This is a genomic window from Kitasatospora sp. NPDC001527 (assembly GCF_040298605.1).
Classification (GTDB): Bacteria; Actinomycetota; Actinomycetes; order Streptomycetales; family Streptomycetaceae; genus Kitasatospora.
This window is the reverse complement of the sequence record NZ_JBEPAM010000006.1, coordinates 223,143-279,222: the sequence shown is the minus strand read 5'-3', so window position 1 is coordinate 279,222 and position 56,080 is coordinate 223,143. Positions and strand designations below refer to the sequence as shown.

Annotated in this window: 51 protein-coding genes, 1 tRNA gene and 1 riboswitch (2 of these 53 only partly in view); of the genes, 26 read left to right on the top strand and 26 right to left on the bottom strand. The window is 73.8% G+C overall.

Features of this window, described 5'->3' with window-relative positions:
* A protein-coding gene (locus tag ABT238_RS09255) for an aldo/keto reductase (RefSeq protein WP_350563834.1) crosses the window boundary here: on the top strand, positions 1-336 show its end. Its footprint begins 528 nt before the window's first position; the window shows 336 of its 864 coding nt (coding positions 529-864); the start codon falls outside the window, past its left edge; it ends in the stop codon at positions 334-336.
* Between the two features lie 214 nt (positions 337-550).
* Here ABT238_RS09255 and ABT238_RS09250 read toward each other — a convergent pair whose 3' ends face one another.
* Positions 551-1,417 (bottom strand): MarR family winged helix-turn-helix transcriptional regulator, encoded by an 867-nt coding sequence (locus ABT238_RS09250; protein WP_350756300.1) that lies wholly within the window; start codon positions 1,415-1,417, stop codon positions 551-553.
* A 559-nt stretch (positions 1,418-1,976) separates the two neighbouring features.
* On the opposite strand from ABT238_RS09250, the gene fabG reads away from it, so the two are divergent.
* Positions 1,977-2,744 carry a 3-oxoacyl-ACP reductase FabG gene (gene fabG / locus ABT238_RS09245; protein WP_350756298.1) on the top strand — a complete coding sequence of 256 codons (768 nt, stop codon included), beginning with the start codon at positions 1,977-1,979 and terminating at the stop codon, positions 2,742-2,744.
* Between the two features lie 232 nt (positions 2,745-2,976).
* A complete protein-coding gene (locus ABT238_RS09240) occupies positions 2,977-3,729 on the top strand; it encodes a phosphatase PAP2 family protein (protein ID WP_350563842.1) in 753 nt (250 codons plus the stop codon).
* On the opposite strand, the gene ABT238_RS09235 is transcribed toward ABT238_RS09240, so the two are convergent.
* Positions 3,726-3,914: an I78 family peptidase inhibitor gene (locus ABT238_RS09235; RefSeq protein WP_350563844.1), complete on the bottom strand. Its 189-nt coding sequence runs from the start codon at positions 3,912-3,914 to the stop codon at positions 3,726-3,728. The two genes, ABT238_RS09240 and ABT238_RS09235, sit on opposite strands and share 4 nt — an antisense overlap.
* Positions 3,915-4,020: 106 nt before the next feature.
* Between ABT238_RS09235 and ABT238_RS09230 the strand changes: the two genes are divergently transcribed.
* Positions 4,021-4,293, top strand: a complete 273-nt coding sequence (locus tag ABT238_RS09230) for a DUF6343 family protein (RefSeq protein ID WP_350563847.1) — start codon at positions 4,021-4,023, stop codon at positions 4,291-4,293.
* Between the two features lie 75 nt (positions 4,294-4,368).
* Here the strand turns inward: ABT238_RS09230 and ABT238_RS09225 are convergent, their stop codons facing one another.
* From ABT238_RS09225 to ABT238_RS09155, 15 genes are all read right to left on the bottom strand, one after another.
* Positions 4,369-5,829 carry an aspartate aminotransferase family protein gene (locus tag ABT238_RS09225; protein WP_350563849.1) on the bottom strand — a complete coding sequence of 487 codons (1,461 nt, stop codon included), beginning with the start codon at positions 5,827-5,829 and terminating at the stop codon, positions 4,369-4,371.
* Positions 5,819-7,756 (bottom strand): 1-deoxy-D-xylulose-5-phosphate synthase, encoded by a 1,938-nt coding sequence (dxs, locus tag ABT238_RS09220; RefSeq protein ID WP_350563852.1) that lies wholly within the window; start codon positions 7,754-7,756, stop codon positions 5,819-5,821. The genes ABT238_RS09225 and dxs overlap by 11 nt, the downstream gene beginning before the upstream one ends.
* 136 nt (positions 7,757-7,892) lie before the next feature.
* A complete protein-coding gene (gene hpnH / locus ABT238_RS09215) occupies positions 7,893-8,918 on the bottom strand; it encodes an adenosyl-hopene transferase HpnH (protein ID WP_350563854.1) in 1,026 nt (341 codons plus the stop codon).
* A gap of 2 nt (positions 8,919-8,920) precedes the next feature.
* A complete protein-coding gene (locus tag ABT238_RS09210) occupies positions 8,921-9,616 on the bottom strand; it encodes a 5'-methylthioadenosine/S-adenosylhomocysteine nucleosidase family protein (protein ID WP_350563857.1) in 696 nt (231 codons plus the stop codon).
* Positions 9,613-11,706, bottom strand: coding sequence for a squalene--hopene cyclase (gene shc, locus ABT238_RS09205; protein WP_350563860.1), 2,094 nt, complete (start codon positions 11,704-11,706; stop codon positions 9,613-9,615). Before shc ends, ABT238_RS09210 begins: the two co-directional genes overlap by 4 nt.
* A 7-nt stretch (positions 11,707-11,713) precedes the next feature.
* A complete protein-coding gene (locus tag ABT238_RS09200) occupies positions 11,714-12,802 on the bottom strand; it encodes a polyprenyl synthetase family protein (protein ID WP_502884221.1) in 1,089 nt (362 codons plus the stop codon).
* Between the two features lie 170 nt (positions 12,803-12,972).
* Positions 12,973-14,409 carry a hydroxysqualene dehydroxylase HpnE gene (gene hpnE, locus ABT238_RS09195; RefSeq protein WP_350563862.1) on the bottom strand — a complete coding sequence of 479 codons (1,437 nt, stop codon included), beginning with the start codon at positions 14,407-14,409 and terminating at the stop codon, positions 12,973-12,975.
* A 166-nt stretch (positions 14,410-14,575) separates the two neighbouring features.
* Positions 14,576-15,433: a presqualene diphosphate synthase HpnD gene (gene hpnD / locus ABT238_RS09190; protein WP_350564043.1), complete on the bottom strand. Its 858-nt coding sequence runs from the start codon at positions 15,431-15,433 to the stop codon at positions 14,576-14,578.
* 41 nt (positions 15,434-15,474) lie between these two features.
* Positions 15,475-16,464, bottom strand: a complete 990-nt coding sequence (gene hpnC / locus ABT238_RS09185) for a squalene synthase HpnC (RefSeq protein ID WP_350564044.1) — start codon at positions 16,462-16,464, stop codon at positions 15,475-15,477.
* A 319-nt stretch (positions 16,465-16,783) separates the two neighbouring features.
* The gene (locus ABT238_RS09180; RefSeq protein WP_350756332.1) at positions 16,784-17,587 is read right to left on the bottom strand and encodes an ABC transporter ATP-binding protein; all 804 of its coding nucleotides are present in this window, start codon (positions 17,585-17,587) and stop codon (positions 16,784-16,786) included.
* Positions 17,588-17,621: 34 nt separating this feature from the next.
* Complete coding sequence (locus ABT238_RS09175; protein ID WP_350563864.1) at positions 17,622-18,557, bottom strand: ABC transporter permease; 936 nt, start codon at positions 18,555-18,557, stop codon at positions 17,622-17,624.
* Between the two features lie 153 nt (positions 18,558-18,710).
* Positions 18,711-19,556 carry a glycosyltransferase family 2 protein gene (locus ABT238_RS09170; protein ID WP_350756330.1) on the bottom strand — a complete coding sequence of 282 codons (846 nt, stop codon included), beginning with the start codon at positions 19,554-19,556 and terminating at the stop codon, positions 18,711-18,713.
* Between the two features lie 152 nt (positions 19,557-19,708).
* Positions 19,709-20,446: a CDP-alcohol phosphatidyltransferase family protein gene (locus ABT238_RS09165; protein ID WP_350564048.1), complete on the bottom strand. Its 738-nt coding sequence runs from the start codon at positions 20,444-20,446 to the stop codon at positions 19,709-19,711.
* 91 nt (positions 20,447-20,537) lie between these two features.
* Positions 20,538-21,611, bottom strand: a complete 1,074-nt coding sequence (locus ABT238_RS09160; RefSeq protein ID WP_350563867.1) for an iron-containing alcohol dehydrogenase family protein — start codon at positions 21,609-21,611, stop codon at positions 20,538-20,540.
* Positions 21,599-22,354 carry a phosphocholine cytidylyltransferase family protein gene (locus ABT238_RS09155; RefSeq protein WP_350563869.1) on the bottom strand — a complete coding sequence of 252 codons (756 nt, stop codon included), beginning with the start codon at positions 22,352-22,354 and terminating at the stop codon, positions 21,599-21,601. The genes ABT238_RS09160 and ABT238_RS09155 overlap by 13 nt, the downstream gene beginning before the upstream one ends.
* Before the next feature lie 363 nt (positions 22,355-22,717).
* Between ABT238_RS09155 and idi the strand changes: the two genes are divergently transcribed.
* Entirely contained in the window at positions 22,718-23,413 is a 696-nt protein-coding gene (idi, locus tag ABT238_RS09150; RefSeq protein ID WP_350756296.1) for an isopentenyl-diphosphate Delta-isomerase, read from the top strand.
* A 92-nt stretch (positions 23,414-23,505) separates the two neighbouring features.
* On the opposite strand, the gene ABT238_RS09145 is transcribed toward idi, so the two are convergent.
* Positions 23,506-24,003, bottom strand: a complete 498-nt coding sequence (locus ABT238_RS09145) for an ATP-binding protein (RefSeq protein WP_350563874.1) — start codon at positions 24,001-24,003, stop codon at positions 23,506-23,508.
* 330 nt (positions 24,004-24,333) lie between these two features.
* Between ABT238_RS09145 and ABT238_RS09140 the strand changes: the two genes are divergently transcribed.
* From ABT238_RS09140 to ABT238_RS09105, 8 genes are all read left to right on the top strand, one after another.
* A tRNA-Leu gene (locus tag ABT238_RS09140) sits at positions 24,334-24,421 on the top strand.
* A 248-nt stretch (positions 24,422-24,669) separates the two neighbouring features.
* Entirely contained in the window at positions 24,670-26,322 is a 1,653-nt protein-coding gene (locus ABT238_RS09135) for an APC family permease (protein ID WP_350563876.1), read from the top strand.
* A gap of 177 nt (positions 26,323-26,499) precedes the next feature.
* Positions 26,500-27,390: an ABC transporter substrate-binding protein gene (locus ABT238_RS09130; RefSeq protein WP_350563878.1), complete on the top strand. Its 891-nt coding sequence runs from the start codon at positions 26,500-26,502 to the stop codon at positions 27,388-27,390.
* A complete protein-coding gene (locus ABT238_RS09125) occupies positions 27,387-28,406 on the top strand; it encodes an amino acid ABC transporter permease (protein ID WP_350563881.1) in 1,020 nt (339 codons plus the stop codon). Before ABT238_RS09130 ends, ABT238_RS09125 begins: the two co-directional genes overlap by 4 nt.
* Before the next feature lie 20 nt (positions 28,407-28,426).
* Entirely contained in the window at positions 28,427-29,185 is a 759-nt protein-coding gene (locus ABT238_RS09120; RefSeq protein WP_350564050.1) for an amino acid ABC transporter ATP-binding protein, read from the top strand.
* Positions 29,185-30,852: an N-acyl-D-amino-acid deacylase family protein gene (locus ABT238_RS09115; RefSeq protein ID WP_350756294.1), complete on the top strand. Its 1,668-nt coding sequence runs from the start codon at positions 29,185-29,187 to the stop codon at positions 30,850-30,852. The genes ABT238_RS09120 and ABT238_RS09115 overlap by 1 nt, the downstream gene beginning before the upstream one ends.
* The gene (locus ABT238_RS09110) at positions 30,849-31,808 is read left to right on the top strand and encodes a serine hydrolase (protein ID WP_350563885.1); all 960 of its coding nucleotides are present in this window, start codon (positions 30,849-30,851) and stop codon (positions 31,806-31,808) included. Before ABT238_RS09115 ends, ABT238_RS09110 begins: the two co-directional genes overlap by 4 nt.
* A gap of 266 nt (positions 31,809-32,074) precedes the next feature.
* Positions 32,075-32,551, top strand: coding sequence for a GNAT family N-acetyltransferase (locus tag ABT238_RS09105; protein WP_350756292.1), 477 nt, complete (start codon positions 32,075-32,077; stop codon positions 32,549-32,551).
* Between the two features lie 71 nt (positions 32,552-32,622).
* On the opposite strand, the gene ABT238_RS09100 is transcribed toward ABT238_RS09105, so the two are convergent.
* Both ABT238_RS09100 and lysA read right to left on the bottom strand, forming a co-directional pair.
* On the bottom strand, positions 32,623-33,558 hold the full coding sequence (locus ABT238_RS09100; protein ID WP_350563888.1) for a LysR family transcriptional regulator: 936 nt from the start codon (positions 33,556-33,558) through the stop codon (positions 32,623-32,625).
* Positions 33,559-33,745: 187 nt separating this feature from the next.
* Positions 33,746-35,161: a diaminopimelate decarboxylase gene (gene lysA / locus ABT238_RS09095; protein ID WP_350756290.1), complete on the bottom strand. Its 1,416-nt coding sequence runs from the start codon at positions 35,159-35,161 to the stop codon at positions 33,746-33,748.
* Between the two features lie 386 nt (positions 35,162-35,547).
* Between lysA and ABT238_RS09090 the strand changes: the two genes are divergently transcribed.
* Positions 35,548-36,195, top strand: coding sequence for an SMI1/KNR4 family protein (locus ABT238_RS09090; protein WP_350756288.1), 648 nt, complete (start codon positions 35,548-35,550; stop codon positions 36,193-36,195).
* A gap of 434 nt (positions 36,196-36,629) precedes the next feature.
* Here ABT238_RS09090 and ABT238_RS09085 read toward each other — a convergent pair whose 3' ends face one another.
* Positions 36,630-37,631: a class I SAM-dependent methyltransferase gene (locus ABT238_RS09085; RefSeq protein WP_350563897.1), complete on the bottom strand. Its 1,002-nt coding sequence runs from the start codon at positions 37,629-37,631 to the stop codon at positions 36,630-36,632.
* Between the two features lie 692 nt (positions 37,632-38,323).
* Between ABT238_RS09085 and ABT238_RS09080 the strand changes: the two genes are divergently transcribed.
* Entirely contained in the window at positions 38,324-39,772 is a 1,449-nt protein-coding gene (locus tag ABT238_RS09080; RefSeq protein ID WP_350756286.1) for an aldehyde dehydrogenase family protein, read from the top strand.
* A 145-nt stretch (positions 39,773-39,917) separates the two neighbouring features.
* On the opposite strand, the gene ABT238_RS09075 is transcribed toward ABT238_RS09080, so the two are convergent.
* Positions 39,918-41,375 carry a glycine hydroxymethyltransferase gene (locus tag ABT238_RS09075; protein ID WP_350563902.1) on the bottom strand — a complete coding sequence of 486 codons (1,458 nt, stop codon included), beginning with the start codon at positions 41,373-41,375 and terminating at the stop codon, positions 39,918-39,920.
* Between the two features lie 20 nt (positions 41,376-41,395).
* A riboswitch (ZMP/ZTP riboswitch) is annotated at positions 41,396-41,493 on the bottom strand.
* A 317-nt stretch (positions 41,494-41,810) separates the two neighbouring features.
* On the opposite strand from ABT238_RS09075, the gene ABT238_RS09070 reads away from it, so the two are divergent.
* The 6 genes from ABT238_RS09070 (at position 41,811) to ABT238_RS09045 (ending at position 48,930) form a co-directional block, all read left to right on the top strand.
* Positions 41,811-42,791 (top strand): ABC transporter permease, encoded by a 981-nt coding sequence (locus ABT238_RS09070; protein ID WP_350756284.1) that lies wholly within the window; start codon positions 41,811-41,813, stop codon positions 42,789-42,791.
* Positions 42,792-42,891: 100 nt separating this feature from the next.
* Positions 42,892-44,652, top strand: coding sequence for an ABC transporter substrate-binding protein (locus tag ABT238_RS09065; RefSeq protein WP_350756282.1), 1,761 nt, complete (start codon positions 42,892-42,894; stop codon positions 44,650-44,652).
* A 91-nt stretch (positions 44,653-44,743) separates the two neighbouring features.
* Positions 44,744-45,736, top strand: a complete 993-nt coding sequence (locus tag ABT238_RS09060; RefSeq protein ID WP_350563910.1) for an ABC transporter permease — start codon at positions 44,744-44,746, stop codon at positions 45,734-45,736.
* A gap of 34 nt (positions 45,737-45,770) precedes the next feature.
* Positions 45,771-47,573, top strand: a complete 1,803-nt coding sequence (locus ABT238_RS09055; protein WP_350563914.1) for a dipeptide ABC transporter ATP-binding protein — start codon at positions 45,771-45,773, stop codon at positions 47,571-47,573.
* Positions 47,574-47,686: 113 nt separating this feature from the next.
* Positions 47,687-48,220 (top strand): hypothetical protein, encoded by a 534-nt coding sequence (locus ABT238_RS09050; protein ID WP_350756280.1) that lies wholly within the window; start codon positions 47,687-47,689, stop codon positions 48,218-48,220.
* Between the two features lie 146 nt (positions 48,221-48,366).
* Positions 48,367-48,930 (top strand): EF-hand domain-containing protein, encoded by a 564-nt coding sequence (locus ABT238_RS09045; RefSeq protein ID WP_350563919.1) that lies wholly within the window; start codon positions 48,367-48,369, stop codon positions 48,928-48,930.
* Positions 48,931-48,937: 7 nt separating this feature from the next.
* Here ABT238_RS09045 and ABT238_RS09040 read toward each other — a convergent pair whose 3' ends face one another.
* Positions 48,938-50,284 (bottom strand): MFS transporter, encoded by a 1,347-nt coding sequence (locus tag ABT238_RS09040; RefSeq protein WP_350756278.1) that lies wholly within the window; start codon positions 50,282-50,284, stop codon positions 48,938-48,940.
* A gap of 188 nt (positions 50,285-50,472) precedes the next feature.
* Here ABT238_RS09040 and ABT238_RS09035 point away from each other — a divergent pair, with 188 nt between their 5' ends.
* The 3 genes from ABT238_RS09035 to ABT238_RS09025 are packed head-to-tail and all read left to right on the top strand — an operon-like array spanning position 50,473 to position 52,813.
* A complete protein-coding gene (locus ABT238_RS09035) occupies positions 50,473-51,564 on the top strand; it encodes a PhlD (RefSeq protein ID WP_350563925.1) in 1,092 nt (363 codons plus the stop codon).
* 41 nt (positions 51,565-51,605) lie between these two features.
* A complete protein-coding gene (locus ABT238_RS09030; RefSeq protein ID WP_350563928.1) occupies positions 51,606-52,238 on the top strand; it encodes an AAA family ATPase in 633 nt (210 codons plus the stop codon).
* A gap of 17 nt (positions 52,239-52,255) precedes the next feature.
* Positions 52,256-52,813: an AAA family ATPase gene (locus ABT238_RS09025; protein WP_350563930.1), complete on the top strand. Its 558-nt coding sequence runs from the start codon at positions 52,256-52,258 to the stop codon at positions 52,811-52,813.
* Here the strand turns inward: ABT238_RS09025 and ABT238_RS09020 are convergent, their stop codons facing one another.
* A complete protein-coding gene (locus ABT238_RS09020; protein ID WP_350756276.1) occupies positions 52,814-53,389 on the bottom strand; it encodes a TetR/AcrR family transcriptional regulator in 576 nt (191 codons plus the stop codon). It lies immediately after the preceding gene.
* Positions 53,390-53,509: 120 nt separating this feature from the next.
* Here ABT238_RS09020 and ABT238_RS09015 point away from each other — a divergent pair, with 120 nt between their 5' ends.
* A complete protein-coding gene (locus tag ABT238_RS09015; RefSeq protein ID WP_350563933.1) occupies positions 53,510-54,106 on the top strand; it encodes a dihydrofolate reductase family protein in 597 nt (198 codons plus the stop codon).
* On the opposite strand, the gene ABT238_RS09010 is transcribed toward ABT238_RS09015, so the two are convergent.
* Positions 54,060-55,079 carry an EamA family transporter gene (locus ABT238_RS09010; protein WP_350756274.1) on the bottom strand — a complete coding sequence of 340 codons (1,020 nt, stop codon included), beginning with the start codon at positions 55,077-55,079 and terminating at the stop codon, positions 54,060-54,062. The genes ABT238_RS09015 and ABT238_RS09010 overlap by 47 nt on opposite strands.
* A 131-nt stretch (positions 55,080-55,210) precedes the next feature.
* On the opposite strand from ABT238_RS09010, the gene ABT238_RS09005 reads away from it, so the two are divergent.
* Positions 55,211-55,627 (top strand): gamma-glutamylcyclotransferase family protein, encoded by a 417-nt coding sequence (locus ABT238_RS09005; RefSeq protein WP_350563936.1) that lies wholly within the window; start codon positions 55,211-55,213, stop codon positions 55,625-55,627.
* 72 nt (positions 55,628-55,699) lie between these two features.
* On the opposite strand, the gene ABT238_RS09000 is transcribed toward ABT238_RS09005, so the two are convergent.
* On the bottom strand, positions 55,700-56,080 hold the final stretch of the coding sequence (locus ABT238_RS09000) for a catalase (RefSeq protein ID WP_350563937.1). The gene runs 1,080 nt beyond the window's last position; the window shows 381 of its 1,461 coding nt (coding positions 1,081-1,461); the start codon falls outside the window, past its right edge — the gene reads right to left on this strand; its stop codon occupies positions 55,700-55,702.

Here is a 56,080-nt window from a genome sequence, read left to right as displayed (position 1 = left end):
CCGTACTTCCCGCAGGACGAGCTGCGCGCCTTCCACGCGCGGCACGGCATCGCCACCGAGGCCTGGAGCCCGCTCGGCCAGGGCAAGGAGCTGCTCTCCGAGCCCGAGCTGACCCGGATCGCCGACAAGCACGGCCGCACCGTCGCCCAGGTGGTGCTCCGCTGGCACCTGCAGAGCGGCATCATCGCGATCCCGAAGTCGGTGACCCCCTCGCGGATCAAGGAGAACCTGGACGTCGCCGGCTTCGAGCTGGACGCCGAGGACCTCGCCGCGATCGCCGGCATCGCCACCGGCACCCGGATCGGCCCGGACCCGCAGGGCTTCGACTGGAACTGACCGGCCCCGGCGGCCCCGGCCGCCCGAGCGCGGGTCACATGCCGAAGGCCGCCCTCCCCAGCGGGAGGGCGGCCTTCGGCATGTGACCCGCGGAAGACCCGCGGAAGCCGTCACCGGGCCCGGGACCGGCGGGCCGGGGTCGACCCGCGGACGGCTGGCGGCCGACCGGCGGGCGACTGGCGAATCGTTTTGGCTGACAACCTCGGCGTTCCGGCTAGAGCCGGGCCGCCTTGGCGATCAGCGCGAGCGCGGCCTCGTGCTCCTCCTCCTCCAGCGGCGCCAGCAGCAGCTGCTGGACCTGCGCCACGCCGGCGGCCGAGCGGTGCAGCAGGTCCTGTCCCGCCGGTGAGAGCGAGAGCAGGTTGCGCCGTCCGTCCGAGGGGTCGCGGCGTCGCTGGACCAGGCCGCGCCGGACCAGCCGGCTGACCATCTCGGCCATCGTGGCCTTGTCCAGCGAGGCCAGCTCTCCCACCGTGCGCTGGTCGGCGCCCGGTTCCAGTTCGAGGGCGTCCAGCACCGCGTACTGCGGCGCCGTCAGCTCCGAACCGACGTGCTCCGACCAGAGCTTGGTGTGCACCTGCTGGCTCACCCGGATCAGGTAGCCGATCGCCCGCTGGGCGTCCAGCATCGGCCGCGCGTCCGTGAGGACGGCGACCTGGGCCGGCTCCAGTCTGGCTATCTTGGCCATCACGCGGACGATCTCCAGCTGCTCCTCCGGAGTGAGCGGCTCGAAGAGCGTGCGCTGCACGCGAACCACTCCGCCGGTGGCCTCGCGAACAGCCTGGGCGCCGCTCTGCGAGAGAGCGAGCAACTTGCGCCGGCCGTCGGCCGGGTCTCGGCGCCGCAGCACCAGGCCGCGCCGGACCAGCCGGGCGACCATCTCGGCCATCGTGGCCTTGTCGAGCGAGGCACGCTCGCCCACCGTGCGCTGGTCCGCGCCCGGTTCGAGGGCGAGGACCAGCAGGACCGCGAACTGCGGAGCCGTGAGATCGGCTCCGACGTGTTCGGACCACAGGCGGGTGTGGACCTGCTGTGCAACGCGGATCAGGTGTCCGGGCGACTGCTGCAGTCGCGCGGACACGCGGGTCGTCGGGATCTCCCCCAGCACCATGTATCCGTCCCGATGTCACACCCGGTGTGTGTGGGACACCCGGGTGGGGCAGTAACGGCGAGTGGGCGTCCCGCTGTGAGGGAGAACGCTCCAGCCGTGCAGCCGGTGGCTGCTGGCGGACACTATACAAACGGCGGGCCCTCGCTGGCAGGCAGGGGCGGATAGTAGACGCAGGTTCGGCAACATTGGCATATTTACGCGCCGCGCCGACCCGTCGGTAACCCGTTCACAGGAGAAAGCCGACCGGTCGGTCCTTACCCACGGTCACCTGCGCCTTCACCCTGGCCGCACCCCCTACTCGCCGGTAGGGTGTGGCCACCGGGGCGGATCCGACCTCCGGAGCGGCCCGGGGATCCCGAGTGCCGCCCGAGCGGTTCCTGGGAGTTCCCTGGGTCCCCGGGCCGCCGCCGGCCGGCCGACGCGCCGACTCCGGAGCGCGACCGGCGCCGCGCCGGCGGGTTGCGACACCCCGCCACCTGCAACTGACCTGCAACAACGCCCGATCACTCCGAGAGAGACGAGACCGAGCATGACCGAGCAGACCACCACCCCCCGGGTCGCCGTCGTCACCGGCGCCGCGCGCGGACTGGGTGCCGCCACCGCCGAGCGGCTGGCCGCCGACGGCTACGCCGTGGCCGTCCTCGACCTGGAGGAGTCGGCCGGCCGGGAGACCGTCGAGCGGATCACCGCCGCCGGCGGGCGCGCCCTCGCCGTCGGCGCCGACGTCTCGGACGCCGTTCAGGTCCAGGCCGCCGTCGAGCGGATCGCCGCCGAACTCGGCGCGCCGGTCGTGCTCGTGAACAACGCGGGCGTCCTCCGCGACAACCTGATCTTCAAGATGACCGAATCGGACTGGGACACGGTCATGAACGTGCACCTGCGGGGCGCGTTCCTGATGACCCGGGCGGTCCAGAAGTACATGGTGGACGCCGGCTTCGGACGCATCGTCAACCTGTCGTCCTCCTCCGCCCAGGGCAACCGGGGCCAGGCCAACTACTCCGCCGCCAAGGCCGGCCTGCAGGGCTTCACCAAGACCCTGGCCGTCGAGCTCGGCAAGTTCGGCATCACCGCCAACGCGGTCGCCCCCGGCTTCATCGCCACCGACATGACCGCCGCCACCGCCGCCCGGGTCGGCATGGACTTCGAGGACTTCAAGGCCGCCGCGGCCACCCAGATCCCGGTCCAGCGGGTCGGCGAGCCGCAGGACGTGGCCCACGCCATCTCGTTCTTCGCCTCCGAGGGCGCCGGCTTCGTCTCCGGGCAGGTGGTCTACGTGGCCGGCGGTCCCCTCGACTGAGCCACCGAACCTACACAGGGTTACCACGGGGTGGGAACCGGCGCCGCCGGTCTCCCGCCCCGTTCCTTTTGCCCGGACTTGGGAAAAAGCACACGAACCCCTTACGGACATTCGATCCGAAAACGCCGTTGGATCGTCCTGAAACAGACCTCCAGCGATCGGAGAACGGCTTTGCCGGGGAATTCCGAATGAGACGGAGAATCACACTGCGTTGCTGGGTAGGGTCACCGCCGTGCAAGCGCCGAGTGAACTGCCGGACCGCCCGGAGCACCTGACCACCCGCCGCGAGCGCCCGCGCGCCACCCGCCGCGAGCCCGACTGGCCACCCCTCGGCCGCCGGCAGGCCGCCCTGCTGGGCCTGGCCGCGCTCGGCTACCTGCTCGTGGTCGCCGCCGTCCTGCTCGACACCTCGCTGGTCGACCTCGACTGGAAGATACGCCTGTACCGGCCCTCCGAGCACTGGCCCGGTCTGCAGCCGCTCCTCGACAACTGGGTGGTGGCCGGGCAGCGCGGCCCCTCCGCGTTCGCCGCCTTCACCTGGCTCGGCTGGCGCGCCCGCCGGCTCGGCCGGATCCGGCCACTGCTGGTGATGGGCACCGCCCTGCTGCTGCTCAACCTCACGGTCGGCGGGGTCAAGATCGTCACCGGTCGGCTCGGCCCGCACTACGCCCACTACGTGGGCTCGCCCGAACTCTTCTCCGGCGGCACCATCTTCCCGTCCGGTCACACCGCGAACGCCGTGGTCACCTGGGGCGCGCTGGCCTACCTGTCGGTCCGCTGGCGGCGCACCGGCGCGCTGCTGGCCGCGGCCACCGCCTGGTCGGTCGGCCTCACCACGGTCTACCTGGGCACCCACTGGGTCACCGACGTGCTGGCCGGCTGGGCCGCCGGCCTGCTGGTGCTGCTCTCGCTCCCGCTGCTGGAACCGCTGGTGCTCGCCACCGAACGCCGCCTCACCCGGCGCGATCCGAGAGAGCGTGCCTAGCCCTCCCAGCTGCGAACCACCACCCCGTCGCGCACCGCGAGGTTGAGCCGCCCCTCCCGGTGGTCCATGGTCATCGCCGCCCCCTGCGGCAGCACCCGCACCGAGGCCCAGCCGTGCCTCCGGGCCAGCTCCTCGGCCCGCTCGACCCGCAGCCCCGCATAACCCTCCGCGTCCGGCTCCGTCATCGCCCCTCCCCGGCTCGCCCTACGGACGTACGCTGGAATGGTAGACGGCCCGTACGGATCCGGCCGCACGGGCGGGGACGAACCGGACCTCGGGAAGTGAGCGCGGATGCCCGCCACCACCCCGCGGCGGTGGCGCAGCGGCTCCGAGCCCGCCACCGCCCGCAGCGACCTCAAGCTGCGCTACCTGCTCTCGCTGACCTTCACCCCGCTGTTCGCGCTGGCCACCGCGGGCTTCGCGTTCTGGGCCGCGAACGCCCCGGCGTTCGGCGCGCCGAGCCGGGGCACCCTGACCGGGTTCGCCGTGGCCTGCGGGATCCTCACCCTGTTCGCCGTCGTCGATCTCGTGATCGTGATCCGGCGCCGCCGGACCGAGCTCTGACGCGGTGTCTCCCGAGGGGTGGGAAGCCGTCCCCGGCCTCCCACCCCCCTCGAACGCATCCGGCACGCCGCGGCCTCAGCGGTTGCTGACCGCCTGCTTGACCAGCGTCCGCCCGAAGTCCCACATCAGGCCGCTCCCCCGGTGCGCGTCCTCCATCACCTCGGTGAAGGCCGTCATGAACCGGTCCACGTCCTGCTCGGTGATGATCAGCGGCGGGATCAGCTTGATCACCTCCAGGTGGTCCCCGGACACCTGGGTGAGGATCCGGTGCCGCTGGAGCAGCGGGACGACCACCATCTGGGCGAACAGGCCCTTGCGGGCGGCCTGGAGGGCCGTCCATCCGGTCCGCAGCTTCAGCGACCTGGGCCGGCCGAACTCGATGCCGATCATCAGCCCGCGCCCGCGCACCTCGGCGAGCAGCTCGTACCGGTCGACCAGCGCGGTCAGCCGCTCGCGGAAGTGGTCGCCCACCTTGCGGGCGTTCTCCACCACCCGCTCGTCCCGCACGACCTCCAGGGTCGCCAGGCCGGCCGCCATCGCCTGGGCGTTGGAGCCGAAGCTGGCCGAGTGCACCAGCACCCGGTCCATCGAGGAGTACACCTTCTCGAAGATCCAGCCCTTGCCGAGGGTCGCCCCGACCGGGACGTAGCCGCCGGACAGCGCCTTGGCCGCGCAGACCAGGTCCGGCAGTACGCCGTCCTCGTGCTGGTAGGCGAAGAAGTCGCCGGTGCGCCCGATGCCGGTCTGCACCTCGTCGCAGATCAGCAGCGCCTTGTGGTCGTGCAGCAGCTCCTGCGCGGCCCGCAGCCAGCCGGGCGGGGTCGCCTGCACGCCCTTGCCCTGGATCGGCTCGACGATCAGTGCCGCGACGTCGCCGCGCTTCAGCTCCCTGGCCAGCGCCGCGAGGTCGCCGAGCGGGATCGCGGTGTCCGGCAGCAGCGGGTCGAAGCCCTTGCGGAAGCCGCTCTCGCCGTTCACCGAGAGCGAGCCGGTGGTCAGCCCGTGGAAGGCGTGGTCCGCGTAGAGGATCCGCCGGCGGCCGGTGGCGTACCGGGCGAACTTGAGCGCGGTCTCCACCGCCTCGGTGCCGCTGTTGCCGAAGAAGACCCGGTCCAGCCCGGGCGCGTACGACAGCAGGCGCTCGGCGAGCAGGCCGGGCAGCGGCGAGGCGTCGAAGCGGACCAGGTCCGGCAGGTCGAGGTCCATCACCTGCTGGACGGCCGAGCGGACCACCGGGTGGTGGCGGCCCAGCGCGAAGATGCCGAAGCCGGCCAGCATGTCGAGGTACTCGTTGCCCTCGGCGTCGTAGAAGTACTGCCCCCGGGCGCGCTCGTAGTACCGGTCGAAACCGATGGTGTGCAGCATCCGCGCCAGCTGCGGGTTCAGGTAGCGGCTCTGCAGCTCGTAGCGTTCGCCGCCGCGCTCGGCGAGCAGGGCGGCCAGGTCGAAGCGCGAGCCGGGGCGCGCGGAGGCGTCGACCCGCTGCTGGAAGCCGGTGCGGTCGAGGCGGTCGGTGCTGTCGGGGTCAGCCGGCATGGTGCTGGTTCGCTCCTCGGTTCGGAAGTCCCCGGTCCGGTAGTCCTCGGGCCGGAAGCAGGTGCTTGGCGAAGGCGGCGGTCTGGGCGGCGACCCCGGTGCCGGTCAGCCCGGCCTCCTCCAGGATCTCGCCGCGCGCGGCGTGCCCGAGGAACTCCTGCGGCAGGCCGAGCACCCGCACCGGCACGTCCACCTCCGCGTCCCGCAGCGCCTGGGCGACCGCCGCGCCGACCCCTCCGGTGCGCCCGTTGTCCTCGACGGTGACCACCAGCCGGTGCCCGGCGGCGAGGGCCGCCAGCGCCGGGTCGACCGGCTTGACCCAGCGCGGGTCGACGACCGTCGCGGTGAACCCCTCCGCGAGCAGCAGCCGGGCCGCGTCCAGCGCGGCGCCCGCCATGGTGCCGACGGCGACCAGCAGGATCTCCGGCGGCTCCCCGGTGCGCAGCAGGACGTCCACGCCGCCGACCCGCTCGACGGCGGGCACGGCCGGGCCGACGGTGCCCTTGGGGAAGCGCACCACGGTCGGGGCGTCCTCGACCGCGAGGGCCTCGCGCAGCTGGGCGCGCAGCTGCTCGGCGTCGCGCGGGGCGGCGAGCCGCAGGCCGGGGACGACCTGCAGGATCGACAGGTCCCACATGCCGTTGTGCGAGGCGCCGTCGTTGCCGGTGACGCCGGAGCGGTCCAGCACGAAGGTGACGCCCAGCTTGTGCAGCGCGACGTCCATCAGCACCTGGTCGAAGGCCCGGTTGAGGAAGGTCGCGTACACCGCCACCACCGGGTGCAGGCCGCCGGTGGCCAGGCCGGCCGCGCTGGTGACGGCGTGCTGCTCGGCGATGCCCACGTCGAAGGTCCGCTCGGGGTAGGCCTTGGCGAACCCGGCCAGCCCGACCGGCTGGAGCATCGCGGCGGTGATCGCCACCACGTCCGGCCGCTCGGCGCCGACGGCGAGCAGCTCCTCCCCGAACACGGAGGTCCAGGAGACACCGGCGCTGGGCGCGACCGGCAGGCAGGTGTAGGGGTCGATCGGGTTGACGGCGTGGAAGCGGTCGGCCTCGTCCTGCTCGGCGGGCCGGTAGCCGCGGCCCTTGACGGTCAGGCAGTGCACGATCACCGGGCCGCCGAAGCCGCGCGCCTTGGTGAGCGCGGACTCCAGGGCGGCCAGGTCGTGGCCGTCGATCGGACCGAGGTACTTCAGGCCGAGGTCCTCGAACATGCCCTGCGGGGCGAAGGCGTCCTTGAAGCCCTTCTTGGCGCCGTGCAGCGCGTCGAAGATCGGCTGGCCGACCACCGGGGTGCGCTGCAGCGCGTCCTTGCCCCAGGACAGGAAGCGCTCGTAGCCCTGGGTGGTGCGCAGCGCGGCGAGGTGGTTGGCCAGGCCGCCGATGGTCCGCGCGTAGGAGCGCTCGTTGTCGTTGACGACGACGACCAGCGGCCGGTCCCTGGCGGCGGCGATGTTGTTGAGCGCCTCCCAGGCCAGGCCGCCGGTGAGCGCGCCGTCGCCGATCACGGCCACCACGGGGTCGTCCCTGCCCAGCAGCTGGTTGGCCTTGGCCAGGCCGTCGGCGTAGGAGAGCGCGGTGGAGGCGTGCGAGTTCTCGACGAGGTCGTGCTCGGACTCGGCGCGCGAGGGGTAGCCGGACAGGCCGCCCCGGGTACGCAGCCGGGAGAAGTCCTGGCGGCCGGTGAGCAGCTTGTGGACGTAGCTCTGGTGGCCGGTGTCCCAGACGATCCGGTCGCGCGGGGAGTCGAAGACCCGGTGCAGCGCGATGGTCAGTTCGACGACGCCGAGGTTGGGCCCCAGGTGGCCGCCGGTGCGGGTGACGGCGTCGATCAGGAAGTCGCGGATCTCGTCGGCGAGCCGGGGCAGCTCGGCGGCCGGGAGGGCTCGGAGGTCCGCCGGGGACGTGATGCCGGAGAGCAGTGACATGGCTTTCACCTCACGACTCGGAGCGGTGCGGTGGGTGCCCCGCCGTGGCCGCGCCGCGCGGGGTGGTCCGGCCGGGGTCGGCGGCCCGGGCCGGACGGGGCGGCCGGCGGGGTGCGCCGGCCGCCGGGGAGTGCGCTCAGTGGCTCCGGCTGGAGCCGACGGTCTCGGTGATCGCCCGCAGGGACTCCTTGAGGGAGCCCATGGTGGCGAGGACGGCGGTCGGCTCGTAGCCGCAGTGCGCCATGCAGTTGGCGCAGCGGGCGTCCTTGCCGCGTCCGTACTTGTCCCAGTCGGTCTTCTCGATCAGCTCGCGGTAGGTCGGCACGTAGCCGTCGGCCATCAGGTAGCAGGGCCGCTGCCAGCCGAACAGCGAGTAGTTGGGGATGCCCCAGGCGGTGCACTCGAAGTCGACCCGGCCCTCCAGGAAGTCCAGGAAGAGCGGGCTGTGGTTGAGCCGCCAGCGCCGCCGGTTGCCGCCGGCGAAGGTCTTGCGGAAGAGCTCGCGGGTCTGCTCGACGCCGAGGAAGTGCTCCTGGTCGGGGGCCTTCTCGTAGGCGAACGCCGGGGAGATCATCATCTCGTCGACCTTGAGCTCGTCGTTGAGGTAGTCGAGCACGTCGATGATGGTCTGCGGGGTGTCGGTGTTGAAGAAGGTGGAGTTGGTGGTCACCCGGAAGCCGCGCCGCTTGGCCTCCTTGATCGCCTCCACCGCCTCGTCGAAGGTGCCCTCCTTGGCCACCGAGGCGTCGTGCCGCTCGCGCAGCCCGTCGATGTGCACGGTGAAGGTGAAGTACGGCGAGGGCTTGAACTTGTCCAGCTTCTTGCGCAGCAGCAGCGCGTTGGTGCAGAGGAACACGTACTTGCGGCGCTCCACCAGCTGCCGGACGATCTCGTCGATCTGCGGGTGCATCAGCGGCTCGCCGCCGGCGATCGAGACCATCGGGGCGCCCGACTCCAGGACCGCGCCGACCGCCTGGGCGACCGGCATCCGCTGCTTCAGCACGCCCGCCGGGTGCTGGATCTTGCCGCACCCCTCGCAGGCCAGGTTGCAGGCGAAGAGCGGTTCCAGTTCGACGATCAGCGGGAATTTGTCGCGTCGCTTCAGCTTCTGCTGCATGAGATAGGTGCCGACCCGCACGGTCTGGCGCAGCGGCATGGCCATGGCTAGCTCGCCTCCTGGGGGAGCGTCGAGGATGTCGGGTGGTTGAGGGCGGCGGGCGCGGGGCGGCCGCGGGGCGGCCGGTCGTCGCGCAGGTGCCAGTCGACCAGGGCGGGCACCGTGGAGCGCAGGGTGCGCCAGGCGCGGACGCCGGCCGGCAGGGTGCCCGGGCGCAGCAGCTCGCGCTCGGGCGTGTCGACCACGACCCGCAGGACGGCCGCGGGCAGGCCCGGGCGCAGCTCGCACAGGGCCGCCAGCACGGCGGCGGCCTCCATGTCGACGGCGAGCGCGCCCTGGAGGTGCAGGGCGCGCCGTTCCAGGCCGCGCACCACGTGGTCGGCGGTGTGGTGCACGCCGGTGTGCGCGGTCAGGCCGCGCACGGTCAGGGCCCGGGTGAGCGCCGGGCCGGAGTCGACGGCGAAGTGGTTGCCCTCGGCATCGCGCACCCCGTCGGCAACGATCACGTCACCGGGCGTTATTCCCGGCGCGACGGCGGCGCCGAAGCCGGCCACCACGACGGCCCCGTAGCCGCCCGGGGCAGCGGTGAGCAGCCTCCTGACGGTATGTGAGGCGCGCCGCCGGCCGACGCCGGTGCGCACCACGACGGGCGGGCCGCCCGCCGCGCCGCGCCAGTCCCCGCCGCGCAGGGCCCACACCTCGGGGCCGAGCGCGCAGAGGACCAGCAGCGGGGAAGCGGTCACCGGGACGCCCCGATCGCCGCCGGGCCGCCGGCCGGGCGGCCGACGGCGGGGTTGCCGTGCAGATAGCGGCCGAGCGCGGTGACCGGGAACACCAGCCGGTACAGGTGGTAGTTGATGGAGAAGTCCCACGGGAAGCCGGTGCCGGTGAACTGGGGCTCGTCCCAGGTGCCCTCGGGCAGCTGGGTGCGCACCAGCCAGTCCACGCCGCGCTCCACCGCCGGGTTGGCCCGGCCGTCCGGCCCCTCGCCGGCCGCGAGCAGCGCCATCAGCGCCCACGCGGTCTGCGAGGCGGTGGAGTCGCCCCGCCCGGCCCAGCGCGCCGGGTCGTCGTAGGAGCGCATGTCCTCGCCCCAGCCGCCGTCGGCGTTCTGACGGTCCTCCAGCCAGCGCACCGACCGGCGGATCGCCGGGTGCTCGGCCGGGACGCCGGCCGCGACCAGCGCGGGCAGCACCGAGCCGGTGCCGTAGATGTAGTTGGTGCCCCAGCGGCCGAACCAGGAGCCGTCCGCCTCCTGGTTGCGCAGCAGCCACTCCACGCCGCGCCGGGTGCGCGGGTCGTGCGCCCGGCCGACCTCGGCGAGCATCTCCACGACGTGCGCGGTGACGTCCGCCGACGGCGGGTCGACGACCTCGCCGAAGTCGCAGAACGGCAGCTTGTTCGGCAGGGTGCTGGTGTTGTCGACGTCGAAGGCGCCCCAGGCCCCGTTCTTGGACTGCATGCCGAGGTTCCAGCGCACGCCCCGGTCGACGGAGGCGGCCACCTTGGCGGGGTCGGGGTGGGCGACCCGGCGCAGCGCGAGCACCACCTCGGCGGTGTCGTCGATGTCCGGGTAGGTGTCGTTCTCGAACTCGAAGGCCCAGCCGCCGGGGGCGAGCGAGGGCCGCTTGACCGACCAGTCGCCGTGCTTGGTGATCTCCTCGCCGAGCATCCAGTCGACGGCGGAGACCAGCGCCGGGTGGTCGGCCGGCACGCCGGCGTCGACCAGGGCGATGGTGGCCAGGCAGGTGTCCCAGACCGGGGACTGGCAGGCCTCCAGCCAGCGCCGGCCGTCGGGGGTGTGCACGGTGAAGCGGTCGAAGGACGCCAGCCCGGCGCGCATCACCGGGTGGTCGAGCTCGTAGCCCTCCAGGTGCAGGGCGATCAGCGAGTAGACGGCGGGCGGCTGGATGCCGCCCCAGCAGCCGTCGGCCTCCTGGCGCTCGACGATCCAGCGGCAGGCCTGGGAGAGCGCGAGCCGGCGCAGCGGGCGCAGGGCGCGCCGGTGGTAGGCGTGCAGGACCTTGTCGAGGCGTTCGAACAGGCCGTCCCAGCTGGTGGCCGGGGCGAGCGGCCGGGCGGGGTAGGGGTCGTCCGGGTCGGTGTGCAGCTCGGTGAGCGGGAAGGGCGCCGGGCGCACCGGGCGGTGCGCGGAGACGATGGTCAGCGGGACGATGGTCTGCCGGGCCCAGCAGCCGAAGGCGTAGATGTTCAGCGGCAGCCACTTGGGCAGGAACATGATCTCGGGCGGCATCTCGGGCAGCCGCTCCCAGGGCCACCAGCCGAAGAGCGCGAGCCAGATCCGGGTGAACACCCGGGAGGCCGCGATGCCTCCGGCGGAGCGGATCCAGCGGGCGGCGGCCTGCATGTGCGGGGCGCCGGGGTCGTCGCCGGCGAGCTTCAGCGCGACGTACGCCTCGACGGTGGTGGAGAGTTCGGCCGGCCCGCCGTGGAAGGTGGACCAGGTGCCGTCCTCGCGCTGCTGGGAGCGGATCCACTCGGCGGTGGCCTTGGTCTGCTCCTCGGTGAGGATTCCGAGGAACTGCCGGAGCAGTAAGTCCTCGGCGTCCATCGTGACGTTGGTCTCCAGGTCGCCCTTCCACCACCCCTCGGAACTCTGCAGGGAGAGCAGGTGGGTGGTGGCACGGGCCAGCGCCTCCTCGGCGGAGGCGGCCCCGTCCGGCTGCTGATCGGTCCGGCCGGCCGGGGCGTCCGGGGCGGATCCCTCGGGCTGCCACCGCCCGGCGCTCAGCAGCGCCGGGGGGAGGCCTCCCACCGCGACCGGCTCGGAATCGTACTCAGGGTCGAGCCGGCCGTCCGCGGTTGCTGTCAACGTAACGTCACCTCTCTCGTACCACCACGAATTCGGCGAGTGCGACGAAGTGCTCGCGCACCACGTCGGGCATGGGCACCTCGTCCAGGGCGGCGAGGGCAGTCGTGTGCTGGCGGCGGGCCTCCTCCTGGGTCCAGGCCCGCCCGCCGGCCTGCTCGATCAGCAGGGCCCGGGCGGCCAGCTCGGTCTCGCTCTCCTCGCCGCGCCCCTTGGGGTCGGCGAGCTGTTCGGCCAGTTCGCGGGAGGCCTTGCCGCCCTCGGCGAGGGCGGCGGCGACCGGCAGGGACTTCTTGCGCTGGCGCAGGTCGCCCCAGTGCGGCTTGCCGGTGACCTCGGTGGCCCCCCAGATGCCGAGCAGGTCGTCGACCGCCTGGAAGGCCAGACCCAGGTGCTCGCCGAAGCGCTGGAGGGAGTCCGCGGACCGGTCGTCGGCGCCGGCCAGGACGGCGCCGAGCGCCGAGGCGGCGGAGAGCAGGGCGGCGGTCTTGCCGCCCTCCATCTCCAGGCACTCGGCGACGGTGACGGTGTCCCGCTGCTCGAAGGCGACGTCCATCGCCTGGCCGTCGATCAGCCGGCGGCTGGCGGTGTTGAGCAGCCGGACGGCACGCGCGGCGTCGGTGGCGCTCGCGCCGCCCGCGGTGGCGGCGTCCAGCAGCACCTCCGTACCGAGCGTCGCCAGGGCGTCACCGACCAGGATCGCCTGGGCCGGTCCGAAGACCGTCCAGGCGGTGGCCCGGTGGCGCCGGGTCTCGTCACCGTCCATCAGATCATCATGGAGCAGGGAGAAGTTGTGCACCAGTTCAACAGCGACCCCACCGGGCACACCGGCTTCCGCCGGGGCGCCGGCGGCCTGGGCCGAGAGCAGGGCCAGGGCCGGGCGGACGGCCTTGCCGCCGTCCCCCGCGACCGGCGCGCCGTCCCGGTCGATCCAGCCGAAGTGGTACGCCGCGACGGTGTCCATGGGTGCCGCCAGACGGGCGACGGCGGCCCTCAGCGGCGGGGTGCAGAGCGCGCGGGTGCGGTTGAGCAGCTCCGGCACCGAGACCGGTTCGGCATGTGCCGTGCCTCCGACGGCCCTGCCGATGCGTGACTCCACGTACGTTCCCTCTCCCTGGTGGTGCCTGGCCGCGTGGGACGGCCGGACGCTGGCGGTGGTGGTGCGGCCGGTGGGGCCACGGCCGGCGAGGGCGGTCGCGCCGCCGGGACCGAACGGGTGAACGCCCGCTCTGACGGGCTCGCCGCGGTCCCCGGCGTGCGGGGCGCCGGTCACCGCGGCCACCTCCCGTCGCCGCGGTCGACGGGCCGGCGCCGGCCCTCGGCGGCGAGGGCCGCGTCGGCGGCGGCGTGGCCGCTGCGCACGGCTCCCTCCATCGTGGCGGGCCAGCCGGTGGCCGTCCACGCGCCGGCCAGCAGCAGGCCGGGGACGGCGGTGCGCGGGCCGGGCCGCACTGCCGCCGTGCCCGGGGCCGGGTCGAAGGTGGCGGTGCGCTCGCGGGTGACGAAGAAGTCCAGCACCTCGGCCCCGCCGGCGGCGGGCAGCAGCCGGGCCAGCTCCGGCAGGTAGCGGCGGCGCAGCTCGGCCACCGGCAGGTCGATCTCGTCCTGCACCGCGGACTGCGACAGCGCCAGGTACTGGGCCCCGGGGTGGGCGGCGCCGAGCGCGGTACCGGCCAGGCCGGAGTGCGCGCTGCGGTCGAAGACCCACTGGATCGGCGAGCCGAGGGCGGCGAAGAACGGCCTGCGCAGCACCCGGCGGTCGTAGATCACGTGCACGTTGAGGATCGGCGCGGTGCCGAAACCGGCGAGCCGCTCCTGTCCGGCGACGGCGTCCGGCGGCAGCAGGGCCGCCGCGGTGTCCTGGGCGCCGGCCAGCACCACGGTGTCGGCGGCGAGCGGCTCGTCGACGCCCTCCAGCCGGACGGCGTGCTGCGGGACGGCCGGCTTGAGCTCCGCCACCCGGGCGCGCAGCAGCACCTTCACCCCGGCGCGCTCCAGCTCGGCGAGCGCCCGGTCGTGATGGATCACGCCGAGCGGGACGGCGGCCGTGCCGATGTCGGAGGCCCCGGGATCGGAGAGCAGCCCGGTCTTGAACACCATGGCCGCGAGCGCCAGCGACACCTGGTCGGCCCGGGCGTTCAGGGTGGCCACGCCGACGAGGTCCCACAGCGCGGCGAGGGTGCGCTCGTTCTGGCCCTGGCGGCGCAGCCAGTCGCCGAAGGAGACCGCGTCCAGCGCCGGGTCGGCGAGGTCCAGGCGGCGCAGCGCGAGGGCGCCGCGGACCACCCGGGCCCGGTCGGCCGGGCTCAGGTGCGGGTAGCGGGCCAGGCTGCCGGCCAGGTGCAGCGGCACCGGCAGCGCGGCGCGCTCCAGCCGCCCGAGGGTGCGCACGGGCGCGTCGGCGGGCCCGGAGACCCCCAGCACGGGCACCTCCAGGCGGTCCTGGAGGTGCACCAGCCGGTTGGCGCCCAGCCGCTCCAGCAGGCCCCGGTAGGCGGTGCAGCAGCGCAGGTAGACGTGCTGGCCGTTGTCGACGGTCAGCTCGCCTCGCTGGAAGGAGAAGGCCAGCCCGCCCAGCCGGGGGCGGCCCTCGGCGAGGGTGACCCGGTGGCCGGCCTCGGCCAGCCGCAGGGCTGCGGTGATGCCCGCCAGACCGCCGCCGACCACGACAGCGGCCGGGCGCGCGGCGTCGGCTCGCCCGGTCATCGGCTCTCCCCCTCGCGTCCCGCGCCCGGGCCGGTCGTGGCCGGAGCGCCCGTGGTCATTGCGGTCGGACCCGGGAACAGCTCGGTCGGATCCGGCACAGCCGTCAACAGGGCTCTACCCAGAAGTGATTCCCCGCTGACACAGCGTGACAGAACTGTGGCAAGAATCAAGAACGCCCCCCGGCGAGCCCGGAAAGCGCCACATACGCCTTCTCCCAGCCCGGCAGCGACACCCGGCCGCGCAGCACCGACTCCGGGTCGGCGGCGATCCGGCCGAGCAGCCGGTGGTAGATGCCCGCCATCGCGGCGGTGCAGGCCCGGCTGCGGCGGTCGAGCATCGGCAGCAGCCGCAGGCCCTCCTCGAAGGCCTGCTGGGCGCGGGCCGCCTCGAAGGAGATCAGGCCCGTGAAATCGGCGCCGACCGGCGGCCGGGGCTGGGCGAAGCCCTCCTGGCAGCCGAACCGCACGAGGTCCTCGGTCGGCAGGTAGGTGCGGCCGTTCAGGGCGTCCTCGCGCAGGTCGCGCAGGATGTTGGTGAGCTGGAGCGCCAGGCCCAGGGTGTCCGCGTACCGGGCACCGCGCTCGGGGTCGTCGCAGCCGTAGACGCCGAGCGACAGCCGCCCGATCGCCCCGGCCACGCACCGGCAGTAGACCTTCAGCTCCTCGAACGTCTGGTACTCGGCGCCCTTGAGGTCCATCTCGACCCCGTCGATCAGCTCGTCGAAGCCGCCGAGCGGGATCGGGAAGCGCCGGGCCGCGTCCGCCAGCGCGACCTTGATCGGGTCGGTGTCGTCCTCCGCGACCGAACCGGCCCGGATCTCGTCGAGCAGCTCGCGGGTGCGCAGCAGGGCCTCGGCCTTGCGGTCGTCCGGGAGGTCGCCGTCGCCGATGTCGTCCACCCGGCGCGCGAGGGCGTACAGGGCCGACATGGCCAGCCGCTTCGGCTCCGGCAGCAGCCTGATGCCGTAGCTGAAGTTGCGGGCCTGCAGCCCGGTCACTGCCTCGCAGTACCGGTACGCCGCCATGACGGGCGCGGACGCCAGTGGTGATGCCGCCACTCGGGCGTTCACCTTCCCTTCGCGAAAATGGCCGCCGCCCTCGCTGCGAGACGGCGCTTGTCCGGCTTCGGCTGCTGGGCGAGCACGTCGTACCCGGCGTCCTCGACGGCCGCCAGGGCCGCGTAGCCACCCGCGGTGAATCCCGCCAGGAGCAGTCGAAGCCTCCCCCGAACCGTACCTACCAACGGCGCACCTCGGTCGAGCAGGGTGCGGGCACGGTCCACCTGGAAGGCGATCAGGCGGCGCACGGCGGGGCCCGCGCCCGGCGCGGCGAGGTCCTCCTCGGTGACGCCGAACCGCTCCAGGTCCTCGGCGGGCAGGTAGATCCGGCCGCGGGCGAGGTCCTCGGCGACGTCCTGGAGGTGCTCGACGATCTGCAGGGCGGTGCAGACGGCGTCGGACATCGCGACCCGCTCGGGGGTGGAGACGCCGGCGATGGACAGCACCAGGCGCCCGACCGGGTCGGCGGAGAGCGTGCAGTAGCCGAGCAGGTCGTCGTAGGTGGCGTAGCGGTCGGTGGTCTGGTCGACCCGGTTGGCCTCGATCAGCCGGCGGAACGGCTCCGGGCTGAGCCCGTGCCGGTCGACCAGTGGGACCAGCGGGCGCAGCAGCGGGTGGCGGGGGGCCTCGGCGGCCGTGGAAGGGGCGAGGGCGGTCTCGAAGACCCGGTCGAGGTCGCGCTCCAGGCCGTCCAGCAGGGCGAGCCGGAAGGCGGTCTCCTGCGCGCCGGGCCGGTGCGGGCCGGCGGGCCCGGCCGCGGGGGGCGGGGCGGGCGTGCCGAGCAGGGCGGCGGTGCCGACCGGGTCGGCGAGGTCGCCGTCGCCGGCGTCGTCCACCAGCCGGGCGAAGCCGTAGACCGTCATGAGGTCGTCGCGCCACGCGGCGGGCAGGAAGAACGGGGCGACCGGGAAGTTCTCCGCGCTCGCCTTGGCGAGGGTCGCCGCTCCCGCGGCGCCCTCGGCCGGGGACTCACTGTTGGGCTGGGCCGAAGCCGACACTGCTGTCACTCCCCCGTTCTACACCGCTCCGGTGATCGGCCCGAGTCGGACACGCGTCCGATCACGGGAGTCACGTCCGGCACACCACCCCCGCGCCTACAGCCTGACACCAACGCCCGCGCCGGAGAAGAGCGCCTCACCCGGCGCACGGGGCGCTCACCCGGGCGGCGGCGGGCCACCCGGGGCACGGCGGGGCGGGCCGGGGGCGCACGAACGACGGCGGGGCCGGGCCCGGATTCTGCTCCGGGCCCGGCCCCGCCGCTCGGTCCTGTGGCGCCCCGCGCCCGTCCTGCGCGGAGCCGGGCCGTCCTGTGCGCCGCTACGGGCGCTCGCCGCGCTCGTAGCGGCGGACGACCTCCTCGGTCGGCCCGTCCATGACGAGCTCGCCGGCCTCGATCCAGATGGTCCGCTCGCAGGTCTCGCGGATCGACGCGTTGTCGTGGCTGACCAGGAAGACCGTACCGGCCTCCTCGCGCAGCTCCGTGATCCGCTTCTTGCTGCGCTTCTGGAAGGCCTGGTCACCGGTGGCCAGCGCCTCGTCGATGAGCAGCACGTCGTGGGTCTTGGCCGCCGCGATCGCGAAGCGCAGGCGGGCGCCCATGCCGGAGGAGTAGGTGCGCATCGGCAGCGAGATGAAGTCGCCCTTCTCGTTGATGCCCGAGAAGTCGACGATGTCCTGGTAGCGGCGCCTCACGTCGGCCGGCGACATGCCCATGGCCAGGCAGCCGAGGACGACGTTGCGCTCACCGGTCAGCTCGTTCATCAGCGCGGCGTTGACGCCGAGCAGCGAGGGCTGGCCGTTGGTGTAGATGCCGCCCTTCTCGGTCGGCAGCAGGCCGGCGATGGCCGCCAGCATGGTGGACTTGCCGGAGCCGTTGGAGCCGATCAGGCCGATCGCCTCGCCCTTGTACGCGGTGAAGCTGACGCCCTTCACCGCGTGCACCTCGCGTACGCCGGACCCGCGCTTGCGGCTGATGATCCGGCTGAGCGCCGAGGTGGCGCTGCCCTTGCCGGAGCCGGCGCCGTGCACCCGGTAGACGATGTGCACGTCGTCGACGACGACGGTGGGCTCGCGGGCCACGTCCGCGTCGAAAACCTTGCGGCGCGGGGCGGCGTCCTTCAGGTCCTTGGTCAGATCGGTCCCTCGCACGTCGGTGTCAGCCACGGCCGTACTCCTCCTCAGCCTTCCAGAAGAAGACGTATCCGATGACCAGCATGCCCACACCCCAGGCGATGCCGTACTTCCACTGGTGCGGCGGGAACTCCAGGAACTGCTGCTGGTGCTTGTTGTAGATGACGGGTGCGAGCGCGTGGCGGACCAGGTCGATGTAGACGGAGGCCGGGTTGAGCTCCATCACCTTCTGCCAGAACTCCGGCCACTCCTTGATCTTGTCGGTGATGCTGTACATGACGCCGGAGAGGAACAGCCAGGCGCGCATCGCGAACGGGATCAGCTGGGAGATGTCGCTGGTCTTGGCGCCGACCCGGGCGAAGATCAGGGCGACACCGGTGTTGAACATCGACTGCAGCACCAGCGCGGGGACCACCAGGATCCAGGTCCGGCCGGGCTCGACGCCGTTCAGCAGGACCACGGCGAACAGCACGACCATCGAGATCAGCAGCTGCTGGAGCTGGATCACGGTGAACGCGATCGGCAGCGAGGCGCGCGGGAAGTGCAGCGCGCGGATCAGCCCGAGGTTGTCCGCGATCGCCCGGGTGCCGGACTGCACGGCGTTCTGGGTGAACTGGAAGATGAAGACGCCGATGCAGAGCCAGGCGACGTAGTACGGGTTGTCGTCCTTGTTGCTCAGGATCTCGCCGAAGACCAGGTAGAACACCGCGCAGTTCAGCAGCGGCGTCACGACCTGCCAGATCTGACCGAGCTTGGCGTCGGTGTACTGGGCCACCAGGCGCGCGGTGGCGAAGGCCCAGATGAAGTGACGGCGGGCCCAGAGCTGCTTGCTGTAGGCGAACAGGCCGGGCCGTCTGCCGCTCACGGTGAGACCGTACTTGTCCGCAAGCTGCTTGGGGGTCAGGCCCGCGTCCGCCCCCCTCGGGGCTGAGAGGCTGACGGGTTCACTCACTGTCGACACATTCGTCCTTCGGGCGGGATCGTCGGGGCGGGCCGGTCGGCGGGGGTCCGCCGGCCTTGCGCCGATGGGGATCCACTCGGATCTCGGGGGGAGTGTGGCCGGTGTGTGGTCACCGGCCATGACGACCGTCCTACCGTACGGTCGTCGGACGGATCAGATGACCGGCGGTCGGCCCAGCCTGGTCAGGCGCCACACGGTACGCCATCGCATGGGCCGCCGCGCACCGCAGGGTTCGCGCCAGCCCGCCTTGAACCCGCCCAGCCAGGCCTTGAACGCCTCCGGGGAGGGCCGCCGGGCCAGCGTGAGCAGGAACCAGGTTCCCAGGTATAGAGGCACCAACAGGGCCGGAAGGTTCCGCCTGGCGAGCCAAACCCTGTTCCGGGCCACGTTGTGGAAGTACGTGGCGTGCCGGGCGGGCGAGGTCGTGGGGTGGTGGAGCACCACGTCGGCGCGGTAGTCGATGGCCCAGCCGGCGTCCAGCGCGCGCCAGGCGAGGTCGGTCTCCTCGTGCGCGTAGAAGAACTCGCCGGGCAGCTGGCCGGCGTTCTCGAACACGGCGCAGCGCACCGCGCTCGCACCGCCGAGGAAGGTGGTCACCCGGGAGGAACGCAGCGGGTCGCTGGCGCGCAGCCGGGGCACGTGCCGGCGCTGGGTGACGCCGGTGTCCGGGTCGGCGATCCGGAAGCTCACGATGCCGAGCTCCGGGTCGGCGGTGAAGGCCTCGCGCAGCAGGCGGGCCGAGTCGGTGCCGGGCAGCCGGCCGTCGTCGTCCAGGAACAGCACCGCGTCGACGTCCCGGCCGTCGGGGCCGAACAGCTCGATGCCGACGTTGCGCCCGCCGGGGATGCCGAGGTTCTCGGGCAGCTCGACCGAGCGCACGCCCTCCGGGAGCGGGGGCATCGGGACGCCCTGGGCGACCACGGCCAGCTCGACGGGCGGGCCCTGCTGGGCGCGGACCGACTCGATCAGCGCGGTCAGCTCGGCGGGGCGGTTGCCCATGGTGATGATGACCGCGCCGAGCCGGAAGGCGTCGGCGCCGGTGGCGCTGGTGGGCACGGTGCTCCCCGTCGTCTCGGTCCCCGTTGTCGTCGCTGCCGTCGCTGCCGTCGGCCCGGTCGCGGCCCCGGCCGGTCCGGCCCCCGTCGCGCCGCTCACCGGAGCCTGCTCGACAGGACGATGCTCAGCAGGTGCAGCACGGTCTGCAGCATGGCGATCGCGGCCAGCACGACCACCGCGATCCGGGTGAAGAACAGGCCCCCGTGGACGACGTCGGCGACGCCCGCGGCCAGGATGAACAGCGAGGCCTCGACCGCGCCGACCAGCCGGTGGAACTTGAGGAGCGAGGCGGCCCGGCGGGCCCTGGCGACCCCGGCCGAGCGCGGCACCGAGGCGCTGTCCTCCACCGCCGTCATGCCGCTGCGGGCCCGGGCGACGTCGACCAGGTCGGTCTCCGACTTGATCAGGATCGCGCCGAGCGCGGCCAGGGTGCCGAGGAACGCCCACTCCCAGTGCGCGGCGGAGCCCTCGCGGTGGAACAGGTCGGTGGCGCGCAGGCCCAGGCCGGTCAGCAGCGCCGCCTCGGACATGTAGTGGCCGACCCGGTCCAGGTAGACGCCGGTGAGCGAGGTCTGCCGGCGCCAGCGGGCCACCTCGCCGTCCACGCAGTCCAGCAGCAGGTACAGCTGGATCAGCAGGGCCGCCAGCACGGCGCCCGCGATCCCCGGCACGACCAGCGCGGCACCGGCCAGGATGCCGGTGACCATCATCAGGTAGGTCAGGCCGTTGGGCGTGATCGCCGTCACGGTGGACAGCACCCGGGTGATCCGCAGCGAGATCCGCCGCATGTAGAGCCGGCCGGCCCAGTGCTCGGCGCTGCGGCGCTGGAGCATGCCCTCCGGGTGGATCACCGCGCGCAGTTCCTCGATCGAGGGCCGGCGGGTCAGGTCCACCGGCGGCGGCGTGGCCCCCGGGGCGGAGCGGTCAGCTGTTGACGGCTTGGACATAGTCGGCGTACGCGTCCCTGATTGCGGAAGGGGAGAGGTCGAGGTGCTCGAGGATGGTGAAGCGGCCCGGCCTGGTGTTCGGAGCGTAGTGCACCGCCTCGGTGAACTCCGCCTCGGTGAAGCCGATCTGAGCGGCGGTCACCGGCAGTCCGTGGTGCGCCAGGCGCTCCGCGATCAGGCCGGACAGCTCACGCTCGCCCCGCAGGAAGCTGGCGAAGGCGGCACCGAGGCCGACCTGCTCGCCGTGCTGGGCGGACCGCTTGGGATACAGCACGTCCAGGGCATGCGAGATCTCGTGGCAGGCGCCCGACGAGGGCCGGGTGCTGCCCGCGATGTTCATCGCGATGCCGGACAGTACCAGTGCCTCCGCGAGGGCCGTGAGGAAGCCCCTGTCCTGGAGGTTTCCCGGGTGGCGCAGCAGGTTCTCGCCGGCCGAGCGGGCCATCGCGACGGCCAGCCCGTCGACCGGCTCGCCGGTCTCGGCGTGCGACAGCTCCCAGTCGGCGCAGGCCGAGATGTTGGAGACGATGTCGCCGATGCCGGCCGCGACGAAGCGCGGCGGGGCGCCCGTGATCACGTCCAGGTCGATCACGATGCCGATCGGGCTGGGCACCCCGTAGGAGCCGCGCCCGGCGTCGTTGTCGAGGGTGGAGACGGGCGAGCAGATGCCGTCGTGGGCGAGGTTGGTCGGGACGGAGACCAGCGGCAGGCCGATCCGCGCGGCGGCGTACTTGGCGACGTCGATGATCTTGCCGCCGCCCAGCGCCACCACGGTGTCGTAGTGGCCGCCGCGCACGCCGCCGCGGATCTCGTCCGCGAGCCGGACCGCGCTGTCGAGGCTGCCGTCCTCGACGCTGTACCAGTCGGCGCCGGGGAGCGCCGGCTCCAGCCGGGCGCGCAGCACCGAGCCCGAGCCGTTGCTGATCGCCACCGCGATCCGGCCCGAGGCGGACAGCCGCTGGTCGGCGAGGATGCCGCCGAGCGCGTCCAGCGCGCCCGGGCGGATCTCCACGAAGACCGGTGACGGCACCAGCCGGGTCAGTACTGGCACGCGATCTCCCGCGCCTTCGCCAGGTCGTCGTGGTTGTCGACCTCGACCCAGGAGACCTCGCCGATCGGCTGGACGTCGATGCGCAGGCCCCGGTCGACCATCTCCTGGTAGCCGTCCTCGTAGTACAGCTGCGGGTCGCGCTCGTAGGTGGTGCGCAGGGCGTCGGCGAGGTCCGCGGCGGCGGACGGGTTGATCACGGTGACGCCGATGTACTCGCCGGTGGCCTCGGCCGGGTCCATCAGCTTGGTGATGCGGCGCATGCCGGCGGTGGGGTGGACGACGACCTTCATCTCCTCGTCGGCGAGCCGCTTCACCGTGTCGAGGGCCAGCAGGATGCCGGGCGCGCGGCCCTCGGCGGTCAGCCGGGCGTTGCCGTCGAGCACGGTGCGCTGGACGGAGGCCGGGTGGACGGTGTCGCCGTTGGCGAGCAGCAGGCCCTCGGTGAAGAGGTCGCGGGCGCACCAGAGCGAGTAGGCGTTGTTCCACTCCTCCGCCTTGTCGTTCTCGACCAGGGTGAGCTTGACGCCGTACTTCCGCTCCAGGGCGTCCTTGCGCTCCTCCACCGCCTCCTTGCGGTAGCCGACCACGATCGCCGCCTCGCGCAGGCCGACCTCGGCGAAGTTGCCGAGGGTGAGGTCCAGGACCGTCCGCTCCCCGTCGACCGGCACCAGTGCCTTGGGCAGGGTGTCGGTGTACGGGCGCAGTCGGCGGCCGGCGCCGGCTGCCAGAACGAGGCCGATCATGCGGGGTCTCCTGATCCGTCGTGCGGTGCGCGGCCGCGCGCGGCTACCGGGAGTCTCCGGGTGACCGGCGATGGCGCGCCGGGGCCGCCGAGATGCGGCCGCGGTGTCCTATGTGATGGTAGGCGACCACGACGACCAGCCCGTACGCGGCCGGAGCGTCGAACACAGATCGAACACATTCCGAACAGTTCTGCGAGTGGGACGGTCCTCCCCGGCCCCGGGCACCCACCGTCCCACCGGGATGTGCGTGGGACCTCTGCACGGTGCCACCCGTACGGCAGACTGGGGCGCGACGCCACCGGTGCGAGCCGTGGTCGCTCCCCGTGCTCCCGAAGTGCTCCCGAAGCTGCCGAAAGAGGCCTCATGCCCCAGAGTCTGCCGACCGACCGACCCACCCACCTCGCCCCGAAGACCGGAGCGGACGCCCCCACCGGGGCCGCCCCGTCGCTGGACACCGGCCTCGACACCGGCCTCGACGTGGAGACGGACGTGGACACCGCGGCACCCGCCGGCGGCGTGCCGGAGGAGATCCTGCTGGAGCTGGTCGACGACGAGGGCGTGACGATCGGCACCGGCGAGAAGCTCTGGGCCCACCAGCAGCCCGGCCGGCTGCACCGGGCGTTCTCGGTCTTCCTCTTCGACCGCCAGGGCCGGCTACTGCTCCAGCGCCGGGCGCTCGGCAAGTACCACTCCCCCGGCGTCTGGTCGAACACCTGCTGCGGCCACCCCTACCCCGACGAGCAGCCGTTCGTGGCCGCCGCCCGGCGGACCGCGGAGGAGCTGGGCGTCGCCCCGGCGCTGCTCTGCGAGGCCGGCACGGTCCGCTACGACCTGCCGGACGAGGCGTCCGGGCTGATCGAGCGGGAGTGGAACCACCTGTTCGTGGGCCTGGTCACCGGGCCGGTGCGGCCGGACCCGGAGGAGGTGGACGACTACGCCTTCGTGACCGCCGAGGAGCTGCGCGCGCTGGAGGCGGAGCGGCCGTTCTCGGTGTGGTTCCGGACCGTCTTCGAGGCCGCCCTGCCGGGGATCCGCGAGGTCGCCGGCAACTCCTGGTAGGCCGCCCGCCCGCCGCCGGGCCGCTCCGGCCGCCGCCCGGGCCGTTCCGGCTTCCCGCCCCGGCCGGGCAGGGCAGGGCCGTTCGGGGTGGGTCAGGGCCGTTCGGGGCAGGTCCGGTCGGGGCCGGCCCCCCGGGGGAGCGGCAGCGAGGCCCAGATGACCTTGCCGCCCTCCCCCGCCTTCTCCACGTCGCACACCCCGCCGGCCTGCAGCGTGACGCTCTTCACCAGCAGCAGTCCGCGCCCGCCGGTCCGCCCGGTGTCGGCCACCAGCGCCTTCGGCCGGTACGGGTCGCCGTCCTGGACGGCGACCCGTACCCATCCGCCGCGCACCGTCAGCTCGGTGGTCACCTCCGGCGACAGCTCGGCGGCGTGCGTCACCGCGTTGCCGACCAGCTCCGAGACGATCAGCAGCAGGTCGTCCACCAGCTCCTGGTAGCGGATCTCCGCCAGACCCTGGGCCAGCAGCCGGTCGCGCACCGCGTGCCGGGTGCGCGGCACCGAGGCCTGCTCGGCGGGCACGGTGAAGCGCCACACCCCTTCGGCGGGGCCGCCCCGTGCCGCCGCCCCTTCCTCGCTGATCCGCTCCACGTCCAGCCGCCCTTCGTCCGCGACCCCGGGAATGAGGCGTTCCGCTCATGGCGTCCTCGGTGCACAGAGGCTAGGAGAGCCGCCCCCGCGGCCGGGGCACCGTCGACAAGTTGCCCGTGTCGGACCGCCCCTGCCCGTTCCCGACCGTTCACCGTCCGCAACCCGACCGTCTACCGCCGTCGAACCACCGCTTCGCGCACACCGGCGATCCATCCCGCTGCCCCGCACCATCCCCACCGGGGAAACGAAGGTGAGAAGCACGCCGAAACCCTGGTAATGTTCTCTCTGTCGCCGAGGGGGCGAGCAAAAATCCCCCGGAGCACACACCCCGTCCGGGTGGCGGAATGGCAGACGCGCTAGCTTGAGGTGCTAGTGCCCTTTATCGGGCGTGGGGGTTCAAGTCCCCCCTCGGACACCATGAATTCCCCGTGGGAACTCGCAAGAGTTCCCACGGGGAATTTCTTTTTTCCGGAGCCCTTTCCGGGCGGTTCCTCGACCTTTCCCCGGCTCCGCCGTCCGGGCGAGATGGTTCGGACACGAGATGACAACGATCGGATGCTTTGGGGAGCATTTGAGGGTCATCTGAGGTTTCGCCCGATTTGGCCGTCTAGGCTGTCTCCGTTTGTCCGGAGAGCCACGTGAGCCATGAGACAGAGGACCGATACGGTGAGTGAACCCGAGTCGACGACGGCATCCCATCAGCACTACCGCCGCTCGCTCGGCACGATCAGCCTCACCGCCGTGGGTCTGGGGTCGATCATCGGGTCCGGCTGGCTCTTCGGGGCCGAGCGGGCGGCACGACTGGCCGGGCCGGCGTCGATCGTCGCCTGGGTCATCGGGGCGGCCGTCGCCCTGACCATCGCGCTCACCTACAGCGAGCTGGGGTCGATGTTCCCCAAGGCCGGCGGCATGGTCCGGTACGGGCAGTACTCGCACGGCTCGCTGGCCGGCTACCTGGCCGCCTGGGCCAACTGGATCGCCATCGTCTCGGTCATCCCCGGCGAGGCGACCGCCTCGGTGCAGTACATGAGCTCCTGGGACTTCGAGTGGGCCAAGGGCCTGTACGACGGACGGGAGCTGTCCGTCAGCGGCGTGGCGCTGGCCAGCGTGCTGCTGCTGGTGTACTTCGCGTTGAACTGGTTCGCGATCACGCTGTTCGCCAAGACCAACACCGCGATCACCGTGTTCAAGATCGTCGTGCCCACGCTCACCGCCGGCGCGCTGCTGTTCGCGCACTTCGACACCGAGCACTTCACCGACCACGGCGGCTTCGCCCCGAACGGCTGGAGCGCGGTGTTCACGGCGGTGGCCGTCTCCGGCATCGTCTGGGCGTTCAACGGCTTCCAGTCCCCGCTCAACCTGGCCGGTGAGGCCCGCAACCCCGGCAAGTCGCTGCCCAAGGCCGTGATCGGCTCGATCCTGATCGCCCTGGTGATCTACGTCGCGCTGCAGATCGCCTTCCTCGGCGCCGTCCCGACCGCCGACCTGGCCAACGGCTGGGGCGGCCTCGGCTACACCTCACCGCTCGCCGACCTCGCCGTCGCCTGGGGCCTGAACTGGCTGGCGCTGCTGCTCTACGCGGACGCCTTCGTCTCCCCCAGCGGCACCGGCATGATCTACGCCGCCACCACCTCCCGGATGATCCACGGAGTCCAGGAGAACGGCCACCTGCCGTCCGTCTTCGGCAAGGTCGACCGCCGCACCGGCATCCCGCGCCCCGCGCTGGTGCTCAACCTGGTCGTCGCCTTCGGCTTCCTCGCGGTCTTCCGCGGCTGGGGCTCGCTCGCCGAGATCGTCTCGGTGGCCACCGTGATCTCCTACATCACCGGCCCGGTCGCCGTGATGGCGCTGCGCCGCCTGGCGCCCGAGCTGCCGCGCCCGGTCCGGCTGCGCGCGATGCCGGTGATCGCCCCGGTCGCCATGATCTTCGGCTCGCTGGTGCTCTACTGGGCCCGCTGGCCGCTCACCGGCAAGGTCATCCTGCTGATGGCCGCCGGCCTGCCGATCTGGGCCTGGTACGAGCTGCGCAAGCCGTTCGCCGAGCTGAAGCCGCACCTCAAGGCGGGCGCCTGGATGATCGCCTACCTCTTCGTGATGGCCGGCGTCTCCTGGGCCGGCTCCGCCGACTTCGGCGGCCACGGCTACCTGCCGGAGGGCTGGGACCTCCTCGTCGTCGCCGTGATCGGCCTGGCCTTCTACGCCTGGGGCGTCCGCAGCGCCTGGGCCAACCCCTCCCTCGCCGCCGTCAAGCGCGAGATGCTGGAGACCGACACCGCGCCGGCGCCCACCCGGGAGAGCGCCGCGGTTCCCCAGGCCTGACCACCACGCCACATGCGAAAGCGCCGGCCGGACCCCCTCCGGCCGGCGCTTTCGCATGGGCGATCCGGGGGGGGAGGCGTACGGATTTCGTTGGTCAGGGGGCAATAGATTCATCATCTTCCATTCAGCTGGGGACGGCTGCCAGCATCGGCGGACCGTCACCCGAGGGAGATGCCGATGAACCGCCCCCGTCCTCTGCGCTGTCTGGCCGCGCTGGCGCTGGTGGCCCTGGCCGCCACCGCCTGCGGGCGTTCCGATCAGGGCTCCGCCGCCGCGCCGGGTGCGGCCGCCGGCGACACCGCCGGGAAGAGCTCCGCCGAGCTGCTGCCCGGCAAGTACAAGCAGGCCGGCGTGCTGAGAGTCGCGACGGCCGTCGGGTACCCGCCGATGGAGATGTACAAGACGGGCACCACCGAGCTGACCGGTGTCGACCCGGACCTCGCCGCGGCGATCGCGGCCAAGCTCGGGCTGAAGCTGGAGATGACCAACGCCTCGTTCGACGGGCTGATCCCGGGCCTCCAGGCCGGCCGGTTCGACCTGGTGATGTCCTCGATGACCGACAGCGAGCAGCGCCGCCAGGCCGTCGACTTCGTCGACTACTTCCGCACCGGCGGGGTCGTCATGACCACCAAGGACAACCCCCAGGGCATCAAGTCCCTGGAGGACCTCTGCGGCAAGCAGGTGGTGCTGGCCAAGGGCAGCTCCAACCTGGAGATCGGCGAGCAGCAGAACGCCAAGTGCGCCGAGAAGATGACCATCTCGCAGAGCGAGGACGCCCCCACCGGACTGCTGCAGCTGGACAGCGGGCGGGCCGTCGCGACCATCGTGGACTACCCGGTGGCGCAGATGTTCGCCCAGAAGAGCGCCGCCTACCAGGTGATACCCGAGCAGTACGGGACGGCGCCGTGGGGCATCGCGGTGGCGAAGAAGGAGAGCGGGCTGCGCGACGCGGTGCAGCGGGCGCTCCAGGAGCTGATCGACTCGGGTGAGTACCGCACGGTGCTCGACAAGTACGAGGTCGGCGGCAGCGCCGTGGCCAAGGCCACCGTCAACACGGTCGGGCAGTGAGTGCGGTGGCGGGCGACGGCATGAGAGTCGAGGGTTCGGGCGTCGCGACCAAGGCCGCACCGGCTTCCGGGCCGGCTTCCGGGCCGGCCGAGGACGACCTCGCGCTGCGGGTCACCGGGCGGCCCCGCCCCGGGCGGTGGGTGGCGGTGCTGGCGGCGGCGTTCGCTGCGGTCTGGCTGGCGTACACCATCATCGTCAACCCCAACCTGCACTGGGACGTCATCGCGAAGTACCAGTTCGACGGGGTGATCCTGGAGGGCCTGTGGGTCACCGTCCAGCTGACCCTCATCTCGCAGGTGGCCGGCATCGTGATCGGTGTGATGGCGGCGGTGATGCAGCTGTCGGACAGCCCGGTGCTGCGGACCACGGCCGGCGCGTACACCTGGTTCTTCCGGGGGACGCCGCTGCTGGTGCAGCTGATCTTCTGGTTCAACCTCGCGCTGCTGTTCCCCGAGATCAGCATCGGCATCCCGTTCGACGGACCGAAGCTGGTCAGCTGGCAGACCAACGCGCTGATCACCGGCTTCGTCGCGGCGCTGCTGGGCCTGTCGATCAACGAGGGCGCCTACATGTCGGAGATCGTCCGGGCCGGCATCCAGAGCGTCGACCCCGGGCAGCGGGAGGCCGCGGCGGCCCTGGGCATGTCCAACCGGCAGATCCTGATCCGGGTGGTGCTGCCGCAGGCGATGCGGGTGATCATCCCGCCGTTCGGGAACCAGTTCATCTCCATGCTGAAGACCACCTCGCTGGTCTCGGTCATCGCGGGCGCCGACCTGATGACGGTCTCGCAGCACCTGTACCTGGCGAACTTCGAGGTCATCGCGCTGCTGGTGGTGGCGTCGATCTGGTACCTGGTGCTGACCACCATCGCGAGCGTCGCGCAGCACGCCGTGGAGCGGAAGTTCAGTCCCGGGGCGCAGACGGCGCGCCCGGCGCTCGGGCGGCGGGTGCTGCGCAACCTGCGGCCGGGCGGGGCGAGGAAGACGGACATGAGGAAGAAGGGGGCGGGCAAGTGACGGTGGCGACGGACGAGGTGATCCTCTCGGCGCGCGGCGTGCGGAAACGATTCGGCGACCTGGAGGTGCTGCGCGGGATCGACCTGGAGGTGCGGTGCGGGGAGGTGCTCTGCGTGATCGGGCCCTCCGGCTCCGGCAAGTCCACCCTGCTGCGCTGCTTCAACCACCTGGAGAAGATCGACGCCGGGCGGATCGCCGTCAACGGCGAGCTGATCGGCTACGAGCCGGTCGGCACCGGCACCACGCTGCGCGAGCGGCGGCCCAAGGACATCCAGCGCCAGCGCGAGCGGATCGGCATGGTGTTCCAGCGGTTCCACCTGTTCCCGCACCGCACGGCGGTGCAGAACGTGATGGAGGGACCGGTCGCCGTCCAGGGCCGGGGCCGGGCGCAGGCCGAGCGGCAGGCCCGCGAGCTGCTGCACAAGGTCGGCCTCGCCGACCGCGCCGACCACTACCCCGGCCAGCTCTCCGGCGGCCAGCAGCAGCGGGTCGCGATCGCCCGGGCGCTGGCCATGGAGCCGACCCTGATGCTGTTCGACGAGCCGACCTCCGCGCTCGACCCCGAGCTCGTCGGCGAGGTGCTGGGCGTGATGCGCGACCTGGCGCGCAGCGGGATGACGATGATCGTCGTCACGCACGAGATGGGCTTCGCCCGCGAGGTCGCCGACCGGGTCGTCTTCATGGACCAGGGCGCGGTCGTCGAGGCCGGGCGCCCGGACGAGGTGTTCACCGCCCCGCGCCACGAGCGCACCCGGGCCTTCCTGGCGACGGTGCTGTGATGGCGGGCGTGGAACTCCTGGTGCGCGGCGGGCTGCTGGTGGACGGCACCGGGGCGCCGGCGCGGCCCGCCGACCTCGCGGTCGCGGGCGGGCGGGTCACCGTGCTGCCGCCCGGGGCACGCGTGGACGGGGCCGGTGGCGGGGACAGGCGGGAGGTGCCGACGATCGACGCCACCGGGCGGGTCGTCACCCCCGGGTTCATCGACGTGCACACGCACTCCGACGCCCTGGCCGCCGTCGGGGGGCCGTCCGCGGCGGGCGGCGCCGTGCCCGGGGACACCGCGTGGGACGCCCTGGAGGAGCTGCGGCTCGCCCCGCTCCTCCAGGGCGTGACCACCGAGATCAGCGGCAACTGCGGCAGCAGCCTCTTCCCCTGCCTGCCCGAGCGGCTGCCGGAGCTGGCCGAGCACCTGCGGGTCACCTTCGGCATCGGCCCGGTCCGCCCCGCCGAGGACTTCGCCGCCTTCGCCGCCGCCCAGCGGCCCGAGCTGCGCCGCAACCACCTCGCCTCGCTGGTCGGCCACGGCACGCTGCGGGCCGGGGTGATGGGCTTCGCCGACCGGCCGCCCCGGCCCGAGGAGCTGGCCGCGATGTGCGAACTGCTCGACCGTGCCCTCGCCCAGGGCGCGGCCGGGTTCTCCACCGGCCTGATCTACCCGCCCGGCACGTACGCCGACACGGCGGAGATCGTCGCGCTCGCCACCGTCGCGGCCCGGCACGGCAAGCCGTACGTCACCCATCTGCGGGACGAGATGTCCCAGGTGGAGAAGGCCCTGGAGGAGGCGCTGGAGATCGCCGAGCGCTCGGGCGCACCGCTCCAGGTCTCCCACCACAAGACCGCCGGCCGGCACGCCTGGGGCGCCACCCTGCGCACCCTTCCCCGGCTCGAACAGGCCCGCGCCGACGGCCTCGACGTGCTGTGCGACGTGTACCCCTACACCGCGGGCAGTACGGTGCTGCACGCGATGCTGCCGCCGTGGACCAGCGAGGGCGGGGTCGGCGCGCTGCTGGAGCGGCTGCGCCGGCCCGAGGTGCGCGAGCGGATCCGGGCGGACATCGCGGGCGGCGTCGACGGCTGGGAGAACACCGTCGGCAACGGCGGCTGGGACCTCATCGCGGTCGCCGCCGCCCCGGCCCGCCGCTCGGCGGAGGGCCACCGGATCGCCGACCTGGCGTCCGCGGGCGGCGCCGACCCGGTCGACTACGTCTGCGACCTGCTGCTCGACTCGCAGGGAGAGGTGACCATCATCAGCCACTCGATGCGCGAGGACGACGTCCGCCGGGTGCTGGCCAGCCCGCTGTCGATGATCGGCTCGGACGGTGTGCCCAAGCCCGGGCGGCCGCATCCGCGCTGGGCGGGCAGCTTCTCCCGGGTACTCGGCCACTACGGCCGGGACGAGGGGCTGCTGTCGCTGGAGAGCGCGGTGCACAAGATGACCGGGCTGCCGGCGGCGCGGTTCCGGCTCGCCGGGCGCGGGGTGGTCCGTGACGGCGCGGTGGCGGACCTGGTGGTGCTGGACCCGGACGCCGTCCGGGACGCGGCCACCTTCGAGCGGCCGTTGCTGCCGCCGGAGGGGGTGGCGGCCGTGGTGGTCGCCGGGCGGGTCGCGGTGTGCGAGGGGCGGGCGACGGACGCCCGGGCCGGAGAGGTGGTACGGGTCCGATGATCCTGGCGCAGGTGGCGGCCGCCGCGAGGTCGGCGGCCGCGCTGCCGTTGACCCTGGCGGTCGCGGCGGTGGACGTGGACGCGGAGGCGGGCGCGGAGGCAGGGCCGGGGGCGGGCGCGGGGGCAGGCGCGGGGCTGACGGTCGGGAGCGGCTCGGTCGGGGTGGACGACACGGTGGTGCTGCCGGTCGCCAGCGCGTCCAAGCTGCTGCTGCTCGCCGAGGTCGCGCGCCGGCTCGACTCCGGGGAGCTGCGCGCGGACGCGGTGGTGCCGATCGAGGACGAGGACGTGGCCGGGGGCACCGGGCTGCTGCGGCGGCTGGCCCACCGGGGTGCCGGGGGGAACGCGTGCGGGTGGACGGTCGAGGACCTGGCCTGGCTGACCGCCTCGGTCAGCGACAACACGGCCACCAACGCCCTGCTGCGGACGGTCGGCCTGCCCGCCACCGAGCGGCTGGCCCGGGGCCTCGGGCTGGAGCGGCTCACCCTGCACGACCGGGTGCGGGACGTCCGGGGTCCCGGCGTGCCGCCGGTGTTCGCCACGGGGACGGCCCGGGACCTCGCGCGGCTGGTCGCACTGGCCGTCCGGGGCGACCTGGTCTCGCCCGGCGCGTCGGCGCGGCTGCTGGCGTGGATGCGCTCCAACACGGACCACGGGCTGGTGCCGGCGCTCGTCCAGCACGACCCGTACGCGGAGTGCTTCCCCGATCCGCTGCCCGGCGGGCTGCTGGTCGCCAACAAGACCGGGACGGACACCGGGGTGCGGGCCGACGCCGGGGTGCTGATCGGCACCCGGCGGGTGGCGTACGCGGTGATCGCGCACTGGGACGTGGCGCTCGGGCCCAGCACGGAGCGGGCCGCGGTGCACGCCATCCGCGAGGTCGGGCGGGCGCTCGCGGCCGGCGCGCAGCGCGGCGAGCCGGCGCCCTGCGCGCTGCTGCGCCAGCCGACCGGCTGAGCGGGGCGGCGGGGCGGCGGGGGGGGCGGGGAGCGGGGTGGCGGGGAGCGGCCCGTTGAGGAGCTGTCCGGCGGATCACGGTAGGGCCGCGTGTGTGCCCGGCCCACCTCAGCGGCAAGCTCGTGAGCGCAGGGCTCGCCCAGCCGGTCCGGTCCTCGGGCCTCGACACTCTGGCGCACCGGCTCCGGACACCGGAAAACCGCTGCCCGGAGCCGGTGCGGACGGCTACGCTCACCCCTTCCGACCGGCACACATGTGGGGAACGCATGACGCGGCAGTTCACCGACCGCCAGGGCCGGACCGTGGTGCTCGAGGAGATCACGGAGGACAACTGGCGCGATGTCGCCGACGTGGCGCCCGCCGACGAGCAGCGCCGGTTCGTGGCCGCGCTCGCGGCGCGCTACCTCCTGCTCTCCCGGCAGGGCGAGGTGTGGACGTCCCTCGGCGTCCGCGCAGGTGACGACGTCGTGGGCCACGTCATGTGGGCATACGACGACGAGGAGGCCGCCCACTGGATCGGCGGCATGGTGGTGAGCGCGGCCGAACAGGGCAAGGGCGTGGGCCGCGCCGCCCTGGGCGCCGTGATCGAGCGCCTGTCGGCGCTGCCGGAGTGCCGGGAGGTCCGTCTCTCGTACCACCCGGACAACGCTTCCGCCGGCCGCCTCTACACCTCCTTCGGCTTCCGGCCGACCGGGGACTTCGAGGACGAGGAGATCGTGGTGGCGCTTCCGGTCGGCCGGTAGCGCTGTCAGGTGGTGTCGTAGGTCTGAGCGGCCCGGCGCCGGGCCGAGCGGTCAGCGGCCGCCGAGGTCGGTCAGGCCCACTGCAGTTCGAGCAGTGACCGGACCTCCCCGGCGGCCGCTCGCAGTTCGCCGAGGAAGGCGCGGACGGCCGGGTTGCGGTTGGTGGCCCGGGTGGCCACGCCGATCCGGCGGTGCAGCTGCGGGTGGTCCAGGCGGCAGACGTGCACGCCGGCGCTGTCGGCCAGGCCGAGGGCCGGGATCAGCGCGACGCCCATGCCGGCCCGGGCGAGGTTGATCGTCACCTGGTAGTGGTCGCTGCGGCAGCGCACCCGGGGGCGGAACCCCTCGGCGGCGCAGGCACGTTCCAGCACCGGCTCGCCGGTCGAACCGCCGTGGGTGCCGATCCAGCTCTCGCCGTCGAGTTCGGCGAGCCGGACCAGGGTGCGCCGTCCGAGCCGGTGGCGCAGCGGCACGATCACCAACTGCGGCTCGTCGAAGTAGAGTTCGACCTCGACCGTGCCCTGCCGGCTCGCCTGGCGGATCCACGGGTCGAGCGGGTGCTCGAAGACCACCGCGGCGTCCAGGCGGCCGGCCTCCAGGTCGGGGAGCAGTTCGTGCGGCTGGCCCATGATGAGTTCGAGTTCGACCTGCGGGTGCCGGGCCGAGAAGGCGGTGAGCGCGCGGGGCAGCAGGTCGAGGCCGGCCGAGGCGAAGAAGCCGAGGCGCAGCACGCCCGCGGTGCCCCCGGAGTGGGCGCGCAGGTCGTCCTGGGCGACGGCCATGAGATCGGCGATCGCCTGGGCGTGCTCGGCCAGCCGGACGCCGGCCGGGGTCAGCCGCAGGGACTGCGGCTGACGCTCGACCAGCGCGACGCCCAGCTCCTGTTCGAGGCGGGCGAGCTGGTGGGAGACGGCGGAGGGGCTCAGGTGCAGCGCCTGCGCCGCGGCCACGATGGTGCCGCGGCGGGCGATCTCCAGCAGGACGAGCAGACGGGCGCTGTTCAGCATCGGGCCAGGGTAGGTCATCGCGGCTGGTCAGGGGCGGAGGGCGACTCTGTAGGCCGGTCTGCCGATTCTTCAAGAATCAGTAGACCGATCTGCATATTTGCCATGAGAGGAAGAGGAAGTAGACCGGTCTACCTATTCCGTCATGGGGGTACGGAATAAGTAGACCGGTCGATATATTCCGCCTGTTTCAGGCGCCGGCGGTCTGGCGCCAGGCGACGGGGGCGGGGCCGAGGCCGTCGGCGGGGCGCTCCGCCGGGCCGTCGACGTCGAGGCGGAGCAGGTCCTCCTCGGTCTCCCGGCGCACCACCAGCCGGGCCTCACCGTCCCGGACGAACACCACGGCCGGGCGCGGCAGCTTGTTGTAGTTGGACGCCATCGCGTACCCGTACGCGCCGGTGACCGGGGTGGCGAGCACGTCGCCGATCCGCAGGTCGGCCGGGAGGGCGGCGTCGTCGATGATGACGTCCCCGCTCTCGCAGTGCTTCCCGACCAGCCGGGCCCGCAGCGGCCGGGGCTCCTGCGGGCAGCGCGGCAGGAACGCCTCGTAGCGCGCGCCGTACAGGGCGGGGCGGAGGTTGTCGCTCATCCCGCCGTCGACGCTCACGTACGTCCGGACGCCGGCGATCCGCTTGACCGTCCCCACCCGGTAGAGGGTGAGCCCGGCCCGGGCGGAGATCGAACGCCCCGGTTCGACACCGATCTCCCCCGTCCAGCCGGCCCCGCGGACGGCCGCCCGCACCCGGTCCGCCCACACCGCGAAGGACGGCGCGCTCTGGCCCGCCAGGTACGCCACGCCGAGCCCGCCACCCACCGTCAGCCGCGCCACCCCGCTGTCCACCGCGAACCGGGCCACGGCGGCGGCCCCGTCGGCGAGTTCGGCCGGGTCCAGGACCTGCGAGCCGACGTGCGCGTGGACGCCCTCCAGCCGCACGGCCGGCGAGGCGGCGGCCCGCCGGACGGCGGCCTCGGCGGCGCCGTCGGCCAGGCCGAAGCCGAACTTGGAGTCGTGCCCGCCGGTGCGGATCGCCTCGTGGGCGCCCGCCGCGACCCCCGGCGCCACCCGCAACTGCACGTGCGCCGGCGGCAGGCCCTCCTCGACCACCAGACGCTCGATGCGGTCGAGCTCGTCGAAGCTGTCGACGACGACGTGCCGCAGGCCGGCCGTGAGGGCGGTGCGCAGCTCGTCCTCGCTCTTGTTGTTGCCGTGCAGCACGATCCGCTCCGGGGGGACGCCCGCGTGCAGGGCGGTCCGCAGTTCGCCGCCGGAGGCGACGTCGAGCAGCAGGCCCTCCTCGGCGGCGAGCCGGGCCATCGCGGTGCAGAGGAAGGCCTTCGAGGCGTAGGCGACGTTGCCCGGGCCGAAGGCGGCGACGGCCTCCCGGCAGCGGCGGCGCAGGTGCTCCTCGTCGTAGACGAAGAGCGGAGTGCCGAACCGGCGGGCGAGCTCCGTCAGCGGCACACCGCCGACGGAGAGCCCGGCGGGACCCTCCTCGGCGGTGAGCGGCAGCAGCCCGGCGTCGACGGGCGGCTTGGCGGCGGGCGGCTCGGGTACGGCCGACCGGGCGTCGGCGGGCGACTGGGTGGCAGGCGAGACAGGCGACACGGATTCCTCCCGGCGGGCTGGTTCGCCTGCCATCCTCGGCCGGGCGGGAGCGGTCGGAAAAGCGCATTCTTCCGGCCCTGAGCAGTACGGGTTTCGATGCTCCCGGGGCGCCGGGGCGCTACGGCGCTCACCGTGGCAGCCCCGGCACAAGCGCACCGGAAGCGCCACCGGTGGCCCGAGGTGCGCGCCCGGGCGGGCACCAGGGCCCGCCGGCAACGGCAGCACAAGCAGAACAGCGGCACACACCAGCCGCGCACCCCCGCCCTCGGAGGCACGCGGCAGGGTGGGCGACCAGGGGCAGGTCAGCTGCGGCAGATCATGGAGGGGGCCATGAACCGCGGCAAAGCAGAGCGCCCCAGAGCTGCCGCGTTAGCCGACCTGTCCGTGTGCAGCCTCACGGTCCCGGTACGACCGAGACCGATGCCCTTGCTCTTGTCTCGGCCTGGCGGGGTTTCAGCGCCTGGCTGGCCGCTCACTCTCCGGCCGATCACGCAGCCCTGCAGCCGGCGGCCGACGCCGGGCAGATCGCAGGCCTGGAGGACGGACTCGGCTTCGCCCTGCACCCCCAGTTGCGCACACTGCTCGAACTGCACGACGGCGTCGCGCCGCGACCCGCCGGGGACACCTTCCCCGCAGGGTCCTTCCTGCCGCTGGGACACCGACTGCTCCCCACAGAGCACATCCCCACGCGCCACCGAACGTACGTCGAGTTGTTCCCAGTGGACACCTGCGATCCCGGGGACTGGGGCACCTTGGTCGGCCACGCCCGCTGGTGGGTACCCATCGCACTCCCCAACGACGGGGGCGTGCTCTTCGTGGACCACCTGCCGGGACCCACCCACGGGCACGTATACGAGATGGGTATCGGCTCGGGCGACATCGAGGGCAGTCTGTGGGCCACCAGCCTGGCGGACATGTTCACCGCCCTGACCGGCAGCCTGACCACCGGTCGGCCCGCGTTCCATCACTTCGTCCCGGAAACCCAGCGGCACGCCTCCGGAAGGCATCGCATCGACTGGCGAGTGGCACCGTAGCCCTCCCCCGAAACGAACCGGCCCCGACGGCGGGGCGCCAGTCCTCGAATACCGCCAGCTCCATCGGCCAAGACCACGTGACAGACGGTCGAGATCACCTGTCACGGGACAGCCAGCCGTGCCTGGCCGCGCGGTCATAGCGCTCCACGGAGGTCGCGCGGCGCAGAGCCTCACCCGCGCCCCGCGCCCGCCCACGGCGCTCGGCCTCGGCGGTCAGCACGGCGAGCCCGACGGCAACCGCCGCACCGGCCGCGCACCCCCACGGTTGGGCGCGCGCAGCGCGTCGTCGGGCTCGCGCTCCATGGCGCGCGGGGCCTCCTCGGTGATCAGCCCTGCGAGGCCGACCGCGGGGGCAGCACGAGCGCACGGGAGGTGCCGGCAGCACGCCGGCCGCGCGCCCCCGGCGTCGGGGGTGCGCGGCCGGGGGGCGCGGGTCAGCCGCGGCGGGCGCGGCGGATCGCGGAGGTGACCACGGGCGGGAGGAGGTCGCCCACCGCCCGCTTGGCGACGTTGGCCGGGCGGCGGCGTTCGGCGGCGCGGGCGCGGCGCTCGGCGAGGTCGCGCAGCGCGTCGTCGCGCTCGCGCTCCACGGAGCGCAGGGCCTCCTCGGTGGCCCTGGCCTGCTCGCGGCGCTCGGCGTCGGCGGTCAGCCGGGCGTGGTGGCGGGAGACCGGGAACGGCTCGGCGCCGTCGGAGTTGCCCCCGATCCGGACCACCCGGTGCTCGGCGATCACCTCGTGGGTGATGTCGCACTGCGGCAGGGTGCCGCGCCGGGCGAGCAGGTCGAGCTGGGCGGGCTCCGGGTCGCCCCAGGTGCCGTAGAACTTGGTGTCGGTCAGCACGATCGGCCGCAGGCCGTGGTTGAGCACCGCCTCCCAGGTCGCGGCGGCGACGCCGGGGGTGTGCGCGGAGCGGTAGTCGTCCAGCACCACGACGCCGTCCGGGGAGAGCGCCGTCCGGGCCACCTGGAGGTCCCCGGCGACGTGCTCGTAGAGGTGCGAGGCGTCGATGTGGATGAACCGGAACGCGCCGGTCGCGACGCGGCCGCCGGCCAGCGCCGAGGTCGGCGCCTGGATGATCTCCGGCAGCCGGTCGTGGAAGGAGAGGTAGTTGGCCTCGAAAGCGGTGCGGGTCAGCGTCTTGCGGTAGGACATGTCCATCTCGGCGGCGTTCTCGTCGTCCGGCGCGTCCGAGTCGAAGAGGTCGCAGACCGTGAAGGTCTCGTCCGCCTGGATGTGGGCCCCGATCACGATCGCGCTGCGGCCCAGGTAGGCGCCCATCTCCATGAGGTCCCCGGAGAGGCCAGCCTTCTCCTGGCGCCCGAGGAACCAGTCGAAGAGGTGACGGTCGTGGTCCCAGAACCATCCGGGCACGTCGTCGAGCACCGCCGGCTCCACCGGCTGCTGCTGGTCGGCACTGAGTGCGGCGTCGGTCACGAGGCGACTCCTAAGACGGTACGAACGACCACGGGGCTGGGGCTCCGGACCCGGGAGGACGCGTCCCCGGTGGCCGACGGCGGTCCTCGCCGGTCCCGGCCCGGGCAGGGTGGCACCGCGGGCGCGTGGACAGGACCCGACCTGCCGCCAACCGTAGTCCGGCGCGCGCGAGTTCGCTGCAATCTACTCGCCGTCGAGCGGACTTGGGCGAACTCTCGAGGAAGAATTTCGCCGCCCGGCCATTTGTGGGCGTACTTGACTGCGGTCGCGAACCTCAAGGCGGACCGGTTCGTCCATAGTGCCGTCGTACCACCCGATTTGTCACCAGCGGGGACACGATCCCCCCGGCCCTCCACCCGGCCACCGGCCCGCCCGGAGCGGGGCGAGTCCGGATCGACCGCGGGCCGGCCGACTGCCGGACGGCCGGACGGACGGCACCCGACCGCCGCGGGCGGACGGTCAACTCGGCGCCCGCCGAAGGACGGTGGCTCCGCGGGCGGCGATGACGGCGAGCACCGCGGTGAACCCCCGGGCGATCGTTCCTTGCGCCGCCGGTGCGCACACCGTTGACTGGTCCGGGACCGGCCGCACGGCGACCGGGCCGCACGGAGGACCGGCCATTCGGACGACAGGCCGGAAAGCGCCGCGGGGGACGCACGCGCACCCGCGGCATCGGCACGAAGGGGTACCACATGGTGGACGGGACGGAGCGGGCCGAGGGGTACGCCGAGCACACCGACCAGTACATCGACGGCGCCTGGCGGCCCGCCCTGGACCAGGGCTCGGTCCCGGTCCTCGACCCGGCCACCGAGCGCCTGCTCGCCACCGTCCCGGCCGGCGGCGCGGCGGACGTCGACGCCGCCGTCGCGGCGGCCCGCCGGGCGGCCCGCGCCTGGGGCGCGACCACCGCCGCCGAGCGGCTGGTGCCGCTGACCCGGCTGCGGGACGGCCTGGCCGCGCACCAGGAGGAGATCGCCGCCACCGTGACGGCCGAGCTGGGCGCGCCGATCGGCTTCGCCACCGCCGTGCACGCCGCGCTGCCGCTGAAGGTCACCGAGTCGTACCTGGAACTGCTGGCCGGGTACCCGTTCGAGGAGCGGGTCGGCAACTCGGTGGTGCACGCGGAGCCCGCCGGGGTGGTCGCGGCGATCACCCCGTGGAACTACCCGCTGCACCAGATCACCGCCAAGGTGGTGCCCGCGCTGGCGGCCGGCTGCCCGGTGGTCCTCAAGCCGGCCGAGGACACCCCGCTGGTGGCCCGGCTGTTCGCCCGGCTGGTGGACGCGGCGGGCTTCCCCACCGGGGTGTTCAACCTGGTGACCGGCACCGGCGCGGTGGCGGGCGCCGCGCTGGCCGGCCACCCGGGCGTGGACGTGGTGTCGTTCACCGGCTCGACGGCGGTCGGGCGGACGATCGCCGAGACGGCCGGGCGCGGCATCAAGCGGGTGGCCCTGGAGCTGGGCGGCAAGTCCGCCAACGTGGTGCTGCCGGGCGCCGACCTGGCCCGCGCGGTGAAGGTCAACGTCGCCAACGTGTTCGCCAACTCCGGTCAGACCTGCAGCGCGTGGACCAGGCTGCTGGTCCACCGCGACCAGTACGAGGAGGCGGTGGCGCTGGCCGCGAAGGCGGCCGGCACGTACGTCCCGGGCGATCCGGCGGACCCGGCGACCCGGATCGGGCCGGTGGTCAGCGCGCGCCAGCGCGAGCGGGTGCGCGGCTACATCACCGGCGCGCTCGCCGAGGGCGCGCGCCTGGTGGCCGGCGGCGCCGAGGCCCCGGACGGCCTGGCGACCGGCTTCTACGTCCGCCCGACCGTGCTCGCCGACGTCACCGCCGACATGACGGTGGCCCGGGAGGAGGTGTTCGGCCCGGTGCTGGCGATCCTGGCGTACCGGGACGAGGACCACGCCGCGGAGCTGGCCAACGCCACCGAGTACGGCCTGGCCGGTGGCGTCTGGGCGGTCGACCCGCAGACCGCCGCCCGCTTCGCCCGCCGGCTGGACGCCGGGCAGATCGACCTCAACGGCGGGCGCTTCAACCCCCGGGCGCCGTTCGGCGGTTACAAGAACTCGGGCCTCGGCCGCGAGCTGGGCCGGCACGGCCTGGAGGAGTTCCTGCAGTACAAGTCGCTCCAGTACTAGCCGGTACCGGGGAGGACCCGGCCGGCGCCAGGAGAGCAGCGGGAGGCGCCGCCGCCCGGACGGACGGCCCGGACGGTCCGAGCGGTCGAACGGCCCGGACGGCCCGAGCGGGCCCGGCCGAACGGTCCGGGCGGCGGCAGCGGGGTCAGACCAGGTCGACGCCCGGGTAGAGGGGGAAGCCGGCGAGCAGGTCGGCGGCGCGCTTGGCGACGCCCTCGGCGACCGCCGGGTCCAGGGTGTACTGGGCCTTGGACGGGGCGCCGGAGGCGGTGGCGGCCGGGGCGGTGGCGCGCAGCACGGTGTCGATGAGGGCCGCGATCTCGTCCATCTCGGCGGTGCCGAGGCCGCGGGTGGTGAGCGCCGGGGTGCCGATCCGTACGCCGGAGGTGTACCAGGCGCCGTTCGGGTCCTGCGGGACGGAGTTGCGGTTGGTGACGATCCCGGAGTCGAGCAGCGCGGCCTCGGCCTGGCGGCCGGTCAGGCCGTGGCCGGAGACGTCGGCGAGCACGAGGTGGTTGTCGGTGCCGCCGGTGACGAGCGTGCCGCCGCGGCGCAGCAGGCCCTCGGCGAGCGCCCGCGCGTTGTCCACGACCTGCTGGGCGTAGACGCGGAACTCGGGGCGGCGGGCCTCGGCGAAGGCGACCGCCTTGGCGGCCATGACGTGCGAGAGCGGGCCGCCGAGCACCAGCGGACAGCCCCGGTCGACGTGCTCGGCGAGTTCGGTGGTGCACAGCACCAGGCCGCCGCGCGGGCCGCGCAGCGACTTGTGGGTGGTGGAGGTGACGATGTCGGCGTGCGGCACCGGGTCGAAGTCGCCGGTGAGCACCTTGCCGGCGACCAGGCCGGCGAAGTGCGCCATGTCGACCATCAGGGTGGCGCCGACCTCGTCGGCGATCTCGCGCATCTTGCGGAAGTTCACCAGCCGCGGGTAGGCGGAGTAGCCGGCCACCAGGATCAGCGGGCGGAACTCGCGGGCGGTGGCGCGCAGCGCGTCGTAGTCGATCAGGCCGGTGGCCGGGTCGGTGCCGTAGCTGCGCTGGTCGAACATCTTGCCGGAGATGTTGGGGCGGAAGCCGTGGGTGAGGTGGCCGCCGGTGTCCAGGGACATGCCGAGCATGCGCTGGTTGCCGAGCTCCTGGCGCAGTTCGGCCCAGTCCTGCTCGGTGAGGTCGTTGACGTTGCGGACCCGGGCGCGCTCCAGGGCGGGGCTCTCGACCCGCTGGGAGAGGACGGCCCAGAAGGCGGTGAGGTTGGCGTCGATGCCGGAGTGCGGCTGGACGTAGGCGTGGTCGGCGCCGAACAGGGCGCGGGCGTGCTCGGCGGCGATGGTCTCGACGGTGTCGACGTTGCGGCAGCCGGCGTAGAAGCGGCGGCCGGCGGTGCCCTCGGCGTACTTGTCGCTGAGCCAGTTGCCCATGGCGAGCAGGACGGCCGGGGAGGCGTAGTTCTCGCTGGCGATGAGCTTGAGCGAGGCGCGCTGGTCGTCGATCTCCTGACCGATGGCGGCGGCGATCCGCGGCTCGGCCTCGCGGACCACGTCGAGGGCGGAGCGGAAGGCGGTGTTGGCGGCGGGGGTGGCGGCCGTGTGGGGCTGCGGGGCCATGGCGGTCTCCTGCTGGGGAGTCGGGGGGCCCAGGCGCTCGGCAACTGCTGCGTGATCCGGCACGGGGCCGCTTCCCGATGGTCGATTCCATCCGTGCGCGCCAGTCGCGGCCCGCCGGAATCGTACCAATGCCGGGCGGCCTGTGGCGGAGATCTCACCATGCGGGACAACGGCGGACATGACATGCGCTATGCCCCGCTATGTCCGTTCTTCTGCAACGGCAGTATTGCAGCGGAATGAAGCCGTCACATTTCTCGAAACAAAGCGGCGGAACCACTTGTCCGGCGCCCCGGAATGATTTGCGGAAACTCCACCGCATCCGATCTGATGACGCCCGGCGGAGCTTCCCGGGAAACCCTCGGAGCGCCGCCCGGAAATGCACGTCGAAGCACCCCCACCCATGGGGCGGCACGGAATTCGGGGAGTACGGCTCTCATGGCAGTGGTCGAACAAGTCGCAGCAGCGGACGCTCCGGCGCCGCCCCCGGCGCCCGTCCCGAAGAGCCTGCTGCGCCGCGTCTGCCGCGACCGCACGGGAGCCGTCGCGCTCGGCGTGGTGGTGCTGTTCCTGGTGCTCGCCCTGGCGGCCCCGCTGATCGCCGCGCTGTACGGCAAGAACCCCACCGAGCACTACGGCCAGAACACTCCGGGCCTGCTCAGCGACGGTGGCCTGCCGGTCGCGCCGAACGGCGGCATCTCCGCGGAGTTCTGGTTCGGCCTGGAGCCGGGCCTGGGCCGCGACGTCTTCACCCAGTTGCTGTACGGGATTCGCACCTCGCTGCTGATCGCCTTCCTCTCGGCCGCCGTGACCACCACCCTCGGGGTGCTGGCGGGCGTCGCGGTCGGCTACCTCGGCGGGATCACCGACCGGCTCTTCGGCTTCCTCTCGAACGTCCTGCTGGCTTTCCCCACCCTGCTCCTGCTGCTCGCGCTGAGCCCGGTGATCCAGTCCCGGCTGGTCGATCCGGGGACCGCGGAACCGGCCTGGATGCAGTTCCTGGTGCTCGTCCTGGTCTTCTCCGCGTTCGGCTGGATTCCGCTCGCGCTTTCCCTGCGGGCCACCGTCCGGTCGCTCCGGGAAAGGGATTTCGTGCAGTCCGCCCGGGCGATGGGCGCGAGCGGATTCCACATCGTCTTCCGTGAACTCCTGCCGAACGTCCGGGCGCAGCTGCTGGTGCACGCCACGATGGCGGTGCCCACCTTCGTCGCCTCCGAGGCGGTGCTGTCCTTCCTCGGCGTGGGCGTCACCGAGCCGGTCCCGGACTGGGGGCGGATGATCTCCCGCGGCTCCGAGGTCTTCCAGGCCGACCCGACGTACATGGTCTTCCCCGGCGTGGCGCTGCTGCTCTTCGTGCTCGCCTTCAACCTGCTCGGCGACGCCGTCCGGGACGCCCTGGACCCGCGCGCCGCCCGCTGAGGCTCTTCCCGCTCACCCCTTCACCGCTTCATCCTTCACCGCTTCACCGTTCACCTTCACCCGACAGCCCCGGAGCCCCCGGGGCAAGGAGAGATTCGCCATGCGCTGGATCAGACCGTCCCTCGCCGTCCTCGCGACCGCCCTGCTGGCGACGTCCTGCTCGGCCGGCGCGGGCACCGGTTCCTCCTCCACCGCCGGCCCCGGCGCGGCGAGCAAGGACACCTCGCCGCTGACCGCCGCGCTCGGCACCGAGCAGGAGAGCGCCGGCCCGGCCCCCGCCGTCGCCGGCGCCCGCCAGGGCGGCACGGTGAACGTGTACAACGCCACCGACTTCCGCCACCTGGACCCGCAGAAGGTGTACGCGGGCGCCACCTACAACACCTCGCTGCTCTGGGGCCGCCAGCTGACCCAGTACCAGGTGGTGGACGGCAAGGCGAAGCTGGTCGGCGACCTCGCCACCGACACCGGCACCGCCGCCGACGGCGGCCGCACCTGGACGTACAAGCTGAAGGCGGGCGTGGCCTGGGAGGACGGCCAGCCGATCACCTCCCAGCAGGTCAAGTACGGCATCGAGCGCTCCTTCGGCAAGGGCTACGAGGTCGGCCCGCCGTACTGGCCGCAGTGGCTCACCGGCGAGGCCAGCTACGACGACGCCCGCAAGAAGTACGGCGGCCCGCAGGACGGCGACCTCGCCGCGATCGAGACGCCGGACGAGCGCACCATCGTCTTCCACTTCCCGCAGCCGCAGGCCGACGTGCCGTACATGGCCGCGCAGTCCTCCTCCTCGCCGGTGCGCCAGGACAAGGACACCGGCACCGACTACGACCGCCAGCCGTTCGCCACCGGCCCGTACCGGATCGTCGAGCACGTCCAGAACACCCGCATGGTGCTGGAGCGCAACCCGCACTGGAAGGCGGAGACCGACCCGATCCGCAGCCAGTACCCGGAGAAGTTCGTCTTCACCTTCGGGAAGGAGGCGCTCAACATCAACCAGGAGATCCTCGCCGGGCGCGACGGCGGCGAGAACGCCACCACGGCGGCCACCGTGCTCTCCCCCGAGCTGTACCAGACGGTGGACACCGACCCGAAGGCCAAGGAGCAGGTGGTCTCCGGCCGGCAGGGCGCCTTCGTCACCTACCTCATGATCAACAACGAGCGGGTGAACGACGTCGAGGTCCGCAGGGCCCTCAACCTGGCCTACCCGCGCCAGCAGGCCCGCCAGGTCCAGGGCGGCACCCGGGCCGGCGACCTCGCCACCACGCTCAGCTCGCCCGCGCTGGTCGACTGGCAGAAGTACGACCTCAACCCGGCCAGGCCGGAGGGCGACCCGGAGGCCGCCAAGGCCGCGCTCGCCAAGGCCAAGCAGCCGCCCGCTTCGCTCACCTACGCGTACGCCAACACGCCCAACGGGCAGCGGGTCGCCCAGGTGCTGGTGGACGGCTTCGCCAAGGCCGGCATCACCGTCGTGCCCAAGCCGGTCGACCCCAAGGCCCTGCTGGACGAGGCGCACCGCGCCGACTCCCCGTACGACCTCTGGGAGGAGACCAGCTCGGTCGACTGGCCGACGCCCTCCACGCTGATCCCGTTCTCCTTCGACGGCCGCGCCAACAGCGACCTCAACTCCGCCCGGTACCACAACGCCGAGGTGGACAAGGAGATCGACCGGATCAACCAGATCGGCGAGCCGCACGCCAAGGCCAAGGAGCTGTACGCGCTGGAGCAGACGGTGATGAAGGACCTGCCGGTGCTGCCGTTCAGCTACCCGACGGTGAACCAGCTGCGCGGCTCCAACGTCGGCGGCGCGTTCATCCACCCGATCTACGGGACGGTCAGCCTCGCCTGGCTGTACCTCAAGTCCTGATCCGAAGTCCCCGGTGGACCCGCCGCGCGCGCCGCCCGGTGCGCGCGGCGGGCCCGCCAGCCCGACGCCCCCCGAACCCGGACCGGCCACCATGCTCTCCTTCGCCCTGCGGCGGATCCTCCAGGCGCTCGCCGTCCTGGCCGCGGTCTCCGCCGCCGCCTTCGCCCTCTTCTACGCCGGCCCGGCCGACCCCGCCCGCGCCGCCTGCGGTCCGCGCTGCGACAGCGGCCAGGTCGCGGCGGTCCGCACGAGCATGGGCCTGGACCAGCCGCTGCTCGCCCAGTACACCGACTACCTCTCCGGGATCGTCGCCGGCCGGGACATCCTGGACGTCGACGGCTCCACGATCCGCTGCGACGCGCCCTGCCTCGGCTACTCCTACCGGCTGCACCAGCCGGTCACCGAGGCGCTGGTCGACCACCTGCCGGTCACCGTCTCGCTGGCGGCGGGCGCGCTGGCCGTCCTGGTCCTGTTCGGGCTCGGCACCGGCTTCGTCGCCGCGCTGCGGCACGGCACCCGGACGGACAAGCTGCTCTCCGGCTTCACCCTGGTCGGCGCCAGCGTGCAGATCTACTTCCTCGGCTACGTCGCCCAGTGGGGTCTGGTCTACACCACCGGACTGCTGCCGCTGCCCTCCTACACCCCGCCGGCCACCGACCCCGCCGCCTGGGCGGGCGGCATGCTGCTGCCCTGGATCGTCCTCGGCTTCGTCAACTCCGCGGTGTTCGCCCGGCTGTCGCGCTCGCAGCTGCTGGAGACGATGAACGAGGAGTACGTCCGCACGGCCCGCGGCAAGGGCCTCGGGCGGCTGCGCGCGCACCTCAAGTACACCTCGCGCGGCGCCGCCGGGCCGCTGGTGCAGTTGCTCGGCCTGGAGGCGGGCGCGCTGCTCGGCGGCGCGGTGATCACCGAGACGGTGTTCGGGCTGAACGGCGTCGGCCGGTTCGCCATCGAGGCCGTCGAGGGGCAGGACCTGCCGGCCGTGGTCGGCGCCGTCCTGCTGGCCGCCTGCTTCGTCGTGCTGTTCGTCGCGCTGGCCGACCTCGCGGTGGCCTGGCTCGACCCGCGCATCCGCCTCAGCTGACCGCCCCCGCCCCGCCCGTCTGGAGCCCGCCGCCATGACCCCCGAACCCGCACCCGCGCACCGCCTCCCGCAGGACGCCGCGCAGACCGCCGCACAGACCGCCGAGCCCGGCGCCGGGCCGGCCGCCTGGCCGGACGCCGAGCAGCCGGTGCTCAGCGTCCGGGACCTCTCCGTCACCTTCGCCGACCCGCGCGGCGGGGCGCCCGTCGGCGCCGTGCGCGGCCTCTCCTTCGACCTCGCCCGCGGCGAGGTGCTCGGCCTGGTCGGCGAGTCCGGCTCCGGCAAGTCCGCCACCGGCCTCGCCGTGCTCGGCCTGCACGACCCGCGCACCACCACCGTCACCGGCTCGATCCGGCTGGCCGGGCAGGAGCTGGTGGGCGCCGGGGAGTCCGTGCTGCGGCGGGTGCGCGGCGGCCGGGTGGCCCTGGTCTTCCAGGACGCGCTCACCTCGCTCAGCCCCTTCCACGGCGTCGGCGCCCAGCTCGCCGAGATGTACCGGCTGCACCACCCCGACGCGGGCCGCGCCGAGGCCCGCCGGCGGGCGGCGGCGATGCTCGACCGGGTCGGCATCCCGGCCGCCCGGGTGCGCGACTACCCGCACCAGTTCTCCGGCGGCATGCGCCAGCGGGTGATGATCGCGATGGCGCTGATGAACGACCCGGACGTGCTGATCGCCGACGAGCCGACCACCGCGCTCGACGCCCGGGTCCAGCGCCAGGTGCTGGACCTGCTGGGCGAGTTGCAGCGCGAGCACGGCACCGCGGTGCTGCTGGTCAGCCATGACCTCGGGGTGGTCGCCGGCACCACGGACCGCACCCTGGTGATGCGCGGCGGCCGGCCGGTGGAGAGCGCGCCGACCGCCGCCCTGCTGGCCGCGCCCCGGGAGCCGTACACCCGGGCCCTGGTGGGCGCCGCGCTCACCCTCGACTCCGTCCCGGGCACGCCGCTGCCGACCGTCGACGACCCCTCGCCCGCGCCCCGGCCCCGGCCCACGGCCGCGGCGACCGCGGCGACCGCGGCGACCGGCGGGAGCACCCCGGCCGCGCCCGGGCCCTGGCTGGCCGAGGTCGAGGACCTCGCCGTGCACTTCCCCGGCCGCCGCGGCCCGCGCCTGCCGGGACGCGAGCGGCCCGGACCGGTCCGGGCGGTCGAGGGCGTCAGCCTGCGCATCGCGCCCGGCGAGACGCTCGGCCTGGTCGGCGAGTCCGGCTCCGGCAAGTCCACCACCTCCCGGGTGCTGGCCGGCCTGCAGCCCGCCACCGCCGGCGCCGTCCGCTACGACGGCCTGGACGCCACCAGGCCCGACCGGGCGCTGCGGCGGCGGATCGCCAAGGAGGTCCAGCTGGTCTTCCAGGACCCGTACGCCTCGCTCAACCCGCGCCGCACCGTCGCCCAGACCCTGGACACCCCGCTGCGCCTGCACACCGCGCTGGACGCCGGGCAGCGGCGCGAGCGCTCGGCCGAACTGCTGGAGCAGGTCGGCCTGCCGGCCGCCCACCTCGACCGCTACCCGCACGAGTTCTCCGGCGGCCAGCGCCAGCGGATCGGCATCGCCCGGGCGCTCGCCCCCGAGCCGCGGCTGATCATCGCCGACGAGCCGGTCTCCGCCCTGGACGTCTCGGTCCAGGCCCAGGTGCTCAACCTGCTGATGGAGCTGCGCGAACGCCTGGGCGTCGCCTTCCTGTTCGTCTCCCACGACCTCGCGGTGGTCCGCCACTTCTGCGACCGCGTCGCGGTGATGCACCGCGGCCGGCTGGTCGAATCCACCGACCGCGACCGGCTCTTCGCCGCCCCGCACACCGCGTACACCCGCGAACTGCTCGCCGCCGCCCATTGAGCGGCGGCGGCCGGTGGTGTCGGTCCCCCTTCTCCGCGGCCGCTCCGCCTACGATCGGTCACCGGTCGTGAGCGCACGGCCACACCCGTCCCCCCGGAGAAGGGGTTTGCCCGATGACCACGCTCGTCCACCGATCCGTCTCCCTGGTCACGCTCGTGGGCCGCCTCAACCCCGCGGCCCTGGACGGACTGATCCCGCACGGCTTCGCCCTCGGGGTCGTCGCGGGCACCCGCCTCGCCGCCCACGCCGACGGCGCCGCCGACGTGGCCCGGCTGAACCCGCAGCCCCTCCCGCCCGCCGCCGCCGAACTGCGGCTCGCCGTCGCCGGCACCGTGGGCGCGGTCGCCAACGCCGCCATCACCGCCCGCGTCTCGGGCGGCGACGCCCGGCAGATCCTCGCCGAGGTGGGCGACGACTGGTGCGGCACCCCGCACGGCCGGATCCCGTGGCCCCGGCACTGGCCGCTGCCCTGGCCGCCCACCGGCCCTCTCCCGATCGACCCCGGCTACGCCACCCCGGCCGTCCAGGCCCAGGCCGCGCTCGCCTTCCAGGGCTACGCCAACGGCATCGGCGACGAGCAACTGCGGACGGCGTTCGGCGACTTGGCCGAGCGATTGGCGGACGCGGCGCTCCAGCAGGCGGACTGACCGGCGGGGCCGCCAACCCGCCGGACGCCGCGTCTCCACTTCGCCGCTTCGGCTGCGCACCCGGCGCCCGGCGGGTTAGCGTGCTGCGTCCGACCGTTGTGACTGATGCCTGTTGTGACTACCGGGACCGACCAGCCGGGGGAGACGTGTCCGAGGAACTGCTGCTCGCGAGAATCAACCACGGGTTCGACCATCTCGACGCGGACGGGGACGGTCTGCTGACCGAGCACGACCACGTACTGATGGGCCGCGCGGTGGCCCGGTCGCTGGGACACGCGGAGGGGTCGGGCGCCGAGCGGCGGATCGTCGCCGCCTACCTCGCCATCTGGCGGGACCTGCACGTCTCCCACCTGCCGATCGGGACCACCGCGATCAGCCGCCGGCAGTTCGTCGCCTCGACCCGCGCGCTCGCCGACGACCCGGTGGCCGCGCGGACCGTGTTCGGGGCGCTCGCCGAGGCGTTCCTGGCCGTCGCCGACGTGGACTCCAGCGGGACGGTGGACGCGGGCGAGTTCTTCGTCTTCCAGCGCGGCCACTTCTCCGCGCTCTCCCGCGACGACGCGGACGAGGCGTTCCACCGGCTCGACCTGGACGGCGACGGCACCCTGTCCGCCGAGGAGTTCGTCTCCGGCCTCATCGAGTTCTGGACCAGCCGCGAGGCCGACGCGCCCGGCCACTGGTGGGCCGGGCGGCCCCCCTACCTCGCCTGACGCACCGTCATGCTCCGCTCTCGTCCGGGAATCCGGCGAGGGTCCGGACCTCCCGGGTGAGCAGCAGCGGCAGCACGGAGAGCAGCGCCACCCCGGTCACCACCCAGATCGCCGGGCGCAGGCCCGCCACCGAGCCGAGCAGGCCGCCGGCGGCCGCGCCGAGCGGCAGGGTGCCCCAGACGACGAAGCGGACCGAGGCGTTCATCCGGGCCTGCAGCGCCGCCGGGGTCACCGCCTGCCGGAGGCTGACCTGGGCGATGTTGTAGGCGGTGACGCCGCAGGCGATGAGCCCGGCCGCCGCCGCCAGGGTGGGAACGGCGCGCCCGGGCTCGGCCGTGGCGAGCAGCAGCAGGCCGAGCCCGGGCAGGCACCGGGCGGCCAGCAGCAGCCGGCCCAGGCCCAGCGCCCGGACCAGCCGGGCGGTGAACACCGCGCCGAGCAGGGCGCAGCCGTTGCCGACCATCAGCGCGAGGCCGAACTTCCCCGGCGAGAGGCCGAGGTCGCGCAGGGCGAAGGCGGGCAGCAGGACGCCGAGCGCGCCGCCGAGCCCGGCCAGGTTGGCGACGGCGGTGGCCAGGGCGAGCGAGCGCAGCACCCGGTGGCGCAGGACGAACCGCAGGCCCTCGGCGATCCGGGTGCGCATCCGCTCCCGGGCCGCGGGCGGGCCCGGTTCGGCCCCGGCGGGCGGCGCCGGGGGTCGGATCACGCCGAGGAGCAGCGCCGAGACGAGGTAGCTGAGCGCGTCGGCGAGCAGGATCAGCGGCGCGGTCGCCCACTGCAGCAGCAGGCCGGACAGGCCGGGTCCGGTGAGTTCGGCGGCCGAACGGGAGAACTCCAGGCGGCTGTTGGCGGCCGCGACCTCGCGGCGGCCGACGACCCCGGGCAGGAAGGCCTGGTCGGCGATGTCGAAGAAGACGGTGAACAGGCCGGTGACGAAGGCGACCGCGCAGAGCAGCGGCACACTCAGCAGGTCGAGCGCGTAGCCGAGCGGGACGACGCCGAGCGCGACCGCGCGTCCGGCGTCCGCGACGACCATCACCCGCCGCCGGTCCCACTGGTCGAGCAGGGCGCCGGCGGGCAGGCCGACCAGCAGGAACGGCAGGGTCTCGGCGGCGGAGACCAGACCGAGCTGGCCGGGCGTCGCGCCGACGACGGTGAGCGCGAGGACCGGCAGGACGAAGAAGCTCAGCTGGGTGCCGAACTGGCTGACGGTGTGGGCGGACCAGAGGGCGGCGAAGTTCCGCCGCCGCCACAGGGCGCGCGGCGGGTCGGGTAACGGGGCCGCCGTGGCCGCCGAGTCCGTGTGCGCGTCCGCCGTCGCCGTCGTCGCCGTCCGCCCGTCGGTACCCGCCATGAAGCCCACTCCCCCGGCCCGCCCGGGTCCCCCCGCCGGGCCGGGCACCTGACGGATGGTACTCGAATGATCCGCTCCGGCGCGGGCGCTTCGGGGAACCGGCCGGGGGCCGGCGGGTACCGGCCGGTAGCGTGACCGGGCCGTGCCCGGCCGGGCACGGCGCGCACCGCCCGCAAGGAACCATCCGCATGCCCAGCACCACCCCCACACCCCCCGCTCCCCCCACCGCCCACGTCAGCCGCCCCGCGCTCGCCCTCGGCCCGTACACCGTGACGGCCGAGCGGATCCGCGAGGACATCCTCGCCGGCAACCCGGACTACCCGCCGCGCCAGGCCCAGACCGTCCGGCTGGCCCTCGGCAACCTGCCCGGCACCCGCCGCTACTTCCGCCCCTACGAGATGGTCGCCTCCCCCGGGCGCACCGCCGCCGAGCGCAAGACCACCACCTTCGCCGACCTGCTGGCCGCCGCCGAACGCGCCGCCGGCGAGGCGCTGGCGGACGCCGGCCTACGGCCCGACCGGGTCGACTGCGTGATCGTCTCCAGCGCGACCGGCGACGCCGTCCCCGGGCTGGACGTCCACCTCCAGCAGAACCTCGGCCTGCGCCCGGACGTCAGCCGCCTGCCGATGAGCCAGCTGGCCTGCGCGGGCGGCGCCCATGTGCTGATCGCCGCCCGGCGGTTCCTGGCCTGGAACCCGGCCGGCGTGGTGCTGGTGGTCGCCGCCGAGTCGCTCTCCTCGATGTACCAGCACAGCCGCACCGCGGTGGAGGACCAGATCTACAAGGGCCTGTGGGGTGACGCCGCGGCCGCCGCCGTGGTCACCGCCGAGCCGCGCACGCCCGGGCTGCGGCTGGAGCACTGCTTCGAGTACACCATCCCGCGCACCACCGATCGCTACCGCAAACTGACCGACCACCGCGGCGACCACTTCGCCTCGACCCGGACCTCACTGCGTTCGGTCACCGACCTGGGCCCGGCCCTGCTGGACTGGCTGGACCGGCACGGCGGCCGGGCGCTGGACTTCGGGGTGCTGCACCCCGGCGGTCCGGCGATCCTGGAGCGGCTCGGGGCGCTGCTCGACGTGGACGGCGCCTTTCTGCGGCACTCCCGGGACGTGCTCGCCGAGGAGGGCAACCTGGGCGGCGCGACGGTCTTCTCGGTGCTCGCCCGCACCCACCGCACGCCCCCGCCGCCGGGCTCGCGCGGCCTGGTCCTGGGCCTGGGCCCGGGCGTCACGCTGAGCACCCTCCTCGCCACCTGGTCCGACCCGGCGGGGTGAGGGCCGAGCGGTGCGGGGCGCCGCGGCGTAGGGTGCTGGGCATGCTCCTGTGGATCAACGGCCCGTTCGGCGGCGGCAAGACGCAGGTCTCGCACGAGGTGGCGCGACGGCTGCCCGGCAGCGTCGTCTGCGACCCGGAGGAGGTCGGCTTCGGCCTCCACCGGATGACCCCGAGGCCGCTGCGCGGCGACTTCCGGGACCTGCCGGCCTGGCGCCAGGGCGTGTTCGAGGTCCTGGACCGCACCCTCGCCGCCCACCGGGGCACGGTGATCGTCCCGATGACGGTCACCGAGCCCGGCCACCTCGCCGAGACCGTCGGCCGGCTGCGTGAACGCGGCCACGACGTCCGGCACTTCGCGCTGCTCGCGGAGCGCGAGGAGGTGCTGCGCCGGCTGCGCGAGCGCGGCTTCGGCCGGGCGGTGCAGCTGGTCGCGGGCAAGGAGGCGCCGCTGCGCCGGGAGAGCTTCGCGGTCTCCCGGCTGGACCACTGCCTGGAGCGGCTGAGCGGCGCGGAGTTCGGCGAGCACGTACACACCCACCACCTGAGCGTCTCCCAGGTCGCCGACCACCTCGCCGCCCGCACCGGCCTGACCCTCGCCCCCGACACCGACGGCCCGCTGCGCGCCCGGCTGCGCCGCGCCGCCGTCGGCGCCCGCCACATCCGCTTCGTCTGAGAGGACGGCGGCACACCGTGCGACGATTCGTCCTCACCGGCGCCCCGGGCTCCGGAAAGACCACACTCCTGGAGGAGTTGGCGCGGCGCGGCTTCGAGGTCGTGCGGGAGGCCGCGACCGAGGTGATCGGCCGACGGCAGGCCACCGGGGAGGCGGCGCCGTGGGAGCGGGGCGGCTTCGTGGACGAGGTGGCGGCTCTCCAGCGGGCCCTCGCCCCGGCCGTGGCGGGGCCGTCGGCGGGCGCGCTCCGGTTCCACGACCGCTCCCCGGTGTGCACCGAGGCGCTCAGGATCTTCCTCGGCCTCCCCGCCTCCCCGGCGCTCACCGCGGAACTGGACCGCGTCGAGGCCGAGGCCACCTACCGGCGCGAGGTGTTCTTCGTCCGCGGACTCGGCTTCGTCGAGCGGACGGCCGCACGCCGGATCTCCCTCGCGGACGCGCTCGCCTTCGAGCGGCTGCACGAGGAGGTGTACCGGGCCCGCGGCTACCGGCTGATCGAGGTTCCGGCGGCCACGGTGCCCGAGCGGGCGGACCGGGTCGAGGAGGCGGTCCGGCGGATCGCGGCGGAGGGCTGATCAGGCCTCCGGGACGGTGCGGGCGACCAGGGTGTCGACGAGGGCGGGGAGGGTGTCGGGGCCGAGGACGTCGGGGAGGGTGAGGTGCTCGACGAGCAGGCCGGTCATCGCCAGGTAGAGGGTGACGACGGTCTCGCGGTCGCCGGGGAAGCCCTCGCCCAGGTGGTAGGCGATGTTGGCCTCCAGCTGCTCGCGGATGGTGGTGGTGAGCTGGGTGCGCAGGTCGGGTCGGCGGGTGGCCTCCAGGCGCAGTTCGAGCATCGCGAGGTAGCCGGAGCGCTCGGCGTCGATGCGGCGCAGCAGGTCGTGCATCAGGGCGGTGACCAGGGCCCGGTCGCGGGGCGCGCGCAGCAGTTCGGCGATGACGGCCGGATCGGGGGTGAGCCGGTGGTGGATGTGCCGGGCGGTCTGGTGGAGCAGGTCGTCCCGGCTGGCGAAGTAGTTGGACGCGGTGCCGGCCGGGACGCCGGCCCGGACGTCCACGGCGCGGAAGGTGAGTCCGCGCGCGCCCTGGTCGGCGAGGACGTCGATGGCCGCGTCGGTGAGCGCGACGCGGCGGGCGGGGTTCTGGGCCATCGCTGAAGCTCCCTCAGGAAAACTCTTGCAACCACTACAGTCAAAGTACTATAACTGTCGTAGTTCGCCGGGCGGGACAGCCCGGCGGACCTCGACGACCAACACGTTCCAAGGATGTGGATGCGAAAGCTCACGTACTACGTCGGCGCCACCATCGACGGTTTCATCGCCGCCCCGGACGGCGACTACCAGTTCCTCATGTCGTACGTCGGCGGGGACTACCTCTCCCACATGTGCGCGGAGTACCCGGAGACCCTGCCGACCCCCGGGCGAGCCGCGATGGGAATCGCCGAGGCGCCCAACAAGCGCTTCGACACCGTGGTCATGGGCCGCGGCACCTACGACCCGGGGCTGGCGATCGGCCTCACCAGCCCCTACGCCCACCTGCGGCAGATCGTCTTCTCGCGCAGCCTCACCGAGAGCCCGGACCCCGCGGTGGAGGTCACCCCGGCCGACCCGCTGGAGGTGGTCCGGGAGCTCAAGCGGCAGGACGGCCTCGGCATCTGGCTCTGCGGCGGCGGCGAGCTGGCCGGTGCGCTGCTGCCGGAGATCGACGAGCTGGTGATCAAGCAGTACCCGGTGGCGATCGGCGCCGGCGTGCCGCTGTTCCGCGCGGGCTTCGCCCCGCACACCTTCGCGCTCGCCGACTCCCACGCCTTCCCCAACGGGGTCACCGTGCGGACCTACGAGCGGGCGAGCGCCCCGGCGACCGGCTGACGCTCACCACCAGGCAGACGCCCGCGACCACGACCGCCCCGCCCAGCAGGGTGGGGCCGGTCAGCGGCTCGGCCAGCACCACCCAGCCCAGCAGCACGGCCACCACCGGGTTCACGTAGGCGTAGGTGGCGACCAGGGTCAGCGGGGCGGAGCGCAGCAGCCAGGCGTACGCGGTGAAGGCGATCACCGAGCCGAACACCACCAGGCCGCCCAGGGCCAGCCAGGAGCGGACGGAGATGTCGCCGGGACGCAGGCCGTGCTGCTCCCCGCGGGCCAGTCCGATCAGCAGATTGCCGAGCCCGCCGGCGAGCATCTGGTAGGCACTGGAGGCGAACACGTTTCCGGGCATCCGGATCCGCTTGGAGGCGTAGGAGCCGAACGCCCAGCTGACGGTGGCGACGAGGACCGCGATCACCCCGACCGGCGCGATGTCCCCGCCGATCGCCGGGGCGGACAGCACCCCCAGGCCGACCAGTCCGAGCAGCACCCCGGCCAGCTCGGCCGGCCTCGGGCGGTCGCCGCCGGCCGCCGTCAGCAGCACCATCCACAGCGGCACGGCGGCGACCAGCAGGGCGGCCAGGCCCGACGGGATCGAGTTCTCCCCGAGCACCACCAGCCCGTTGCCGCCGGTCAGCAGCAGGCCGCCGACCAGGGCGGCGGAGCCCAGCTGCCGCAGGTCCACCCGCAGGGCGGAGCGCCCGTGGCGGACGGCCACGAACGCCACGAGCAGCAGTCCGGCGGTCAGGAAGCGGGCGGCGGCGGAGAAGAAGGTCGGCATGGTCTCCAGCGCGATGCGGATCGCCAGGTACGTCGAGCCCCACACCACGTAGACCACGGCGAGCGCCACCCACACCGCCATCCCGAGCCGCCCCGCGGCCGGCACGGCGTCGGCCGGCGCGGCGTCGGCCGGCGCGGGCTCCGTCGGCGCGGGCTCCGCGGACGCGGCCGGTATGCGCTCGGCTGGAGCTGTCATGGGTGTCCCCCTCGGACAGTACTGGCAGGTGCACCCGCCATGACAGCGCATCGGACACCCCGCGCGCCACTGGGTATCACCAGACGGGCACCATCGACCGTCGACCAGGCCCCGATCCAGGAGGACCCCACGTGCCCGCGCTGCCCTTCTTCGTCTACGGCACCCTGCTCACCGGGGAGCGCAACCACGCGCGCTTCCTCGCCGGCCGGTGCGCCGGGGTGCGGGCGGCGGCCCTGGAGGGCGCGGCGCTGCACGACGGTCCCGGCTTCCCGTACGCCGTGCCGGACCCCGCGCCGGGGCGGCGGATCACCGGCGAGCTGGTCACCGTCCGCCCGGCCGCCTACCCGGCGGCGCTCGCCGCACTGGACCGGCTGGAGGACTGCCGGCCGGACGGCCTCGGCACCTACGTGCGCGAGCGGCTCGCCGTCCGCACCGAGGACGGCGCGGCGGCGGACGCCTGGGTGTACCTGGCCGGGCCGGCCGTCGCGGCCCGGCTGCGCGCGCACCCGGCGCTCATCGCCTCGGGCGACTGGCGCCGGCGCGGCTGAGGCGCGGGCCCTGCTGGACCCGCGCCCCTGGTACCCGCTGCCGCCCCCGGCGCCGCCACTGCCGCCGGCCGGTCAGCCCTTGCCGACGCCCTTGGCGACCCGGTCGCCCAGCGTCTTGTCGACATTGCGCCAGTACTGCACCGCCCGCTCCAGCACCGGGTCGCTCACCCCGCCCTTGAGGTGCCCGACGATGTTGGAGACCAGCCGGTCGCGCGCCGCGTCGTCCAGCACCTGCCGGACCATGGTGCCCGCCTGTCCCCAGTCGTCGTCCTCGGCGTGCAGCGAGTACGCCTCGCGCACCATGTCGCCCGAGCTGTGCCAGCCGGCCGCCGGGTCGTCGTACGCCTTCGGGTCCGCGGCCGGGCCGCCGTAGGAGTTCGGCGCGTAGGGCGCGCCCGTCCGCGCCGGGTCGAAGCGCATCGGCCCGTCCTTGGCGTAGGAGTGCACCGGCAC

What these genes read in the sequence shown, in the direction of transcription:
- ABT238_RS09075 (WP_350563902.1), bottom strand. Translation starts at nt 41,375, where the DNA reads ATGGCCCCGCAGCCCCACACGGCCGCCACCCCCGCCGCCAACACCGCC.
- ABT238_RS09030 (WP_350563928.1), top strand. Translation starts at nt 51,606, where the DNA reads ATGCTCCTGTGGATCAACGGCCCGTTCGGCGGCGGCAAGACGCAGGTC.
- hpnE (WP_350563862.1), bottom strand. Translation starts at nt 14,409, where the DNA reads ATGACCGGGCGAGCCGACGCCGCGCGCCCGGCCGCTGTCGTGGTCGGC.
- ABT238_RS09155 (WP_350563869.1), bottom strand. Translation starts at nt 22,354, where the DNA reads ATGATCGGCCTCGTTCTGGCAGCCGGCGCCGGCCGCCGACTGCGCCCG.
- ABT238_RS09060 (WP_350563910.1), top strand. Translation starts at nt 44,744, where the DNA reads ATGCTCTCCTTCGCCCTGCGGCGGATCCTCCAGGCGCTCGCCGTCCTG.
- ABT238_RS09105 (WP_350756292.1), top strand. Translation starts at nt 32,075, where the DNA reads ATGACGCGGCAGTTCACCGACCGCCAGGGCCGGACCGTGGTGCTCGAG.
- ABT238_RS09010 (WP_350756274.1), bottom strand. Translation starts at nt 55,079, where the DNA reads ATGACAGCTCCAGCCGAGCGCATACCGGCCGCGTCCGCGGAGCCCGCG.
- ABT238_RS09040 (WP_350756278.1), bottom strand. Translation starts at nt 50,284, where the DNA reads ATGGCGGGTACCGACGGGCGGACGGCGACGACGGCGACGGCGGACGCG.
- ABT238_RS09230 (WP_350563847.1), top strand. Translation starts at nt 4,021, where the DNA reads ATGCCCGCCACCACCCCGCGGCGGTGGCGCAGCGGCTCCGAGCCCGCC.
- ABT238_RS09070 (WP_350756284.1), top strand. Translation starts at nt 41,811, where the DNA reads ATGGCAGTGGTCGAACAAGTCGCAGCAGCGGACGCTCCGGCGCCGCCC.
- ABT238_RS09115 (WP_350756294.1), top strand. Translation starts at nt 29,185, where the DNA reads ATGGCGGGCGTGGAACTCCTGGTGCGCGGCGGGCTGCTGGTGGACGGC.
- fabG (WP_350756298.1), top strand. Translation starts at nt 1,977, where the DNA reads ATGACCGAGCAGACCACCACCCCCCGGGTCGCCGTCGTCACCGGCGCC.
- ABT238_RS09035 (WP_350563925.1), top strand. Translation starts at nt 50,473, where the DNA reads ATGCCCAGCACCACCCCCACACCCCCCGCTCCCCCCACCGCCCACGTC.
- dxs (WP_350563852.1), bottom strand. Translation starts at nt 7,756, where the DNA reads ATGTCACTGCTCTCCGGCATCACGTCCCCGGCGGACCTCCGAGCCCTC.
- hpnH (WP_350563854.1), bottom strand. Translation starts at nt 8,918, where the DNA reads ATGGCCATGCCGCTGCGCCAGACCGTGCGGGTCGGCACCTATCTCATG.
- ABT238_RS09050 (WP_350756280.1), top strand. Translation starts at nt 47,687, where the DNA reads ATGACCACGCTCGTCCACCGATCCGTCTCCCTGGTCACGCTCGTGGGC.
- hpnD (WP_350564043.1), bottom strand. Translation starts at nt 15,433, where the DNA reads ATGGCGGCGTACCGGTACTGCGAGGCAGTGACCGGGCTGCAGGCCCGC.
- ABT238_RS09110 (WP_350563885.1), top strand. Translation starts at nt 30,849, where the DNA reads ATGATCCTGGCGCAGGTGGCGGCCGCCGCGAGGTCGGCGGCCGCGCTG.
- ABT238_RS09170 (WP_350756330.1), bottom strand. Translation starts at nt 19,556, where the DNA reads ATGGGCAACCGCCCCGCCGAGCTGACCGCGCTGATCGAGTCGGTCCGC.
- ABT238_RS09235 (WP_350563844.1), bottom strand. Translation starts at nt 3,914, where the DNA reads ATGACGGAGCCGGACGCGGAGGGTTATGCGGGGCTGCGGGTCGAGCGG.
- ABT238_RS09100 (WP_350563888.1), bottom strand. Translation starts at nt 33,558, where the DNA reads ATGCTGAACAGCGCCCGTCTGCTCGTCCTGCTGGAGATCGCCCGCCGC.
- ABT238_RS09225 (WP_350563849.1), bottom strand. Translation starts at nt 5,829, where the DNA reads ATGCCGGCTGACCCCGACAGCACCGACCGCCTCGACCGCACCGGCTTC.
- ABT238_RS09165 (WP_350564048.1), bottom strand. Translation starts at nt 20,446, where the DNA reads ATGCTCCAGCGCCGCAGCGCCGAGCACTGGGCCGGCCGGCTCTACATG.
- ABT238_RS09065 (WP_350756282.1), top strand. Translation starts at nt 42,892, where the DNA reads ATGCGCTGGATCAGACCGTCCCTCGCCGTCCTCGCGACCGCCCTGCTG.
- ABT238_RS09020 (WP_350756276.1), bottom strand. Translation starts at nt 53,389, where the DNA reads ATGGCCCAGAACCCCGCCCGCCGCGTCGCGCTCACCGACGCGGCCATC.
- ABT238_RS09015 (WP_350563933.1), top strand. Translation starts at nt 53,510, where the DNA reads ATGCGAAAGCTCACGTACTACGTCGGCGCCACCATCGACGGTTTCATC.
- ABT238_RS09055 (WP_350563914.1), top strand. Translation starts at nt 45,771, where the DNA reads ATGACCCCCGAACCCGCACCCGCGCACCGCCTCCCGCAGGACGCCGCG.
- ABT238_RS09130 (WP_350563878.1), top strand. Translation starts at nt 26,500, where the DNA reads ATGAACCGCCCCCGTCCTCTGCGCTGTCTGGCCGCGCTGGCGCTGGTG.
- ABT238_RS09080 (WP_350756286.1), top strand. Translation starts at nt 38,324, where the DNA reads ATGGTGGACGGGACGGAGCGGGCCGAGGGGTACGCCGAGCACACCGAC.
- idi (WP_350756296.1), top strand. Translation starts at nt 22,718, where the DNA reads ATGCCCCAGAGTCTGCCGACCGACCGACCCACCCACCTCGCCCCGAAG.